The sequence below is a fragment of the Enterococcus sp. CWB-B31 genome (genome assembly GCF_020567645.1).
Classification (GTDB): Bacteria; Bacillota; Bacilli; order Lactobacillales; family Enterococcaceae; genus Enterococcus_L.
On the sequence record NZ_JAJDJW010000006.1, the window covers coordinates 1 to 57,671 of the forward strand.

Annotated in this window: 46 protein-coding genes and 1 pseudogene (1 of these 47 running past the window's edge); 38 read left to right on the plus strand and 9 right to left on the minus strand. The window is 37.8% G+C overall.

Features of this window, described 5'->3' with window-relative positions:
- Positions 1 to 285: 285 nt before the first annotated feature.
- The 4 genes from jag to rpmH form a co-directional block, all read right to left on the minus strand.
- The gene (gene jag, locus LI954_RS07400; RefSeq protein WP_229441370.1) at positions 286 to 1,056 is read right to left on the minus strand and encodes an RNA-binding cell elongation regulator Jag/EloR; all 771 of its coding nucleotides are present in this window, start codon (positions 1,054 to 1,056) and stop codon (positions 286 to 288) included.
- 16 nt (positions 1,057 to 1,072) lie between these two features.
- A complete protein-coding gene (locus LI954_RS07405; RefSeq protein ID WP_229441369.1) occupies positions 1,073 to 1,903 on the minus strand; it encodes a YidC/Oxa1 family membrane protein insertase in 831 nt (276 codons plus the stop codon).
- A gap of 15 nt (positions 1,904 to 1,918) precedes the next feature.
- Positions 1,919 to 2,254 (minus strand): ribonuclease P protein component, encoded by a 336-nt coding sequence (gene rnpA, locus LI954_RS07410; protein WP_202067317.1) that lies wholly within the window; start codon positions 2,252 to 2,254, stop codon positions 1,919 to 1,921.
- Positions 2,255 to 2,643: 389 nt separating this feature from the next.
- Positions 2,644 to 2,778 (minus strand): 50S ribosomal protein L34, encoded by a 135-nt coding sequence (gene rpmH / locus LI954_RS07415; RefSeq protein WP_002356012.1) that lies wholly within the window; start codon positions 2,776 to 2,778, stop codon positions 2,644 to 2,646.
- A 508-nt stretch (positions 2,779 to 3,286) separates the two neighbouring features.
- Here rpmH and dnaA point away from each other — a divergent pair.
- Together dnaA and dnaN are read left to right on the plus strand one after the other, a co-directional pair.
- Positions 3,287 to 4,627: a chromosomal replication initiator protein DnaA gene (gene dnaA, locus LI954_RS07420; RefSeq protein ID WP_202067244.1), complete on the plus strand. Its 1,341-nt coding sequence runs from the start codon at positions 3,287 to 3,289 to the stop codon at positions 4,625 to 4,627.
- Positions 4,628 to 5,038: 411 nt separating this feature from the next.
- A complete protein-coding gene (gene dnaN, locus LI954_RS07425) occupies positions 5,039 to 6,169 on the plus strand; it encodes a DNA polymerase III subunit beta (protein WP_202067243.1) in 1,131 nt (376 codons plus the stop codon).
- A gap of 33 nt (positions 6,170 to 6,202) precedes the next feature.
- Here dnaN and LI954_RS07430 read toward each other — a convergent pair whose 3' ends face one another.
- Positions 6,203 to 6,667 carry an MFS transporter gene (locus LI954_RS07430; RefSeq protein ID WP_229444078.1) on the minus strand — a complete coding sequence of 155 codons (465 nt, stop codon included), beginning with the start codon at positions 6,665 to 6,667 and terminating at the stop codon, positions 6,203 to 6,205.
- A 1,373-nt stretch (positions 6,668 to 8,040) separates the two neighbouring features.
- Between LI954_RS07430 and yaaA the strand changes: the two genes are divergently transcribed.
- The 13 genes from yaaA (at position 8,041) to LI954_RS07495 (ending at position 24,923) form a co-directional block, all read left to right on the plus strand.
- The gene (yaaA, locus tag LI954_RS07435; RefSeq protein WP_202067241.1) at positions 8,041 to 8,286 is read left to right on the plus strand and encodes a S4 domain-containing protein YaaA; all 246 of its coding nucleotides are present in this window, start codon (positions 8,041 to 8,043) and stop codon (positions 8,284 to 8,286) included.
- A complete protein-coding gene (gene recF, locus LI954_RS07440; protein ID WP_202067240.1) occupies positions 8,273 to 9,400 on the plus strand; it encodes a DNA replication/repair protein RecF in 1,128 nt (375 codons plus the stop codon). The genes yaaA and recF overlap by 14 nt, the downstream gene beginning before the upstream one ends.
- Positions 9,393 to 11,342, plus strand: coding sequence for a DNA topoisomerase (ATP-hydrolyzing) subunit B (gene gyrB, locus LI954_RS07445; protein ID WP_229444079.1), 1,950 nt, complete (start codon positions 9,393 to 9,395; stop codon positions 11,340 to 11,342). Before recF ends, gyrB begins: the two co-directional genes overlap by 8 nt.
- 75 nt (positions 11,343 to 11,417) lie before the next feature.
- Complete coding sequence (gyrA, locus tag LI954_RS07450; protein WP_229444080.1) at positions 11,418 to 13,931, plus strand: DNA gyrase subunit A; 2,514 nt, start codon at positions 11,418 to 11,420, stop codon at positions 13,929 to 13,931.
- A gap of 75 nt (positions 13,932 to 14,006) precedes the next feature.
- Positions 14,007 to 14,315, plus strand: coding sequence for a hypothetical protein (locus tag LI954_RS07455; RefSeq protein WP_229444081.1), 309 nt, complete (start codon positions 14,007 to 14,009; stop codon positions 14,313 to 14,315).
- A gap of 260 nt (positions 14,316 to 14,575) precedes the next feature.
- Entirely contained in the window at positions 14,576 to 14,878 is a 303-nt protein-coding gene (gene rpsF, locus LI954_RS07460; protein WP_229444082.1) for a 30S ribosomal protein S6, read from the plus strand.
- A 45-nt stretch (positions 14,879 to 14,923) separates the two neighbouring features.
- The gene (ssb, locus tag LI954_RS07465; RefSeq protein WP_202067236.1) at positions 14,924 to 15,475 is read left to right on the plus strand and encodes a single-stranded DNA-binding protein; all 552 of its coding nucleotides are present in this window, start codon (positions 14,924 to 14,926) and stop codon (positions 15,473 to 15,475) included.
- Between the two features lie 26 nt (positions 15,476 to 15,501).
- The gene (gene rpsR, locus LI954_RS07470) at positions 15,502 to 15,741 is read left to right on the plus strand and encodes a 30S ribosomal protein S18 (protein ID WP_202067235.1); all 240 of its coding nucleotides are present in this window, start codon (positions 15,502 to 15,504) and stop codon (positions 15,739 to 15,741) included.
- 1,521 nt (positions 15,742 to 17,262) lie between these two features.
- Positions 17,263 to 19,245 (plus strand): DHH family phosphoesterase, encoded by a 1,983-nt coding sequence (locus LI954_RS07475; protein WP_420705972.1) that lies wholly within the window; start codon positions 17,263 to 17,265, stop codon positions 19,243 to 19,245.
- A gap of 6 nt (positions 19,246 to 19,251) precedes the next feature.
- Positions 19,252 to 19,707, plus strand: coding sequence for a 50S ribosomal protein L9 (gene rplI / locus LI954_RS07480; protein WP_229444083.1), 456 nt, complete (start codon positions 19,252 to 19,254; stop codon positions 19,705 to 19,707).
- Between the two features lie 335 nt (positions 19,708 to 20,042).
- Entirely contained in the window at positions 20,043 to 21,410 is a 1,368-nt protein-coding gene (gene dnaB / locus LI954_RS07485; protein WP_229444084.1) for a replicative DNA helicase, read from the plus strand.
- A 746-nt stretch (positions 21,411 to 22,156) separates the two neighbouring features.
- Positions 22,157 to 23,449: an adenylosuccinate synthase gene (locus tag LI954_RS07490; RefSeq protein ID WP_202067230.1), complete on the plus strand. Its 1,293-nt coding sequence runs from the start codon at positions 22,157 to 22,159 to the stop codon at positions 23,447 to 23,449.
- A 604-nt stretch (positions 23,450 to 24,053) separates the two neighbouring features.
- Entirely contained in the window at positions 24,054 to 24,923 is an 870-nt protein-coding gene (locus tag LI954_RS07495) for a DegV family protein (RefSeq protein WP_229441362.1), read from the plus strand.
- On the opposite strand, the pseudogene LI954_RS07500 reads toward LI954_RS07495, so the two are convergent.
- Positions 24,923 to 25,168, minus strand: a pseudogene (locus LI954_RS07500) (transposase); the annotation flags it as partial. The gene LI954_RS07495 and the pseudogene LI954_RS07500 sit on opposite strands and share 1 nt — an antisense overlap.
- 674 nt (positions 25,169 to 25,842) lie before the next feature.
- Positions 25,843 to 27,474 (minus strand): ABC-F family ATP-binding cassette domain-containing protein, encoded by a 1,632-nt coding sequence (locus LI954_RS07505; RefSeq protein WP_229444085.1) that lies wholly within the window; start codon positions 27,472 to 27,474, stop codon positions 25,843 to 25,845.
- A 307-nt stretch (positions 27,475 to 27,781) separates the two neighbouring features.
- Between LI954_RS07505 and LI954_RS07510 the strand changes: the two genes are divergently transcribed.
- From LI954_RS07510 to LI954_RS07545, 8 genes are all read left to right on the plus strand, one after another.
- Positions 27,782 to 30,649 carry a sigma-54-dependent transcriptional regulator gene (locus LI954_RS07510; protein WP_229441360.1) on the plus strand — a complete coding sequence of 956 codons (2,868 nt, stop codon included), beginning with the start codon at positions 27,782 to 27,784 and terminating at the stop codon, positions 30,647 to 30,649.
- Between the two features lie 270 nt (positions 30,650 to 30,919).
- On the plus strand, positions 30,920 to 31,411 hold the full coding sequence (locus LI954_RS07515; protein ID WP_202067316.1) for a mannose/fructose/sorbose PTS transporter subunit IIB: 492 nt from the start codon (positions 30,920 to 30,922) through the stop codon (positions 31,409 to 31,411).
- A 249-nt stretch (positions 31,412 to 31,660) separates the two neighbouring features.
- A complete protein-coding gene (locus LI954_RS07520; RefSeq protein ID WP_229441359.1) occupies positions 31,661 to 32,650 on the plus strand; it encodes a mannose/fructose/sorbose PTS transporter subunit IIA in 990 nt (329 codons plus the stop codon).
- 40 nt (positions 32,651 to 32,690) lie between these two features.
- The gene (locus tag LI954_RS07525; RefSeq protein ID WP_202067225.1) at positions 32,691 to 33,494 is read left to right on the plus strand and encodes a PTS mannose/fructose/sorbose transporter subunit IIC; all 804 of its coding nucleotides are present in this window, start codon (positions 32,691 to 32,693) and stop codon (positions 33,492 to 33,494) included.
- A gap of 20 nt (positions 33,495 to 33,514) precedes the next feature.
- Positions 33,515 to 34,426 carry a PTS system mannose/fructose/sorbose family transporter subunit IID gene (locus LI954_RS07530; protein ID WP_202067224.1) on the plus strand — a complete coding sequence of 304 codons (912 nt, stop codon included), beginning with the start codon at positions 33,515 to 33,517 and terminating at the stop codon, positions 34,424 to 34,426.
- A 289-nt stretch (positions 34,427 to 34,715) separates the two neighbouring features.
- The gene (locus tag LI954_RS07535; protein WP_202067223.1) at positions 34,716 to 35,090 is read left to right on the plus strand and encodes a DUF956 family protein; all 375 of its coding nucleotides are present in this window, start codon (positions 34,716 to 34,718) and stop codon (positions 35,088 to 35,090) included.
- A gap of 180 nt (positions 35,091 to 35,270) precedes the next feature.
- Positions 35,271 to 35,768 carry a prolyl-tRNA synthetase associated domain-containing protein gene (locus LI954_RS07540; protein ID WP_229444086.1) on the plus strand — a complete coding sequence of 166 codons (498 nt, stop codon included), beginning with the start codon at positions 35,271 to 35,273 and terminating at the stop codon, positions 35,766 to 35,768.
- 246 nt (positions 35,769 to 36,014) lie between these two features.
- Entirely contained in the window at positions 36,015 to 36,545 is a 531-nt protein-coding gene (locus tag LI954_RS07545) for an HdeD family acid-resistance protein (RefSeq protein ID WP_229444087.1), read from the plus strand.
- A gap of 72 nt (positions 36,546 to 36,617) precedes the next feature.
- Here the strand turns inward: LI954_RS07545 and LI954_RS07550 are convergent, their stop codons facing one another.
- Entirely contained in the window at positions 36,618 to 36,821 is a 204-nt protein-coding gene (locus tag LI954_RS07550; RefSeq protein ID WP_202065582.1) for a hypothetical protein, read from the minus strand.
- A 234-nt stretch (positions 36,822 to 37,055) separates the two neighbouring features.
- Here LI954_RS07550 and LI954_RS07555 point away from each other — a divergent pair, with 234 nt between their 5' ends.
- The 12 genes from LI954_RS07555 to arcC all read left to right on the plus strand — a co-directional run bounded on the left by LI954_RS07555 (position 37,056) and on the right by arcC (position 52,290).
- Positions 37,056 to 37,217 carry a hypothetical protein gene (locus tag LI954_RS07555; protein ID WP_229444088.1) on the plus strand — a complete coding sequence of 54 codons (162 nt, stop codon included), beginning with the start codon at positions 37,056 to 37,058 and terminating at the stop codon, positions 37,215 to 37,217.
- 105 nt (positions 37,218 to 37,322) lie between these two features.
- Positions 37,323 to 37,577 (plus strand): hypothetical protein, encoded by a 255-nt coding sequence (locus tag LI954_RS07560; protein WP_229444089.1) that lies wholly within the window; start codon positions 37,323 to 37,325, stop codon positions 37,575 to 37,577.
- Between the two features lie 150 nt (positions 37,578 to 37,727).
- Entirely contained in the window at positions 37,728 to 38,312 is a 585-nt protein-coding gene (locus LI954_RS07565; protein WP_229444090.1) for a TMEM175 family protein, read from the plus strand.
- Positions 38,313 to 38,747: 435 nt separating this feature from the next.
- Positions 38,748 to 40,883: a hypothetical protein gene (locus tag LI954_RS07570; protein ID WP_229444091.1), complete on the plus strand. Its 2,136-nt coding sequence runs from the start codon at positions 38,748 to 38,750 to the stop codon at positions 40,881 to 40,883.
- A gap of 736 nt (positions 40,884 to 41,619) precedes the next feature.
- Positions 41,620 to 43,377: an ABC1 kinase family protein gene (locus LI954_RS07575; protein WP_229444092.1), complete on the plus strand. Its 1,758-nt coding sequence runs from the start codon at positions 41,620 to 41,622 to the stop codon at positions 43,375 to 43,377.
- Positions 43,378 to 44,313: 936 nt separating this feature from the next.
- Positions 44,314 to 45,543 carry an allantoate deiminase gene (gene allC, locus LI954_RS07580; RefSeq protein WP_202065573.1) on the plus strand — a complete coding sequence of 410 codons (1,230 nt, stop codon included), beginning with the start codon at positions 44,314 to 44,316 and terminating at the stop codon, positions 45,541 to 45,543.
- A gap of 16 nt (positions 45,544 to 45,559) precedes the next feature.
- Positions 45,560 to 46,345, plus strand: a complete 786-nt coding sequence (gene allE / locus LI954_RS07585; protein ID WP_202065572.1) for a (S)-ureidoglycine aminohydrolase — start codon at positions 45,560 to 45,562, stop codon at positions 46,343 to 46,345.
- 16 nt (positions 46,346 to 46,361) lie between these two features.
- Entirely contained in the window at positions 46,362 to 47,438 is a 1,077-nt protein-coding gene (gene allD / locus LI954_RS07590) for an ureidoglycolate dehydrogenase (RefSeq protein ID WP_202065571.1), read from the plus strand.
- A gap of 8 nt (positions 47,439 to 47,446) precedes the next feature.
- Positions 47,447 to 49,201, plus strand: coding sequence for an acyl-CoA synthetase FdrA (gene fdrA, locus LI954_RS07595; RefSeq protein WP_202065570.1), 1,755 nt, complete (start codon positions 47,447 to 47,449; stop codon positions 49,199 to 49,201).
- A gap of 12 nt (positions 49,202 to 49,213) precedes the next feature.
- On the plus strand, positions 49,214 to 50,479 hold the full coding sequence (locus tag LI954_RS07600; RefSeq protein ID WP_202065568.1) for a DUF1116 domain-containing protein: 1,266 nt from the start codon (positions 49,214 to 49,216) through the stop codon (positions 50,477 to 50,479).
- Positions 50,480 to 50,518: 39 nt separating this feature from the next.
- A complete protein-coding gene (locus tag LI954_RS07605) occupies positions 50,519 to 51,370 on the plus strand; it encodes a DUF2877 domain-containing protein (RefSeq protein ID WP_229444093.1) in 852 nt (283 codons plus the stop codon).
- Entirely contained in the window at positions 51,355 to 52,290 is a 936-nt protein-coding gene (gene arcC, locus LI954_RS07610) for a carbamate kinase (protein WP_202065560.1), read from the plus strand. The genes LI954_RS07605 and arcC overlap by 16 nt, the downstream gene beginning before the upstream one ends.
- Positions 52,291 to 52,309: 19 nt before the next feature.
- On the opposite strand, the gene LI954_RS07615 is transcribed toward arcC, so the two are convergent.
- Complete coding sequence (locus LI954_RS07615) at positions 52,310 to 53,944, minus strand: PucR family transcriptional regulator (protein WP_202065554.1); 1,635 nt, start codon at positions 53,942 to 53,944, stop codon at positions 52,310 to 52,312.
- A gap of 119 nt (positions 53,945 to 54,063) precedes the next feature.
- On the opposite strand from LI954_RS07615, the gene LI954_RS07620 reads away from it, so the two are divergent.
- The 3 genes from LI954_RS07620 to LI954_RS07630 all read left to right on the plus strand — a co-directional run.
- Positions 54,064 to 55,275, plus strand: a complete 1,212-nt coding sequence (locus LI954_RS07620; protein WP_202065553.1) for a pyridoxal-phosphate-dependent aminotransferase family protein — start codon at positions 54,064 to 54,066, stop codon at positions 55,273 to 55,275.
- A gap of 142 nt (positions 55,276 to 55,417) precedes the next feature.
- Entirely contained in the window at positions 55,418 to 56,662 is a 1,245-nt protein-coding gene (locus LI954_RS07625) for an MFS transporter (protein ID WP_229444094.1), read from the plus strand.
- A gap of 642 nt (positions 56,663 to 57,304) precedes the next feature.
- Positions 57,305 to 57,671, plus strand: the start of a protein-coding gene (locus LI954_RS07630; protein ID WP_202065551.1) for a dicarboxylate/amino acid:cation symporter. The gene runs 905 nt beyond the window's last position; only the first 367 of its 1,272 coding nucleotides appear in the window; its start codon is at positions 57,305 to 57,307; the stop codon falls past the right edge of the window.

Consider the following 57,671-nt stretch of genomic DNA (forward strand, 5'->3'; position numbering starts at 1 on the left):
GCGTACCCGAATTTTCTTACTCAACGGCCTTATTCAATACAAATAAAAAACACCGGAGAAGGAGTTCGATTCCTTCTTCCGATGTTCATTGGTGATACTATCAGTCCGATTTGACAAAGAGCCTGAAAATAGAAGCATATAAAAAATAGGGATCAATCTCTTCTAAAAAAGATTGATCCCTATTTTGCTTCTAGTTCATTTTTACCTGATCTTAATCCTAAATAATGACTCGCTTTAATTTTAACAAACTATTATTAGACAATATCCCTCATTTATTCCAACTATTTAGTAGTATTTTTTCGACGGTTCTACAACCAAATAGCGGTAAGGTTCATCACCTTCAGAATGTGTTTTAATATGCTCATCTTTACTTAAAGCAAAGTGAATCTGTTTTCGTTCAAAGGCTGGCATAGGCTCCAGAAAGACCGGTTGACCGGTACGTTTCACTTTTTCAGCTGTCCGATCTGCCAAACGTTTCAACACCGCCTGACGCTTCTCACGATAGTCACCTGCATTAACAACTACTGACAATTTATTCGCCGCTGCTCTATGGATAAAGACCTGTGCCAAATACTGCATAGCATTGAGAACTTTTCCATGTTTCCCAATCAGAATCCCCTGCTTATTGGAATCTAAATGGAAAATCACATGATCTGTTTCGCGTTCCACACGAACCATCGCCGGAGCATTTAACTCCTTGGAAATATTGGTCAGATATAAAGCCAACTCAGTAATAGCCGCTTCATCTTCCAAATTTTCCAATGATTCTGCCGGTACAGAAGAAACTTCTGTACTTTCCATTTCTTTTACTGCCTGTTCCATCCCTGATGCTTCATCAATTGCAACGATATCCTCCACGACATCTTCTACTGCTTCAGAGATGTCTTCACTAACTGTAGGTTCAACGGAAACTTGTGCTGCCTTTTTTCCAATTCCCAGAAAACCTTTCTTTCCTTCAGATAAAACAGTAATTTCTACAGCCTCTTTCGTTAGCTGCAGGGCACTCAGCCCTTTTAAAATTGCTTCTTCAACCGTATTGCCTTCATAAATCGGCATGTCAAAACCCCCTTAATTAGCGTTTTTTATTTCTTTTTTTCTTAGGATTTTTAGCTTTTTGAAGGGCTCTTTCAAGCTCTTTCTGCTGACGAACTTTTTCTTCGCGTTCTGCTCTGATTTTAAACGGATTGTTAATCATCAGTGTCTGCACTACTGAAAAGGCATTGGAGATTACCCAGTAAAGCGATAGTCCGCTGGCCAGATTCAGACCCATCATAAAGATCATTACCGGCATTACATAATTCATGATTTTCATTGATGTATTTGATTCCAGCTGACTCATGCTTGTCAAATAACTGCTGGCAAAAGTAAAGGCTGCCGCCAGGATCGGTAAAATCAGGTAAGGATCAGGGGAAGCCAGATTCAACCACAGAAAGCTTCCTTCTTTTAATTCAGGGACACGAGAAATTGACTGATATAAGGCCATCATGATCGGCATTTGAACCACTAAAGGCAAACAGCCGGCATATGGATTTACACCATTTTCCGAATATAGCCTCTGCTGTTCTTCACGGAATAGTCGTTGTGTTTCCGGATCTTTGGACGCATATTTTTCCTGCAGTGCTTTCATCTGAGGCTGTATTTCCTGTGTCTTCCGCATACTCTTTGTCTGGAAATGCATTAATGGAAGTAAAATAACACGAATAACTAATGTAAACAGGATAATCCCGACTCCTGAGTTTCCTGCAAGTGACAGGAACTTAATAGCTTCAGCAAAATAATAAACGATATAACGATCCCAGATCCCTGTACTGTCCTGACTGATTGGTTCCGTTCCGCAGGCTGATAATACAAATACTAACATGACTAAACCAGCCATTAACAATAGGCGCTTATACTTTTTCACAAATCTTTTCCTCTCTCATTTTAAAATTTTTGCAAGGTTTAACACGTGCTTCAAATTTGTCATAACTTCTTCTGAAGTCAGATCCTGAACCCCTTGTCTGGCTATAATAATAAAATCATACGATTCATCAATCTGATCTTTCAATGTGTAGATCGATGCACGTATTTTTCGTTTCACAGCGTTTCTGGTCACTGCGTTCCCAATTTTTTTCCCAACAGAAATCCCCACACGAAAATGTTTTTGTTCCCTTTTCAAGATGTACACAACAAATCTCCGATTCGCATAGGAGTCCTTACTTAAAAATACTCGCTGAAATTCTTTTTCTTTCTTCACTCTGTAGGATTTTTTCATTGTCATCCCTTGTTTCCATTCTTTTTACTTACCATACAATGATAGCATATTACTGGTATTATTTTCATCTTATTCCTGTTAAAAATTAGTCAAAGAATTCTAATATTTTAATTTTATTCAGCCTCATTTAATCATGTTTTTACAGCGTAACTATTATTTGGGTATTTCTGAGTACCTAATCAAACAAATTCTCAAAAGCAGCAAGATTATTTTGATACGCTTTTTATCCGTAATTCGTTAACAATAAAACAGAAGCGTTCAGATTGCTCCGACTCTGTCAGACACTTAATTCTGAAAAAAGAACCCTTTATTATCTTTACATCAACTGTGTTGTATAGATAATAAAGGGTTCTTTATTTATAAGTGATATAAAAGTTGATTTGCATTGTTTACGCTGAAATTACTTTTCTACCTTTACGACGTCTGCTTGCTAATACACGGCGGCCGTTTTTAGTACTCATACGTTTACGAAATCCGTGAACTTTCTGACGCTTACGTTTATTTGGTTGATATGTTCTTTTCATTAATTCCACCTCCTGAACTGCTATCTATTCATCAAATATATAGACATACTTTGACAGTATAACGAATGATTACCTGATTTGTCAATAAGAAATCCAATAAATAACTTTCTTTTCAAGCTAAAAGTTATCCACATCATTTTATTTTAAGTGGATAATTTGTGGATATCTTATTTTTGTCTTTCTTTTACCCACCGGTTTTCCAGCTACTTTTACACAAAAAAACAGCCTGTGCAAAAGATATGCACATCCATTGACAAGGTTGTGGATAAGTCTTAAAAACACTTTATTATCAATGGGAATTTTCCACTTTTATATGTGGATAACTAGAAAAAAGGAGAGTTACCCACATCTTATTTTGCATGTGTGGATAACTTTTTCCCGTTTTGTTGATTTATTTTCCACAATATTCATTTGCCTGTGGAAAAAGTTCAGGAAAAATGCTAAAATCTTATTTGCGAATCAATAATCGACAAGAGAGAATTATACTTAATTATAAGGAGGTTCCATAATGCCCGACGTGGAAAGTGTCTGGAGAAATTTAGAAGCAGCTTACCAATCTGTTTTATCCGCCCCCAGCTTTGATGCATGGATAAAAACCACTCATCCGCTGAAACTGGAGAACAGCCAGTTATGGCTGGAAGTCCCCTCTGCTGTTCACAGAGATTACTGGGAAAAAAATCTGGCAGCCAAAATTGTAGAGGTTGGTTTTCAATTAACCGGCAGCGAAATCATTCCGCATTTTGTCGTCAGCGGAGATCAGGCAATGATGGCTCCAGAATTAAAGGAGACATCGACGGAAACAAAAGAAATTGATGAGTATGGGAAAAAAGCTATGCTTAATCCCAAATACTCTTTCGATACATTTGTAATAGGAAAAGGAAACCAAATGGCCCATGCTGCGGCTTTAGTTGTTGCAGAAGATCCCGGCTCTATCTACAACCCTTTATTTTTCTATGGGGGAGTTGGACTTGGAAAAACCCATTTAATGCATGCCATTGGTCATCAAATGCTGCAAAATCAACCAAATGCTAAAGTAAAATATGTCAGCAGTGAAACATTCACTAATGAATTCATTAACTCCATTCAAACAAAAAAGTCAGAAGAATTCAGGAATGAATATCGAAATGTGGATCTTCTGCTAGTTGATGATATTCAGTTTTTAGCAGAAAAAGAAGCAACCCTGGAAGAATTCTTCCATACCTTTAATGATCTTTACAATGAAAATAAACAGATCGTTCTTACCAGTGACCGACCGCCAAATGATATTCCAAAGCTGCCGGAACGACTGGTTTCTCGCTTTGCATGGGGACTTTCTGTTGACATCACACCTCCTGATCTGGAAACCAGAATTGCGATTTTAAGGAAAAAGGCCGATGCAGAACGTCTTGAAATTCCTGATGATACACTCAGTTACATTGCTGGTCAAATTGATTCTAATATCCGGGAACTCGAAGGAGCATTGGTTCGTGTACAGGCATACGCAACCATCAACGGGCAAGACATCAATACCAGTCTGGCAGCGGATGCTTTAAAATCCCTAAAATCAATTGGCAGCCGAAATGATCTTTCCATCCTGCAGATTCAGGAAGAAGTAGCCAAATACTATCATATTCATTTAAAAGATTTAAAAGGGAAAAAGCGAGTAAAATCAATCGTCGTTCCCCGACAAATTTCTATGTATCTTTCAAGAGAAATGACGGACAGCTCTCTACCAAAGATCGGGGCTGAATTTGGCGGAAAAGATCATACTACTGTTATTCATGCACATGAAAAAATTCAGCAGCTGATCGAAAATGATCCGATTATTCAGAAAGAAATAAGTGAAATTAAAAATCTGCTGAATCCGTAATTGTGGATAAGTTTTCAAAAAGCACAAAAGTTATCCACAGGTTATCCACAGGCAAAACCATAGTCTTTTCTTACAAAATTTAACTTTTCCACAGAATTAACAGGACCTACTACTTTTATTATTCTTTTATATATAAATAAAACTAAGCAATCCACAGATTTTCAATCTGTTTTTGAGTCAGATAAATATCAAGACTGACGATCTCAAACATAGAAAAAAGAGAACAGGTAACACAGAAAGTATCTGAAGAATTACAATGAATATGGTATGATAAAAAAAGAGTTTGATATTTTAGAAAATAAATAGACAGTATCAAAAGTCTGAAAATGATTCTGGAACACCATATAAACAGCAGACAATAATTCTTTTGTAGAAAAAATTGTCATGCAAAACTAAAAGGAGCGTCGAATGATGAAACTAACAATTAAGCGCAGTATTTTTCTGCAGGAGCTGCAAACTGTTCAAAGAGCAATTTCGTCAAAAACAACCATCCCAATTTTAACAGGGGTCAAAATTGTTCTAACTGATGAAGGACTGTCTTTAACTGGGAGCAACGCAGATATTTCTATAGAAAGCTTTTTAAGTGTTGAAGATGAAAAAGCACAAATGACGATTGAAAAAACAGGCAGCATCGTTTTACAAGCTCGTTTCTTCGGTGAAATCATCAGAAAGCTCCCGGAAGAAACAGTTACTTTGGAAGTATTGGAAAATAATCAGGTAGCCATAACTTCAGGAAAAGCTGATTTTACAGTAAATGGTTTAGACGCAGACAATTATCCTCATTTACCGGTAATCGATGCAAAAAATCAAATCAAGCTTCCAGTACACTTGCTGACAAAAATTATTAATGAAACAAGCTTTGCGGTTTCTCTTCATGAAAGCCGTCCTATTTTAACAGGGGTTCACTTTGTCTTGGAAAATCAAAAGCTTTTAGCAGTAGCAACAGATTCACACCGTCTGAGTCAGCGGATTATTCCAATTGAACAGACAGCGGAAAATTTCAATATTGTTATTCCCGGGAAAAGTTTACTGGAACTTTCTCGCTCCTTCACAAATGAAGAAGAAATGGTTGAGATCAGTATTATGGAAAACCAAGTCCTTTTCAAAACTAAAACAATGTATTTCTACTCCAGGTTACTGGAAGGAAATTATCCTGACACCAACCGCCTGATTCCGACAAGTTTCAATACAGAAGTGGAGATCGAGGTTCCTGAGTTTTTATCAGCGATCGAACGTGCATCCCTGCTTTCACATGAAGGTCGTAACAACATTGTTCGGTTGGCTATAACCTCTGAATCTGTTTTCCTTTATGGCAATTCCCCTGAAGTAGGGAAAGTTGAAGAATCATTAAATTACGAGAAGGTATCTGGAGATCCATTGGAAATTTCCTTCAATCCAGACTACATGAAGGCTGCTTTAAGAGCTTTTGGTGATACAACAATCACTATGAAATTCATTTCGCCAATCCGTCCGTTTACTTTGGAGCCGACAGAAGCAGATATGAATTTTATCCAGCTGATTACACCAGTTCGTACAAATTAATTTGAATAATTGAAAGAAGCTACTCAATAAACATTATTGAATGGCTTCTTTTTTTGAATAAATCCATAGAAAAATCTGCTCGGTTAAGGTGATAATACTGAGAAACAAAAAAACAGCAGAAAAGGAGTTTTTTGAAAATTTTTCTATCAGTACCCCTCCTATAACAGGCCCTATAGTAGTTCCTGCTTTGACAATTTCCAACAAGCCAAAAAAGAATCCTTTGTTTTTTTCGTCAGCAAAAGAATCAATCAGATAATCAAAATTACTTCCCAGCAGGACTTCTGCGAGACTGTAGCTTATAACCATTAAGCTACAGAAGAACCAATCTGCACTTTGAGCAACAAATAGAAGACTGACCGCAAACAGACAATTGCTCAGTGCAATAAGTTTCAAGGCAGATTGTTTTTTCAGAAAGTAAAGAGCAGGAAACTGAAACAGCAGAATTAAAAGAGAATTTACTGAGAGCATTAAACTATAGCGATCTTTTCCTAAGCTCATCAAATTGTTTGAAGTAAAAAATAAGGAAACTTGTCGATTGAAATTGAGTATTCTGAGTTTTTCCTCTTTTCTTTCTTGATTCTCTGAGGTTCTGACAATTTTTTTGTAACAAAAAAATATATGCAGTAGTAAAAGAAAGATTTCCGAAAATAAGCTAAAGCAAAGGTCCAATAATGCTCCATCGGAAATACAGACATATCTCAAATTAAAAATAATTTTACGATTTTGTATAATCGAATTAGATGAATTTTTATACATAAATAATAATTATCAGATATCTGTCTATGATATTCTCTATAAGCAGTTGATTTATGCAGAAAACAGGCGCAACAAGACGGAATTAGTTAAAACTGGCGAAGAGATTGCATCTCATAAAAAAAGCAGTAGGCATTTTAAAGAATTGTATTTTCTTTCTCAGCTGATGAAGATCAAAAATGATCTTGCAGTGGAAGAGACAATTGAAGATATTTCTATCTACATAAGACCGGTTATTTTTAATATAGAAAACTGACTATTTACTGATTTCAGACGGTTAAATAATTTTCTGAGGATTTTTTCAATAGAAGAAGCTGTATTTTTGTATAATCGGGCAATGAAGGATTTTGAAAAATATGAACATTTCCGAAGAGACAATAATAGGGGACTGTAACATAAGTATGTCTGAGATCCCTAAAACTGAATAAACGGTGTTCCAGTCTTTGTATGATTTGAGGATCGAAACGAAGTGTAGTGTAGTGAGAACCGTAGACGCAGAAAAACGCATACAGCGTAATGTTTTGTCCCAAGAATCGTTAGACTCGTAGAGACAGCAGTACTGTTAATGCACTGAAAAACTATTTTAATTAAGATATGCTGGGGTGAAGAAACTAGGGCGTGTTTGAAAAGTTAGTGGCCAGTGATTTTTGTTGAAATCAAGGAAGAAAATACAGCTTATGTGGTTTATAAGCGAGTATTTATGACGAGGAGTTCGATAAAAATCATCAAACTATTCGCCGCTCGAGTTTTCAGACACACCCTAATAGACCAAAAGATTTATTGATTATATTTCAGTATTTGACTGGTTCCAGAATCTATAGGTCATTTTCGAAAAAAATTGAATATAATGAATCATTCTATCAAAATAAATGACAAAAGTTTGCGTATCAGAACACAGGTTTTCAATATTATTGAAAATCTGTGAAAATAGTTCAAAACTATTTTTTTTGAAAAAACAGTATAAAATGCTTTTTAAGAGATTTTTTTCTGAAAGAATAGATTCTATCATTTTTAATTAAAATTGCTTAGAGCGAAAATTAGACGGATAAATTTGTTTTATTACTAAAAAAAGAGTATAATATTAGAAGTAAAAGTGAATTTTAAACGAGGGATGAAATTTGAAAAAGACACTCACTTTAGAAACTGATTACATGACACTTGGTCAGTTTTTAAAAGAAATTAATGTGATCAGCAGCGGTGGTCAGGCAAAATGGTATCTGGCTGAAACCAGTGTTTTTGTAGACGGGGAGCTGGAGAATCGTCGGGGAAGAAAATTATATCCTGGTATGATGATCGAAATCCCTGATGAAGGCACTTTTTTTATGGAAAAAAAAGAAACAGGCACATCTGATGAGGCTGAATAATATCACACTGAAGCACTATCGAAATTATGATGATATCGCTTTGGAATTTCCTAAACCGTTGACGATTTTTTTAGGAGAAAATGCGCAAGGCAAAACAAATATGCTTGAAAGTATTTATGTTTTGGCAATGACGCGAAGTCATCGAACCAGTAATGAAAAAGAGTTGATTACATTTGGTCAAAATTCTGCAAAGATCGAAGGATCAGTGGAAAAAAAAACTGGAACAGTTCCTCTTGAGATTTTCATTTCAAATAAAGGTCGCAAAACGAAAGTAAATCACATTGAGCAAAAACGTCTGAGCTCCTATATCGGACAGCTTAATGTCATTTTATTTGCACCCGAAGATCTTTCCCTGGTCAAGGGTTCCCCTCAAATCAGACGGAAGTTCATTGATATGGAATTAGGCCAGGTCAATCCTATTTATTTGTATGATCTGGTTCAGTATCAGTCTGTGCTGAAGCAAAGGAATCAGTATTTAAAGCAACTAGCAGAAAAGAGTCAGACAGATACTGTTTACTTGGATATATTGACTGAACAGCTGGCGGAATTTGGCGGAAAGGTTTTATTTGCTCGTTTAGAATTCATTAGGAAACTTGAAAAATGGGCGAATAAACTCCATCAGCGAATCAGTCATGGACGAGAAGAATTAGCAATTGAGTATGCTTCGAGTGTTGTCTTAGGTGAAGGGCAGCATTCATTGCGGGAACTTCAGCAACTGATGCTTCAGCAGCTGATGGCTGGCAGGAAAAGAGAGCTGTATAAAGCAGCTGCATTTATCGGACCTCACAGGGATGACCTGATTTTTAAGGTCAATCAGCAGAATGTTCAAACATACGGCTCTCAAGGTCAGCAAAGGACAACTGCATTAAGTGTCAAATTAGCAGAAGTTGACTTAATGTATGCGGAAACCGGAGAATATCCAGTGTTGCTTCTGGATGATGTAATGAGTGAACTGGATGATGAACGTCAGCTTCATTTGCTGGAAACGATTGAGGGGAAAGTTCAAACCTTTATAACGACTACAACCTTAAACCATTTAACCAATAAAATTACTGTTGAGCCGGATATATTCTATGTTCAACAGGGAGAGATAGCGAGGGAATCAAATGACTGAAGAAGAAAAAAGCATGAATGAGCGTGCCAAGGAATATGATGCCAGCCAGATTCAGGTGCTTGAAGGGCTTGAGGCTGTAAGAAAACGTCCTGGGATGTATATTGGTTCTACCAGTTCGGAAGGACTGCACCATTTAGTATGGGAGATTGTAGATAATTCTATTGACGAGGCTTTGGCTGGTTTTGCCACAACGATCCAGGTAATTATTGAAGAGGATAATAGTATCACTGTTATCGATGACGGACGGGGGATACCTGTTGATATTCAGAAAAAGACAGGACGTCCGGCAGTGGAAACAGTTTTCACGATTCTTCATGCCGGCGGTAAGTTTGGCGGCGGCGGATATAAAGTTTCCGGTGGACTCCACGGTGTAGGTTCATCAGTTGTTAATGCTCTTTCGGAATCATTGGATGTAAAAGTCTATAAAGATGGAAAAGTCTATTTCCAGCAGTTTCAACGAGGCGCAGTTGTCGCTGATCTTAAAGTTATTGATGAGACAGATCGCCATGGTACTACTGTCCATTTTATTCCGGATGCAGAGATATTTACTGAAACAGTCGTATTCAATTTTGATAAGCTGGCGACTCGTGTTCGTGAGCTTGCCTTTTTAAATCGCGGTCTGAAGATTTCTATAGAGGATAAAAGAGAAGAAAAGCCAACATTAAAGGAATACTATTATGAAGGCGGTATTAAGAGCTACGTAGAGCATTTAAACGGCAACAAGGAAGTGCTGTTCCCGGAACCTATCTTTATTGAAGGAGAACAACAGGGAATTACTGTTGAAGTATCTATGCAGTATACAGACGGTTACCACTCAAATATTCTAAGTTTTGCCAATAACATTCACACATATGAGGGCGGAACTCATGAATCTGGTTTTAAAACAGCGTTGACCAGAGTAATTAATGATTATGCCCGTAAACAAAAAGTAATGAAGGATAATGATGAAAATCTGACTGGAGAAGATGTCCGTGAAGGATTGACAGCCGTTATTTCCATTAAACATCCGGAACCGCAGTTTGAAGGACAGACAAAAACAAAGCTGGGGAATTCAGAAGTTCGGACAGTTACAGACCGGCTTTTCTCTGAATATTTTAATAAATTTTTGATGGAAAATCCGACAGTAGGAAAACAAATTGTCGAAAAAGGAATTTTAGCATCAAGAGCACGTTTGGCAGCTAAAAGAGCCCGAGAAGTAACACGACGAAAAGGAGCCCTGGAAATCAGCAATCTGCCTGGAAAATTGGCGGACTGTTCCAGTAAGGATCCTAAAAAATGCGAATTGTTCATTGTCGAAGGAGACTCTGCCGGCGGTTCAGCGAAACAGGGACGAAGCCGTGAGTTTCAGGCTATTTTGCCAATTCGAGGAAAGATTCTGAATGTTGAAAAAGCCAGTATGGATAAAATTTTGGCCAATGAAGAAATCCGTTCATTATTTACTGCAATGGGTACTGGTTTTGGAGAGGATTTTGATGTAGGAAAAGCACGTTATCATAAACTGGTTATCATGACTGATGCCGATGTTGATGGAGCGCACATTCGAACATTGCTTCTTACATTGTTCTATCGCTTTATGCGTCCGGTTGTTGAAGCAGGATATGTTTATATCGCACAACCACCTTTATATGGAGTAAAACAAGGGAAGAAAATTACGTATGTTCAGCCTGGCAAACATGCAGAGGAAGAGCTGGCAAATGTGATTGCTTCGTTGCCTGCTTCTCCAAAACCAACAGTGCAGCGTTACAAAGGGTTGGGCGAGATGGATGATCATCAGCTGTGGGAAACAACAATGGATCCGGAAAACCGTTTAATGGCCCGGGTAAGTGTGGATGATGCAATCGAAGCAGACCAAATTTTCGAAATGCTGATGGGGGATAAAGTAGAACCTAGAAGAGCATTCATAGAAGAAAACGCACATTATGTAAAAAATCTCGATATCTAAATGAATAAATATTCATTTTTAATTATTCACTAAATAAAGAGAGATGGAACATAATAAAAGTAAGGAGAAAATTTCATGGATGAAGAGTTGAAAGAAAATATTCACGACGTCAATCTGGCCAGTGAAATGAAAGAATCCTTCATTGACTATGCGATGAGTGTTATTGTTGCTCGGGCATTACCTGATGTACGGGATGGATTGAAACCTGTGCACCGCCGTATTTTATACGGAATGAATGAGTTAGGGGTCACACCGGATAAGCCGCATAAGAAATCCGCACGTATTGTCGGAGATGTTATGGGTAAGTATCACCCCCATGGAGATAGTGCGATTTATGAATCAATGGTCCGTATGGCACAGCCTTTCAGTTATCGTTATATGCTTGTTGACGGTCATGGAAACTTTGGTTCTGTCGATGGAGATGGGGCAGCGGCAATGCGTTATACCGAAGCAAGAATGAGTAAACTGGCTTTGGAAATGCTGCGTGACATCAACAAAAATACTGTTAACTATCATGGAAACTACGATGATTCAGAGCAGGAACCGGATGTTTTGCCGGCACGCTTTCCTAACTTGCTAGTAAACGGAACAACTGGTATCGCAGTTGGGATGGCAACGAATATTCCACCGCATAATTTAAGAGAAGTTGTTTCAGCTATTGACTTACTGATGGAAAACCCTGAGGTGACCACTAATGAATTAATGGAAGTACTTCCCGGACCGGACTTTCCTACCGGCGGACTGGTAATGGGGAAATCAGGTATTCGTCGGGCTTATGAAACTGGGAAAGGGTCAATTACTGTTCGGGCAAGGGTTGAATTGGTTGATATGCCGAACGGAAAAGAACGTATTCTGGTAACCGAGCTGCCTTATATGGTTAACAAAGCACGTTTGATTGAGCGTATTTCTGAACTTCACAGAGATAAACGTATTGAGGGAATTACAGATTTGCGTGATGAATCTTCTCGTGAAGGAATGCGTATTGTTATTGATATACGCCGGGATGTTAGTGCGTCTGTTGTATTAAACAACTTATATAAGATGACAGCCTTGCAAAGTTCATTTGGCTTTAATATGCTGGCAATTGAAAAAGGCGTTCCCAAGATTCTCAGCCTCAAACGAATCCTTGAAAATTATATAGAGCATCAACAGGAAGTTATTCGTCGCCGGACAGAATTTGAAAAGAGCAAAGCAGAAGCACGCGCACACATTTTGGAAGGTCTGCGTATTGCTTTGGACCACATTGATGAAATTATCTCCATTATTCGCGGGTCCAGTTCAGATGATGAAGCAAAAACAGCATTGATTGAACGCTTTGAATTTTCTGATCGTCAGGCTCAGGCAATTCTTGACATGCGGCTTCGTAAACTGACTGGTTTGGAACGTGAAAAGATTGAGAATGAATACCAGGAATTGTTGAAATTAATTGCTGATTTAACAGATATTTTATCTAAACCTGAAAGAATTGATACTATTATCAAGGAAGAGCTGAATGAGCTCTGTGATAAATTTAGTGATAACCGCCGAACTGAGCTTTTGGTCGGAGAAGTATTGAGTCTTGAAGATGAAGATTTAATCGAAGAGGAAGAAATCGTAATTACATTGACAAATAACGGCTATATCAAGCGTGTGGCAAACAGTGAGTTTCGTGCGCAGCGTCGAGGCGGTCGAGGTGTTCAGGGAATGGGGGTTCATGATGATGATTTCGTGAAAACATTAGTTTCCTGTTCAACACATGATACATTGCTGATATTTACCAATACAGGAAAAGTATATCGTGCAAAAGGCTATGAAATTCCTGAATATGGAAGAACGGCTAAGGGAATCCCAGTCATCAATCTGCTTGGGATTGATTCAAGTGAAAATATACAGGCAATTATTTCAGTTACAGGACAGGCAGAAGAGGGTCATTACCTGTTCTTTACAACCCGAAAGGGAACAGTGAAAAGAACCAGTGTTACTGCTTTCTCAAATATTAGAAGTAATGGTTTGATTGCCATTGGTTTGAAAGAAGAGGATGAACTGGTAAATGTTTCTCTGACTGACGGCAAGCAAAATATGATTATTGGTACTCATAATGGGTATTCTGTTACGTTTAATGAAACGACGGTTCGTGATATGGGTCGAAGTGCTTCTGGGGTTCGTGGTATTCGATTGAGAGAGGAAGATTATGTTGTCGGCTCAGCTGTTTTGGGAGAAGATGATGAAGTCCTTGTTATCACAGAACAGGGGTATGGCAAGCGAACAAAAGCTTCTGAGTATCCTGTCAAAGGACGAGGCGGTAAAGGAATAAAAACAGCGAATATTACTCCAAAAAATGGTCCTTTGGCTGGTTTAACAACTGTAACCGGTGAAGAAGATATTCTGCTGATTACTGATAAAGGGGTCATTATTCGATTTAATGTTTCAACTGTTTCTCAAACAGGGAGAGCAACATTAGGTGTTCGACTGATGAGAATGGAAGATGAAGCAAAGGTAGTGACGATGGCAGTCATTGAACCCGAACCTGAAACAGTAGATACAGAAGCAGAAGTAGAAATAGTTGAAATTGAAGTAACTGAAAATGCTGAAAACCAAACAGAAGAATAAGTTGAAACTATAAAGAAATAGAGGTTGTGCCAAAGCTTCTCTATGCGATGAGTAATCGCAGGAGCAGAGTACTTCATGCGACGAGTAATCGCAGGAGCAAAGTACTTCATGCGACGAGTAATCGCAGGAGCAAAGTACTTCATGCGACGAGTAATCGCAGGAGCAGAGGTGTTCCTCCTCAAGAACCAAGTAGGTAGACGCATCATCTACTCTGACAAGTCAATCGTAGTGATTTATGACAATAAGAGAGAGGGACTTTTGCTCCTACGCTTTTTACGAAGGCTCGAATCATACAAAGACTGGAACACTGTTTATTCGGCTTTAGGGGGGACTGTGACATATTTATGTCACAGCCCTTTTTCTTTTTTATCTGGAAGAAGATAGAGGATGATAGAAGTAAATATATTGAGGGAATTAAATTCAAAGGAGAAAATTTTTAGAAATGACTGTATGATTTCAGCTCTGAAAATCAGATAGTCCAGTACAGAATTGCTCCAGAAGAAACATTGAAAATCCTAAGCTAATACTTGATTTTATAAGGGTTTCCATGTATAATGAAAAATTGTGAGTAGTCTAATTTTTTAGGCAGCTCTCCTTGCTCTTAGCAAACTAAGAGCCTAAAGTCCACAGGGAGGTGAAAATCAATGAGTCAAGTTACGAATTATGAAATCATGTACATTATTCGTCCGAACATTGATGAAGAAGCAAAAACTGCTTTAGTAGAACGTTTCGACACAATTTTGAAAGATAACGGAGCAGAAGTTATCGAATCAAAAGATTGGGAAAAACGCCGCTTAGCATATGAAATGGATGGATTCCTAGAAGGCATCTACCATATCGTTAAAGTATCTTCTCCATCAAATGCAGGCGCAATCAATGAATTTGATCGTCTTGCTAAGATCAATGATGGGATTATCCGTCACATGATCATCAAAGAAGAAGCTTAAGAATGTTTCACGTGAAACATTTAATGGACGAAAGGAGATGTCAAGATGATTAACAATGTTGTATTAGTTGGAAGACTTACCAAAGATCCCGATTTACGATATACTTCAAGTGGTTCTGCAGTGGCTAGTTTTACACTGGCTGTCAATCGTAATTTTACGAATGCGAGTGGAAATCGTGAAGCAGACTTCATAAATTGTGTGATTTGGCGTAAACCAGCTGAAACTTTAGCAAACTATGCTCGTAAAGGCACTTTGTTAGGTGTTACAGGTCGTATTCAAACAAGATCTTATGACAATCAGCAAGGTCAAAGAGTATATGTGACTGAAGTTGTGTGTGAGAATTTTCAATTATTGGAATCTCGTTCAACTTCTGAACAAAGACAAACTCAGGATAGTTCTTCTTATAATTCAGGGGGAGGATTTAATCAACCCACTCAATCACAGAACAGTAATTTCGGAGGCCAAAGCAACTTTAATCAACCATCTCAGTCTAGCAACGATAATAGTAGTGGTATGCCTGATTTTAATAGAGACTCAGATCCGTTTAGTGGTTCTGGTTCAACTATTGACATTTCAGATGATGATTTACCATTCTAACAATTTTTGATAGGGAGGGAAAAAGAATGGCACAACAAAGAAGAGGCGGACGTAAACGTCGTAAAGTAGATTATTTTGCAGCAAACCATATTGAACACATTGACTATAAAGATGTTGAATTACTTAAAAAATTCATTTCTGAACGCGGAAAAATCTTGCCACGTCGTGTGACAGGTACTGGTGCTAAAAATCAACGTAAATTAACAATTGCTATCAAACGCGCTCGTATTATGGGATTACTTCCATTCGTAAGCGAAGAGCAATAAAATATAACGTAACTATTAAAATGACTGGAAATGAAGTGAAATATCTTCTGTTTTCGGTCATTTTTTTGTTTTTTATTAGGATATATCTACACATAGATAAAATAGCTTAAGAATGCTTCTTAAAATTTTAAAATAAAATATTCAACATCTTTTAATGATATATGGAAGATTGTGACTGCTCTCTTTAAATCTGAATATTTTGGGGTTATAGGAGAAATTGAATATATAGAATAGTTTGTGTAAATAGAGCTGATATTAATAAGTATCATCATAAATAAGAGCAGCTTATATCTGGAGATTATTCTTCCATAAAATGCAGATGCAAGAATCATGTCATGGGCAAGTATTCAAGCAGTAAATAGGTCGGTCGCAAGCGATTTGTCAGTGAGAAGCGGCTGCCCAATTCCATTGCTGAATCGAGTCAAATCAACCGTAACTATCTTTGTAAACCAGCTGCTGATTTTTGAGTTGGCTTTGACACAATAAAAATTCTTGACCGTCTCGTCTGATCTTTTTGTTGTTCACTAACTCAAATATAACTTCTATCATTTCTTGATAGAAAAGCTTTCTCTTATTTAATAGCAATAGAGTAATATGACTACTTTTTTAATAGGTTGATAATATTAAAAATTATCCATAGCTTTAATCTAAGAAACGTGAAGCCTATCCAGTAGTATTACATATGAGATCACTGGATAGGCACTGAGCATTCGTAGGAGTAAGTTATGCAAAATACATTAGACATGCGCTGATATAAATTAATAGATACTAAAATTATGGAATACATGTTTCATTTCAGCTGTTTTTGAAGCTGCTTGTTCTTATCATTGAAGCATATGAGTTGAAAATTTTCTATCATTGAACATCATTTATAGATAATCTTCTAATACAAGTTATAATTCGGTCAATACCACTAGATTCACTTAAAATATGTTTTATCGTCTAATTCTATTTTTATAAATCAGGTAATCTGCAGATTTCCTATACTGACTGCTGTCAGATAAAATATGAACTGCAGCATGGTTTGTATTTTATGAATAAGTTTTGACTAATTTGAAATAGATAAGTAAGCATTAATAGGGAAATGAATGGGAGAGTACATGTTAACTTCTTGGTCTTATCTCTTAGATGATTACTAAAAAATAGAATGATAGATATGCTAATTACCCGTGCATGCTGCATGGAAACTACCTTCCATTATCACTCTAAAGTTTAACTTAATTAAAATAGTTGAAAGTTGTTTCTTTCAGAGAATATTTATTTAGAATTATTGATTCTATATCTTCAGAAGGAGCAGTGTTATCATTAAGTGAAATGGAATTAGTTAGAGATAGATACTTTCTGTTGGTTCTAAACTTTAATTCGATGAAATTTAAAATTAAGTTGAAGATAATTTTGGATTTCAGAATGTTTCACGTGAAACATTTTGAAAGTTTTGGTGGTATTCGCTGAATTTTCACAGATATGATAAAATAATATATGTGCTGCAAGCTTTTTGTTCATAGGGGGGCTAATAATGAAATGAAACAGATGAGGCTAAAAAAAGTCTTTTTATTCTTTGTATTTCTCTTTGTATTTGAAATGGGAGCTGTCTACTTTATATCAAATAAAGTCATTATTACTTCTATTTTAGCAGTAATAAATCTGTACTTAATCAATAGAATGTTGAAATTGATTAAACGCTTGGAACTGTCAAATATTGAGAAAATTAGAGAAGCAACAATTAAGGCTGAAGATTCAATAGACTTTGCTATTAATGAAGTGCCTGTGGGGATCATTACATATGATGAAAAAACGAAACAGCCAATCTGGTTAAATCCATATGCAGAAGAAGTTTTTTATTCGAATGAGCAGAAAAGGCTATTACTTACCTCAGAAGATGTATTAAGTTACATTTCTTTATTCGAAAAAGGGAAAGATATATTTGTAGTGGAAGATGAAGTATTTCGTTTTAAAATTAATATTGAGCAAAAGACGATTACTTTTGAGAATATTACACAGGAAAATACTTTGTATCAGGAAAAGAAAGCAATGCAAACAGCTATAGGCATTGTATCGATTGATAACTATGACGATGTGACAGACAATATGGATGTTAAGCAGATTTCTTATCTAAATAGTTTTTTGACAACAATGATTTCAGATTGGCTGGAAGAATATAAAGTTTTTTATAAACAGTTAAATGCAGAAAGATATGTCTTTGTAGGTCAACTGGACGTAATTGAAAAGATGATGGACAGTAAATTTCAAATCTTGGATAATGTCAGAAAAGGGACAGATGAAAGAGATATTGCAATTACACTAAGTATGGGGATTGCCTATGGCGGGACCAGTTTAAATGAGACAGGAACGGTCGCCCAGACGAATTTAGATATGGCTCTGGTAAGAGGAGGAGACCAGGTAGTTGTAAAAGAAGCCAATGGGAATAGCAAACCCATCTTCTTCGGTGGGAAATCAGCTTCAGTTGTAAAAAGAACGCGCGTTCGATCAAGGGCAATGAGTACTGCTATACAAGGGTTGATGAAAGAATCTGCGGATATTTATATTATGGGTCATCGATTACCGGATATGGATGCAATAGGCTCTGCTTTTGGTGTTGCCAGACTGGCTAAAATTTATGAAAAAGACGCATGGGTCATTTTAAATACCGATGAAAATATCCCTGATGTCTATCGGGTAATGGAAGAACTAAAAAAGGATTCAGAGCTATACAATCAAATATTATCTCCGGCAGAGGCAATGAAAAAAATGCAAAATAATAGTCTTCTGATTATGGTTGATTATCATAAACCGTCTATGTCAATTTCCAAGGAACTTTATGATCGGTTCAGCAAGGTTGTTATTATCGATCACCACAGAAGAGGGGATGAATTTCCAGATAAAACGTTACTGTCCTACATTGAATCATCAGCATCCTCTGCTTCTGAATTGGTTACAGAGCTGTTGGAATATCAAAGCAATACGTTTAATAAGAGACTGGATAAATTTGATGCAACGTTGCTGCTTGCAGGGATTGTTGTAGATACAAAAAGTTTTAGTGTTCGAACAACTGCCAGGACTTTTGATGTGGCCAGTTATTTAAGAACTTGTGGAGCAGATTCATCTCTAGTACAATATTTATTAAGTTCTGATTTGACCAGTTATCTGGAAATGAGTCAGCTGATTGCCAAGAATGAATATATTACTGAAGATACTGTTATTGCTGTAGGAGAAGAAGATAAAGAATATGACAGTGTTATAGCAGCTAAAACTGCAGATACATTGTTGTCTATGGCAGGAATCAATGCAGCATTTGTCATTACAAGGCGAATGGATAAAAAGATTGGAATCAGTGCCAGAAGTAATGGCTCAATCAATGTACAGTTGATCATGGAAAGTATGGGTGGTGGCGGTCATTTTACCAATGCTGCAACTCAGTTGTCTGACAGGACCATCACTGAAGCGAAGGAAAAACTGCTGGAAGTAATTAATAAGAATACAAAAGAAATGTATGATAAGGAGTGAATGTAAATGAAAGTAATCTTTTTACAAGATGTAAAAGGTAAAGGAAAAAAAGGGGATGTTAAGGAAGTCCCTACAGGTTATGCACAAAACTTTTTGATTAAGAATGGTTTGGCGCAGGAAGCAAATAAAAGCAGTATCAGTGCATTGGCTGGTCAGAAGAAGGCGCAGCAGAAGCATGATGCAGAAGTCTTGGCGGAAGCTGAAAAGATGAAAGAATTTTTGGAAAAAGAAGAAACAGTGATTGAAATCAAGGCAAAAGCGGGAGAGGACAACCGACTATTTGGTTCAATTCCTTCCAAGCAAATTACGGAAGCCTTAAACAAGCAGTATAAGGTGAAGTTGGATAAAAGAAAACTGGAATTGGCACAGCCGATTCGTTCACTGGGATATACAAAGGTTCCGGTAAAGCTTCATCATGAGGTAACCGCAGTCTTAAAGGTTCATGTAGTGGATGAAAAATAGTTTTTTTAATGTAAATCAGAAAAAAGAAATGAGCCAGGATCATTCCGGGCTTATTTTTTTGATTACAACAAATGAAGAAAGCGTTTTTTATTTAATGGAAAAAAATAGATAGCTTTTATAGCAAGAGGGGAGTTTCAGGGAACGTGCAGAAGTTCTATTTATACAGCGAAACAGTATAAAGGAAAAAGGGGTTGTCACAAGCTGCTGCTCTTTTAAAAATCCACATTTTTTCATAGGCTCATCCCGACAGTAAAGGAGGTTAACATATACATTTCCCCCGTTTCTTGTTAAAATAGAAAGACTTAGACAAATTAAGCTGTAGGAGAGAGAAATAGATGAACGAAGCATGGCAGGATCGAGTACCTCCTCAAAATATAGAAGCAGAACAAGCAGTTTTAGGCTCTGTCTTTTTAGATGCTGAGGTAGTTATTGATGCAATGGAATACATAGAACCAAAAGACTTTTATCGCCGTAATCATCAGTTGATCTTTCAGGCAATGATTACGCTGAATGAACGAAATGAAGCAGTCGATGTTGTCACAGTTAAGAATAAGCTTGAAGAAGACAATGTTCTTGAAGATGTTGGTGGGCTGAGTTATCTATCAGAGCTTGCGTTGTCAGTACCGACAGCAGCAAATATTGCTCATTATGCCAAAATAGTTGAGCAGAAGTCCTTATTGAGAAATCTAATTCATACAGCAACAGAAATTGTTACCAAAGGGTTTGAGCAGGGAGAAGATGTTGAAACCATTTTAGATGATGCGGAACGAAGTATTCTGGAAGTATCAGAAAAAAGAAATCGAAGCGGCTTTCTGTCCATTTCAGATATCTTAAATTCAACGATTGCCAACATCGATCAGCTTTACCAGCAGAATGAAGATATTACAGGCTTGCCCACAGGCTATCAGGCACTGGATAAAATGACAGCGGGGCTGCAACCGGAAGAGCTGATTATTTTAGCTGCTCGTCCTGCGGTTGGTAAAACAGCTTTTGCTTTGAATATCGCTCAGAATGTCGGAACAAAAACAGATAAGGCTGTAGCGATTTTTAGTCTGGAAATGGGTGCCGAATCTTTAGTAAACAGAATGCTGTGTGCTGAGGGCTCCATAGAGGCTGGTCACTTGCGTACAGGACAATTATCGGAAGAAGAGTGGCAGAACCTGATTATTGCCATGGGAAGCCTCTCAAGGGCAAATATATACGTTGATGATACTCCTGGGATTAAGATATCGGAAATTCGAGCTAAATGCCGGAAGCTGGCTCAGGAAAAAGGAAATCTGGGACTTATACTGATTGACTATCTTCAGTTGATTGAAGGTTCAGGAAAAGAGAACCGTCAGCAGGAAGTATCCGATATTTCCCGTCAGCTGAAAAAGCTGGCGAAAGAATTGAAAGTACCGGTTATCGCATTATCCCAGCTGTCGCGTGGAGTGGAACAAAGGCAGGATAAACGACCTGTTTTGAGTGATATTCGTGAATCTGGTTCGATTGAGCAGGATGCGGATATTGTGGCATTTCTTTATCGTGACGATTATTATGAACGGGGCGGAGAAGATGATGATGATCGGGAAGCACCGGAAGTAGATAATGTGATTGAAGTCATTATAGAAAAAAACCGGAGTGGTGCACGAGGAACAGTAGAACTGCTGTTTATTAAGGAATACAATAAATTCTCTTCATTATCACCACGGGAAGAGTTTTAATTCCTTATCATAATTATAAAAATAGAAAATGAGATCGGGACAAACACTCATCTTTTCATTTGGCTGTAATAAAGGAAGCTTTCGTTATTTAATTTTCCGGATTAGGATTTTAAACCGGTGATACATGGGAAATATTAATCATAGAATCGGCAACATGATAGCTGGTCATTTTAATCTGTTGTCATAAGACCTTTGCTACTTGCAGTGTCTGTTCAAAGCTGCTCTGAAAAATGGCAGAAGCAATCTGTATTCCCTGTGCTTCATAGAAGGTATCTGTTCAGTATCCTGATAGTCACCGATGATTTTATTTTGTATTTCAACATCTGATTGGTTTCCTTATATTCTGGGTCATGATAGATCGAAATGTCTAATGGAGGAGTACACATTTTAATCTGTTGTTTTTGCAGCTCATTATACAGCTCTGCCTAATACTTTTTTTCTCATTTAAAAATGATTTCTTCACTAACTGTAATTAGAGTATAGACACTCTCTTGGGAATAGAGCCAGCAGTCTTTTTAAAAAATTTTATCAGTCATTACACTTAATAAAACTGTAGGATTTAATGAATGGATAGGTGAATAGGAAATTTCGTATTCTTCATAGATTCGTATCAGCATAAAAAATAATGTTCGTGTTTTAACTATAAAATCTTTTTTTTAATTAATAACATTCGATTTTTCGTTGAAATGCTTGGCTATTGTTGATACAATGGACACGGACTAAATAATATAGAATGAGGTGCTTTAATGTCATCTGTAGTAGTTGTTGGAACACAATGGGGCGACGAAGGAAAAGGAAAAATTACTGACTTTTTAAGTGAGAATGCAGAAGTAATTGCACGTTATCAAGGCGGAGACAATGCTGGTCATACCATTAAATTTGATGGAACAACGTATAAGCTGCACCTTATCCCATCAGGCATTTTCTATAAAGATAAGATCAGTGTGATTGGAAACGGCGTTGTGGTCAATCCAAAATCACTTGTAAAAGAATTGAACTATTTAAAAGAAAATAATGTTGTAACAGATAACCTGAGAATTTCTGATCGGGCACATGTGATATTGCCGTATCATATTAAATTGGATCAGCTTCAGGAGGATGCAAAAGGCGAAAATAAAATCGGTACGACAATTAAAGGGATTGGTCCTGCTTATATGGACAAGGCAGCACGTGTAGGAATTCGTATTGCGGATTTGTTGGATAGAGAAATTTTCGAAGAACGCTTGAAAGTTAATCTGGAAGAAAAAAATCGTTCATTTGTAAAAATGTTTGACAGTGAACCAATTGCATTTGAAGATATTTTTGAAGAATACTATGCGTATGGACAGGAAATTAAAAAATATGTGACGGATACATCAGTTATTCTAAATGATGCACTGGATGAAGGAAGACGTGTCCTGTTTGAAGGAGCCCAAGGGGTTATGCTGGATATTGATCAGGGAACGTATCCTTTTGTTACTTCTTCAAATCCAGTTGCCGGTGGTGTAACAATCGGAAGCGGTGTAGGACCTTCAAAAATCAATAAAGTTGTAGGCGTCTGTAAAGCGTATACTTCCCGTGTAGGTGATGGACCATTTCCAACTGAATTATTCGATGAAACAGGCGACAGAATCAGAGAAGTTGGTAAAGAGTATGGAACGACAACTGGCAGACCAAGACGTGTGGGCTGGTTTGATACCGTTGTAATGAGACATTCCAGAAGAGTTTCAGGTATTACAAATCTTTCACTGAACTCAATTGACGTTTTGAGCGGACTTAAAACAGTGAAGATCTGTACGGCTTATGAACTGGATGGAAAGTTAATTTATCACTATCCTGCAAGCTTGAAAGAGCTAAGTCGCTGTAAGCCTGTATATGAAGAACTGCCGGGTTGGGATGAAGATATCACAGCCTGCAAAACATTATCTGAGTTGCCGGTAAATGCACGCAACTATGTACATCGTATATCTGAGCTTGTCGGTGTGCGTATCTCTACTTTTTCAGTGGGACCGGATCGCAATCAAACTAATGTGCTGGAAAGTGTTTGGGCACAGATTTAAAAATATGAGAAAATTATAATCAGTTGAATAGAACTGGAAAGAGGAGCTGAGACAGGTAAGCCTGTTCTGGTTCTCTTTTTCGTTGGCACTCTAACAACGGGCAAAATAAGGAGGACTGTGACATAAGTATGTCCGATACCCCTAAAGCCGAATAAACGGTGTTCCAGTCTTTGTATGATCCGAGCATTTGTAAGAAGTGTAGGAGCACATTCTTACTTGCCCTTCAGACATGTGACGAGCATTCGTAGAAGCGTAGGAACAAAGCACCTCCCTGCTTCGAGGATCGAAACGAAGTCCTTCAATTCTTAGCGGCTCTGCCGTTTAGAAATTGATGAGATCGAAATAAAGTGTAGTGTAGTAGAATCGTAGACACAGAAAAACGGATACTGCGTAATGTTTTGTTTTCTCGTGCAAGCACTCGTCACAGTTTAGAACTTACTTGTCGCATGGAGAAGCTTTGGCACAACCTCATAATGAATTTTAATAGTGACACGAATAACAGATGAAGACTATCAGCTTTCTTTTTATTTCTTACAATATACTAATAAAGAGGGCTGAAAAGTATTTTTATGATAGAATGTAATGAGTTGGGAGGGAAAGTAAAATGACGTTTAAAATAGTAACAGATTCATGTTGTGATTTACCTTATAAATTATTGGAAGAAAACAATGTTGATTTTATCAGTATGACGATAACCATTAATGACAATGAATTAATAGATGATCTTGGAGAAACGTTTGATTATGATGTCTTTTTACAAAGTGTCAGAGAAGGGGCTCTGCCTACGACATCTCAGGTAAATTCCGGAAGATATTTAGAATTTTTTAGAACTTTTGTAGAAAAAAAAGAACCAGTCCTCTATTTGGCTTTCTCGTCCGGTTTAAGCGGATCTTATCAAAGTGCAGTTCAAGCGGTGGAAATGCTGAAGGAAGAGTATAACGAGGTTGATATCTATATTGTAGATACAAAAGCAGCCAGCTTGGGTCAAGGTTTGCTGGTTTATAAAGCAATTGAATTGAAAAAAGCCGGGCATTCATTGGAAGAAGTTTTGCTTTGGCTGGAAGACAATAAAATGAATGTCCAGTCTTGGGTCACAGTTGATGACTTGAAGCATCTTGAACGAGGCGGACGAATTTCCAAAACAACAGCAGCTATCGGAGGCTTAATGAACATTAAGCCAATTATTACTGTCGATGCAGATGGAAAGCTTCAAAATGTTGGGAAGGTTCGCGGCCGCAGCAAGTCCATCAAAAAAATTGTCGAAGAAACAGTTCAGCAGATTAAAAATCCTGTTGATCAAACGCTGTTTATTGCTTATGCTGGAGATAAAGAGAGTGCAGAAAAAGCCAAAGAACTTTTGAATGATGAAATTCAGACAAAGGAGATTCTGCTTTATCCGTTGGGACCAACCATTGCCAGTCATACAGGTTATGGCTGTATTGCAATGTTCTCTCTAGGAGCAGAAAGAAAATAAATCATCTCTATTTTTTTACCAGAAAAAACACGTTGAGTATAGGCATAAAGAATAACTTTCAACATTATTTTAGGATGATAGGCAGGACGACCAAGCGGTTGCTCCAGTTGATTGAAGAGCGCTTGAGGAATAGCTTTAACTAAAGTATTCACCGCAAAAGCAACATTTGTTTCTGGAATATATTGTTCTACATCTAATGGTAAAGTGGTTTGATTGATGGTATGATTTTTAAACGTAAGGTACACTCCTTTTGAGTTGAGTTTCGTCACTTTAATCTTACAAGGCGGTGTGCTTTTTATGTACCCTTAAATCAAAAAAATAGGACAACAATCAGTTTTTTTGACTATTTTATACGAAAACTAAAACTCAAAAAATGCAAAAAAAGACTACCTGCTGCTTAATGTGTGGTTAGTCAAATTTGATCTAGAACACTTTAGCAGTTGTTTGTTAAGGTGTTCTTTCTATTTTGTAAATAATTTCCTCCAAGTTCTTGGTAACGGGACTGATTAGAAAACATCCGATAGATTATTCGGAGTAATAAATGAACGGTCGCAATAACCGCCTTTTTGTGTCCAGTATTCCTTCTTATCCGAAATAAAAATGCCTGTATTCGATTAGTTTTCCTTTGAAAAAATATACAGAAGGAGTTATTCTACTTATAGAAACAATTTATTTTTATACGCAGGTTCTGTGACCTGATGATTGGTACAAAATAAGTAGAACGATCTAGTTTGTCCCTCAAGGTCAACTTGGAAAAGAACCTCAATAAGTGATCGACCTGCACGCTTTTCTGTCCTCTTTAGTATGACAGGAAATAGCGTGCAGGTCGATCGTTTTTTATTTTCATTCTGTTTGGTGAGGGCGATAACCCTCATGAGTGTATCCCACTCTCTTGAAAATTAGTAACTTATTCATTTTTTTAATAGATGCCGGTGAATAATTCATCCAACTGTTTCTGGACATCTTTATTTTCCAGAAATTCATCATAGGTAGTATCTGCGCGATCAACAACCCCTTTATCAGAGACTGCGATAATTCGATTTGCCAGTGTTTGAATAAATTGATGGTCATGTGAAGCGAACAGGATGGCACCCATAAAAGCAATCAATCCATCATTCAATGCAGTAATAGATTCCAAGTCCAGGTGGTTTGTAGGATCATCTAAAACCAGCACATTTGATTTTGAAAGCATTAGTTTTGAAAGCATAACACGGACTTTTTCGCCTCCGGAAAGAACGTTTACAGGTTTCAGTACTTCTTCACCGGAAAACAGCATTCTTCCCAAGAAGCTGCGTAAAAATGTATTATCATCTTCTTCTTTACTTGCAAACTGGCGAAGCCAGTCCAGAATTGTGATATCAGTATCAAAATCTTTACTGTTGTCTTTTGGCAGATATGCCTGAGACGTTGTTACTCCCCAGCGAACAGTTCCGGAATCTGGAGTGATTTCACCCATAATCACTTTGAACAAGGTGGTCGTAACAATATCATTGTCAGCAATAAAAGCAACTTTATCGTCTTTGTTTAAGGTAAAGGAAATCTTGTCAAGTATCTTTTTCCCATCAATGGTTACCGAGACATTGTCCAGTTGCAGCAAATCATTTCCGATCTCTCTTTCAGGCTTGAAGCCAACGAAAGGATAACGGCGGGAAGATGGCCGAATGTCATCCAATGTGATTTTATCCAGCATTTTTTTCCGGGAAGTTGCCTGTTTTGATTTGGAAGCATTCGCACTGAATCGAGCGATAAAGTCTTGAAGCTCTTTAATTTGCTCCTCTTTTTTTGCATTTGAATCTGATTGAAGTTTCGCAGCCAGCTGACTGGATTCTAACCAGAAATCGTAGTTTCCTACATATAATTTGATCTTTCCAAAATCCAGATCAGCCATGTGTGTACACACTTTATTTAAAAAGTGACGGTCATGGGAAACAACAATTACGGTATTTTCAAAATTAATCAGGAATTCTTCCAACCAATTAATGGAACGGGTATCCAGTCCGTTGGTAGGCTCGTCCAGAAGCAAAACATCTGGTTTGCCGAATAGAGATTGGGCAAGCAACACTTTAATTTTTTGTCCGGCTGTCAGCTCACTCATCTTTTGATTATGGAGAGTTTCCGGAATATTCAGTCCCTGCAGAAGCACAGCAGCTTCAGGTTCAGCTTCCCAACCATCCAGTTCAGCAAACTCCCCTTCCAGCTCAGCAGCCCGAATGCCGTCTTCATCTGAAAAATCTTCTTTCATATAAATAGCATCTTTTTCCTTCATTACTTCATACAATCTTTTGTGTCCCATAATAACTGTTTCTAAAACAGTGTATTCTTCATAATCAAAATGGTTCTGCTTCAATGTGGCCAAACGCTCATCAGGTCCTAATGAAATAGTTCCTGTTGTTGGCTGAATATCTCCGGATAAAATTTTTAAAAATGTTGATTTTCCCGCACCATTGGCTCCAATCAGTCCATAACAGTTTCCGGGTGTGAATTTAATATTTACATCATCAAAAAGTTTACGGTCGGGAAATACCAAACTTACGTCATTTACAGTAATCAATCTTTTTCCTCACTTTTCTATTATTACTTGAACCTCTCTGAATTATAGCGGGGAACCCTTTAATTTTCAAGCAGTTTCAAGCAAACGAATGGATAAACAATTGAAAATTGAAAAATGTTCGGAATTTAATGGAAAGCCTGTATTAAAGAGATTCATTTATCCGTTTTATTTAATGTGCAGTGTATCTTAATAATCTTCTTTCAAATTTCTGATAATGGTGCAGTATATAAAGGTTTTTGTGTACTTTTTGAGGAATACACTGTATGATACATTTAAAATGCAGTGTATCTATTTGAGGAGAAGACCTATGAAAAGGATTGAAAAGATCTATCTTTATGTGAAAGAGAAATCTGCTGAAAGTGCTTCTTCAGATTTGCCGATGGAGTTGGGAGTTACGACATCGGAAATCTCTGAGGCATTGGCTATTCAGCGGACGAATGCCAGTAAAGATCTGAATCAGCTTGTACGAAAAGGCTTGCTGGAAAAGCTTGATGGGCGTCCCGTAAAATATGTTGACAAGAGTGCTGTTTATCAGCCGCTAAGAAAACATGTGAAAAGCTATCGGGAAGAGAACGTGTCGAATAATACCGTTTGGTCGGAGGAACATTCAGAGCAGTCCACTTTTGCGATGGACAATATTTTTCAGCAGATGATTGGTGTTGCCGGTAGTATGAAAACACCTGTAGAACAGGCGAAAGCAGCTATTTTATATCCTCCTAAAGGGTTGAACTGCCTGATTATCGGACCTACAGGATCGGGGAAGACCCATTTTGCCCATACCATGTTTCAGTTTGCTAAGGGAAATGATGTTGTAGATGGGAAAAAAGAGCTGATTGTTTTCAATTGTGCGGATTATGCTCATAATCCGGAATTGTTGATGTCTCATCTGTTTGGATATGTTGAAGGAGCATTTACTGGTGCGAAGAATACCAAGGAAGGGATCATCCATGAAGCCGATGGAGGAATTCTGTTTCTTGATGAGGTACATCGGCTGCCTCCGGAAGGTCAGGAAATGATTTTTTATTTCATGGATCATGGCACATATTCTCGATTAGGCGAAACAACAAAAAATAATCAGGCAGATGTACGTATTATTTGTGCAACGACAGAGAATCCGGCATCCTCTCTATTAAATACCTTTGTGCGGAGAATACCGATTATCATTCAACTGCCTAATTTTAATGACCGTCCGGCGAAGGAAAAAGTGGATTTAGTCAAAATCATGGTTGCAATTGAAGCCAATCGAATTCAACGAAAAATTTCCCTTTCGGAAGATGTAGTTAAAGCGCTGATAGGAAGCGTAACTTATGGGAATGTTGGACAATTAAAGTCGAATGTTCAACTGGTAGCGGCCAGAGGATTCCTCAGTCACATGGATAAGCCGGAACTGATTATTACAATGGATGAGCTGACCGACAGTATTAAAGACGGCTTGATGCAGCTTGCAAATAATCGTGCTGTTTTAGCAGAGTTGTCTCAATGCTTAGAACCCCAGATGATTGTTTTACCTAACGAATCATTAGTTACTGTTCAGTCAGATTCTTATGAGCTTCCTTATAATTTATATGAAATTATTGGTGACAAAGCTGCTTTGCTCAAAGCGGATGGATTGGATCAGGAAGTGATTAATAATTTTATTACAACAGATATCAATGTTCATTTAAAATCTTTCTATAAAAACCATGGGTTTACTTTTGATACAGAAAAAAAGCTGGCAGAAATTATGGATCAGCAGATTATTGATATTACCAGAAAAATTTTCAATTTGTCTAAAGCTAAGCTGGGTCATGATTTTCAATCAAATTTTATTTATGCAATGAGCCTGCATATCAGTTCTTTTCTAAAGCGAATTCAGCTTGGCGATAAAAGGCAGCATGAATTGAATGAAAATCTGAGAGCTATGGTTTTAGATTATCCTAAGGAATTTGAAGCAGCACACGAAATCAAGAAAATTATTGAGGGTGCGTATCAACTGTCCATTCCAGAATCAGAAGTTTATTATATTGCTGTTTTATTGATTTCATTGCGTGAAAATAAAAATGCCGGCAGGATTGGTATTGTTGTGGCGGCGCATGGAAAGAGCACAGCTACCAGTATGGTTGAAGTCGTGGAAAAATTATTGAATGTTGATAATTTGAAGGCTGTAGATATGCCCTTGGAGATGAAGCCGCAAGAAGCGCTGATTGAAATCGTCCAGGCAGTAGAAGCAGTCAATGAAGGTAGTGGTGTAATCCTGCTGGTAGATATGGGTTCTCTGGGGACATTTTCAGATGAGATTATCCGACAGACAGGGATTGATGTCCGAACAGTTGATATGGTAACAACTCCGGTTGTGTTGGAGGCAGCGAGAAAAACAACTTTGCTGGATACACATTTAAATGATTTATATGATACTTTGAAGCGTTTTCGCGGATATGCAGGGATGAATGTTTTGAAAAGCAGGGAAGAATTGAGGCTGCCATCGATTAAGAAAAAGGTGATCTTGGCTATCTGTGCATCAGGGGAAGGAACTGCACAACGTATGAAAGAACTGATCGAAGGCTATCTGACACCACAGACTGAGCAGCATCTATTCGTCGTTCCTTGTTCGATACTGGATGTGAAGAAACAGCTGAATGAGCTTTATCAGCAGTATCATATCATAGCAGCGACAGGCATTACAGATCCAAGAATCAATGTTCCGTTTATACCAATGGAAACTTTTTTTTCCGGTGAAGCAGCTGAAGTGATCGAACATCTGATTTATGATGATGAGTTGGAAGTCCATGGTATGACTCTTGATGAAGAGACAGCTAGAAGAGTTTGTATAGAGTATATGGAGCAGAGCTACACCTTTATTAATGCACAGAAGGTTTTGCCGCTGTTGTGGCAGTTTGTCGATACGATTCAGACAAAATTAAATCTGGATGAGTCCTACACCTTTTACATCAATATGATCATGCACATGGCAGGTGTACTGGAAAGGGCGTTGAGGCAGGAGCCCCTTAATGTTGAAGACGAATTGTTGGAAGAGCTGAAAAGTGACCTAATCTATTCAGAGATTTTGAAGGCAACGCTATTTTTGAATGAATCGTTTAAACTGAAAATTGTTGAATCGGAAATCTACTATATTGTTCATATCGTTCATAATGCACAAAAAGATATAATAACAAATACAGATGATGTATTCGATTGAATACACAAAAAAGATACACTGTTTAAACAATACAGTGTATCTTTTTTTATAATTAAATTAGTGATTTTATTGAGGTTTATAACAATACACTAAGTTGGCATGGTAATTGCTAATAATAAAATAGATCAAGATTCCAAGAGTCAAAAGGCTTTATTTTGGTATTATCTTTCAGAACATAGTATTTTAAGTATAGAATGAAAGTCAACCTGCTAAATAATGCCTTCTTCCCCAAGAAAATAGATGATTGGAAGAAAAGGAGTGCAAAGTTGGATGGATATTCGGCTGGCTAGAATTGATGATCGACTGATCCATGGTCAAGTTGCTACAGTATGGACCAAGAGTATGAATATTAATCGTATTTTGGTGGTTAGTGATGTAGTAGCACAGGATATATTAAGAAAAAAATTATTGATCCAGGCGGCTCCTCCAGGTGTCAAGGTAAACGTCATTACGGTAGAGAAAATGATCCAGATTTTTCCGGATGAACGTTTCGATGATAGTTTTAGAGTAATGTTGTTGTTTACAAATCCTGAAGATGTTGTACGCGTTGTTAAAAGAGGTGTTCAGCTGGATTCTGTCAATATAGGCGGTATGAGCTTCTCTCAAGGGAAAAAAATGATTACGAATGCAGTTGCAGTTGATATAGAGGATATTGAAGCATTTAGATATCTGGCTTCACTTGGTATCATACTTGAGATTCGTAAAGTTGTTGCTGACAGTAAGGTATACTTAATGGATTTGTTGAAGAAAGAGCAGCTATAGATGCACTCATGTTGCTGCAAAACAGCAGATGAAAAAAGTGATGTTTGTTTTGGTCTTTCTGAAAATTGAAAGGATGTGGTTCTTTAGAGAAAAATTGATGAGATCTGTTTATTATTGCATGGTTTCCAAAGGTTTTGATTTTCCATTAGCTAAACTGAATTTTTTATTTTTTATGTATCGGGAATGAGGCATTTTGGAACGCATCAGATAATAAAAAGAAAGTAAATAAGCATAGGAGGTATACAAATTATGGTAGGAATTATTCTTGCAAGTCACGGAAAATTTGCTGAAGGAATTCTACAATCTGGTTCAATGATTTTTGGTGAACAGGAAAATGTACAAGCTGTGACATTAATGCCCAGTGAAGGACCAGACGATTTAAAAGCAAAATTAACTGAGGCAATCACTACATTTGATAATGATGAAGAAGTATTGTTTTTAGTTGATTTGTGGGGCGGTACGCCGTTTAATCAGGCAAGTAGCCTTTTTGAAGAACACAAAGACAAGTGGGCGATTGTCAGCGGATTGAACTTGCCAATGTTGATTGAAGCATATTCTTCTCGTTTCTCAATGAATTCCGCACAGGAGATTGCAGCACATATTTTAGGTATTGCTAGAGAAGGCGTAAAAATCAAACCAGAAGAACTAGATGTGGTAGAAACGCCAAAAGTAGCTGTTAAGGGTGGTCAACCGAAAGGGGCTTTACCGGAAGGAACAGTAGTTGGAGATGGAAAAATCGAGTATGTACTCGCTCGTGTGGACTCTCGTCTACTTCATGGTCAGGTGGCTACAGCTTGGGCGAAGTCAGTACAGCCAAATCGGATTATCGTTGTTTCAGACGCAGTATCAAAAGATGATCTTCGTAAAAAATTGATCGAACAAGCTGCTCCTCCAGGAGTTAAGGCCAATGTTATTCCGATTAAAAAAATGATCGAAATCGCAAAAGATCCACGTTTTGGCAATACTAAGGCTTTGTTGCTATTTGAAAATCCGGAAGATGTTTTGACAGCAGTTGAAGGCGGCGTGGATATCAAAGAAGTAAATGTCGGCTCAATGGCACACTCTGTAGGTAAAGTAGTAGTAAGCAAAGTATTATCTATGGGACCTGAAGATGTTAAAGCATTTGAGACATTGGAAAGTAAAGGCATTAAGTTTGATGTACGTAAAGTACCAAATGACTCTAAAGCAAATATGGATGAAATCCTGAAAAAAGCGAAGACAGAATTGGCAAATACGTAATCAAAAAGAACAAAATTCATAAATTAATAGGAGGTCTATCATGTCTATTATTTCAATAATTTTAGTAGTATTAGTTGCCTTTCTAGCTGGTATGGAAGGGATCTTGGATGAATTCCAATTCCACCAACCACTGGTAGCTTGTACATTGATCGGTTTAGTAACCGGTAATTTAGAAGCATGTATTATCCTTGGTGGTACCTTGCAAATGATCGCTCTTGGATGGGCAAACATTGGAGCAGCCGTGGCACCAGATGCAGCTTTGGCATCAGTCGCATCAGCAATTATTTTAGTTTTAGGTGGACAAGGTGACAGAGGTGTGGCATCAGCGATTGCAATCGCTGTACCGTTGGCAGTAGCAGGTTTGTTTTTGACAATGGTTGTTCGTACATTAGCTGTACCGATTGTACATTTAATGGATAAAGCTGCATCTGAAGGAAATATCCGAGGGGTGGAAATTTGGCATATTGTCGCTGTGGTCATGCAAGGTCTTCGTATTGCAATTCCAGCAGGTGCATTGCTATTTATTCCGGCTCAAACAGTTCAATCTGTTCTGGAATCTATGCCAGCATGGTTGACTGACGGTATGGCTATCGGTGGTGGTATGGTCGTAGCTGTTGGTTATGCACTGGTAATCAATATGATGGCAACAAAAGAAGTATGGCCGTTCTTTGTGATTGGTTTTGTTGTAGCGGCGATTTCTCAATTGACACTGATCGCACTTGGTGCGTTAGGTGTAGCACTGGCACTGATTTACTTGAACCTTTCTAAAATGGGCGGTTCTTCAAACGGCGGTAATAGCGGAGGTCACGGTGACCCGCTGGACGATATCCTAAATGACTATTAATCTTGAAGGAGGAGAAAAAAATGGCAGAAAAAATTGAATTAACGAAAAGAGATCGTTTAGCTGTTGCGTGGCGTTCTACCTTCATTCAAGGTTCATGGAACTATGAACGTATGCAAAATGGCGGCTGGGCATTCTCAATGATTCCTGCAATCAAGAAATTATACAAATCAAAAGAGGACCGCATAGCGGCCTTACAGCGTCACTTGGAATTCTTCAATACGCATCCATATATTGCTTCACCGATTCTTGGGGTAACACTGGCACTGGAAGAAGAACGTGCCAATGGTGCACCTGTTGATGATGTAGCAATTCAAGGGGTAAAAGTTGGTATGATGGGTCCTTTGGCCGGTGTTGGTGATCCGGTATTCTGGTTTACAGTACGACCTATGCTAGGTGCATTAGGTGCATCACTGGCTATGGGCGGAAATATTCTTGGACCAATCATTTTCTTTGTTGCATGGAATATTATTCGTTGGTCATTTATGTGGTATACACAGGAATTTGGTTATAAAGCTGGTTCTAAAATCACAGAAGACCTATCAGGTGGTTTATTGCAGGATGTAACAAAAGGAGCTTCTATTCTAGGGATGTTCGTATTAGCAGCGTTGGTTCAGCGTTGGGTATCCATCAGATTCCTGCCGGTTGTTTCTACAGTTAAACTGGATGAAGGTGCTTATATTGAATGGGATAAGCTTCCATCTGGTGGAGAAGGGATAAGACAGGCGTTTGAGCAAGTCAATTCCGGTTTGGCTCTTTCTTCAGACAAAGTGACAACATTGCAAAATAACTTGGATCAGCTGATCCCTGGGCTTGCTGCGTTATTGCTTACACTATTGTGTATGTGGCTGCTTAAGAAAAAAGTTTCACCAATTGTTATTATTCTTGGTCTGTTTGTGGTCGGTGTACTTGGTCATGTAGTAGGACTTTTATAAATCATTTAGCTGAGAAACCGTATCAAATGGGTAAGCTTTTAACAAGCGTCATTATTGTAAAGCGGTTGTGCCAAAGCTCCTCTATGTGATGAGTAATCGCAGGAGTATGCAAAGACTGGAATACCGTTTATTTAGGTTTTTAGGGGCTGGACAATTGTTTTGTCCCAGCCTCTTATTGTTTTATAAAATGCAGTTTATTGATCTCGTGGGTAGTTCATTTTGAATAGCCTGCTTACACAGCTAATTGTCTAATTGATGAATCCAAAATAGTGGGGAAGGAATGGATAGGATGGTTCAATCATTGAATACAAAAGTAGATTTAGTAGTGGATGGCACTGCTTATACAGGACTTACAGATTATGGGCAGATCATGGTTGGGAATAAGGGATTTGAATTTTACAACTCACGTGATTCTCGTAAGTATGTTCAGATACCGTGGGAAGAAGTGAACTATGTAATTGCTTCCGTAATCTTTAAAGGAAAATGGATTCCTCGATATGCAATTGAGACAAAGAAAAACGGGACATTTACTTTTGCCTCCAAAGATCCTAAAAAGGTATTGCGAGAGATACAAAAATACATTCCATCTGACCAGATGGTTCAGTCACTAAGCTTTTTTGATGTTATGAAGCGTGCGATTCAGTCAATTGGCAAAAAAGGATAGTAAAGCTATAAACAAAATTGAATTGGTTTGCTCAGTGATTTAACTAATTTACTGTAAATGTAAATTTTCTGGATTTCAGCAGGCTTGAATATGTTTTTATAAATATTCAAGCCTGTTTTTTTATTTTTGTATGATATATAATTTAGTCAATTCAACAATAGCTGTCAAAGGAGGATTACTGTGAATAAAGAGGCGATTCTTGATTATTTAAGTGATCGTAAAATTTGGTATGAAATTACAGAACACAAAGCTGTATACAACATGGCTGAAGTTAGTGATGTTAACCTTCCACATCCAGAAGCAGATGCTAAAAACCTTTTTGTACGTGACGATAAAAAAAGAAATTATTATCTGATCACAGTAAAGGGGGATAAAAGAGTTGACCTAAAAAAGTTTAGGAAGGATAATAGCACTCGCCCATTATCTTTTGCATCAGAACGTGATTTAATGGAGGTCATGGGGACAGTTCCGGGGATGGTAACGCCTTTTGGTATGTTAAATGATAGAGAACGTAAAGTACAATTTTTTATTGATGAAGTCTTTCTGGGAAAACCAGGTCTTATTGGTGTTCATCCAAATGACAATACAGCAACAGTATGGGTGCAGACAGAGGACTTGATCACTATAATCAAAGAACATGGAAATCAAGTGAATACTATACAGATAAGTAATAAGTAATCATAGTCGTGAGTTTGGATTTTCACGGTTGTCTATAGATAGATTTAAAACAGAACAATTGTTTGGCTGCAGACAGAGACTGAAATCAAAAAATTTCCGTCTTTTTTTCTGCTTTAAACCATACTATTGTGCAGGATGTAATTTTTTTTGGGGGAAAGAATGATGTTATTTACAGGTATTTATTTTTGACTGTTTTTTTTGAAGAGTGTACCATTAAACATATAATAGGAAAGCAGGCGAAAGAAAATGGATAAGGAACATCGTTCAGGTTTAGATTGGGGATCGCTGCTTTTGGGAATTCTGTTTGTGATGACCGCTTTACTATCCTTTCAGGATCCGGCAGGGAATCTGCTTGCTATTGTTATAGTTTTTGCAATATTTGCGATCTTCAAAGGGATTTTTGAAATATTTGTACGAAATCGGTTAAAGGAGCTGGTTGGCTACAAGTCTTATGTTCCAGTTATATTGGGTATTATTGATATTATTGTTGGAATTTACCTGCTGTTTAATCTTGGAGTGGGTGTTTCAGTTTTACCATATGTCTTTGCAATCTGGTTTATTCTGGATTCGTTTATAAATTTATTTACCTTGGATTTGGCAAGAGCCTTCAGTGCCGGTTATTACTGGTTTAGCTTGATTGTAGATATTCTGGGAATTGCTTTGGGCTTTGTATTGTTGTTCAACCCGCTGTCCTTAGCGCTAACATTAAGCTTTTTAGTCGGCTTCTATTTTATAATATTTGGGATTACTTATATTGTTTATGGATTTCGTCAATGAACATACAAAGAAGGATGGCTCGCCGCCATCCTTTTTTGTATGTTAAGTCCATGTGTGCCGTCTTAGCTGATATTAGTAGTATCTGCGGACATTTTTGGAAGGACGTGAAATCAGGCGAACCAACCATACAGCAATTGCTACTGGAATCGCAATCTTAATTGCAAACCATAGCAGACTGCTTACAATTCCTAAAATTATACTGATAATAATACCAGCTGCAAAGAAAAACCCAATCAACATCAATACGTTAGCTACTAAAGATCTATTATTATTCATTTTATTCTCTCCGTTCCTGTTTGTTTTCTATAGTAAAAGTATAGCAAGAGAAAAAATGGGAGGCATCCACCTGAAGACCGATTTATTGTCCGACTCTAGGGGGATATTTTTTGTTTGTCTCAAGTTAAATGCTGAAAAGAATACAGTTCCTTATAGGGTATCTTAGTTTTAAGTGGACTGTTACTATTCGTTCCTTTGATATAATAGTATTTATTACACTTAGAGGAGTTAAAGATGGATAAATTTGAAAAGATGCTTGTGGATTTAGATTATCTGACAGAGAAAGGTTCAAAAATAGAACCGGAGTATTATCAGGACATAATTGAAAGTTATCAGGTAAGCGCAAGCGGTGAACAAGGAGTGTATTATGCAATGGTTTCTAAAAAAGGAGATTAGTTCACTGGAAGAGGCTTTTCTGCTGCTGTTTATCCATAGTTTATACGAGAGTGAAGAGTGGTCGATGGATAATTCCATGTGGAAGGAAGGATTTAATTCTCAAGAATGGAAGGAACTTCTGAAAAAAACTGGTTTCCCGAATATCTAAATATTAAAAATGGAGCAGTTGCTTATAAGTATATTTCTGAAGAAGTATTTTATAACTGGTTTCCCGTTGCCGAAAAAATTGCATCTTTAGCCATTCGATCAAATATAGTAAAAATAATTTGTTATGGAGATATTGATTCTTATTTTGATTATAAATATATAGTGGAAACTGCAGCTGATTATGTCTTGTTTCATTATTGGACAACAGGATAAAATCAGCGGAGGGTACCAGAGCTGTCTTCCTACTATCTATCAGGACTATTTTTACAGTTGAAGTGGTAATCACTTATAGTTGATAAAAGACTTATCCATTGCCTTTATAAAAAAAGTCAGTAAAATAAAACTGAATGGAGATGATGCGTGATGTCAAAAACGAGATTGGAAGCTTTTACCGATGCAGTTATTGCGATAATCATGACTATCTTAGTACTGGAATTATTGCCGCCGCAGTCAGATACCTGGTCGGCCTTATGGGGAATTTTTCATAAGATTCTTGTTTACATTATCAGCTTTATCATGCTGGCCATTTACTGGAACAATCATCACCATATGTTTCAGATGGTACATAAAATCAGCGGACGAGTACTTTGGGCAAATAATTTTTTTATCTTTACTCTGACACTGATGCCTTTTGCGACTGCATGGGTGGGAAACTATTTGGATAGTCTGGTTCCACAGTTGGTTTATGGAATAGTTGTATTATTGGCGGATGCATCCTATTTTCTTTTAATGAGAGAATTATTTCGGGCCGATGAACAGAATACACAGTTAAAAATTGCATTGAAGCGCTATTATAAATTGTATTTTTCTTTAGGTTTAAACATTCTTGCGCTTATTCTTGGCTGGGTGATTCATCCTTATCTGGTTTTGATCGTCAATTGTGTAATTCTTATCATGTGGTTTGTTCCGGAAAAAAGAATTGAAAGGCACTACAGAGAACCCAAATAAGGACAGGTGTGTGCTGAATATTTGAGTAATTTGCTTCAAAAAATCTGATATCAAAGAAAAATTCATAGCAAAAGCTTACTGATTTCATTTTATTTATCTAGTTTGTTCAAAAGATTTTTAATTCATTTTGCGGCAATATATAAAAGGTTGATGGTTATACTTAAACGGTACTTGTTTCGCCTATTGAGTTGCCGGTGCAAATATTATAAAATAGATAGGCATACCCTATATACAAAAAAACAGCTGAAGACAAAGTCTTAAAATTCTCAAATTTTTTAAAAGTCTGTTTATTTTATGAAAACAGCTTTAGCTCTTTTTAGTGTAGAATAGACGATGGGTAATAAGGTGAAAATTCAGATGGGTAGAACAATATGAATATCCAAGACAGACACGGGTATATTAGTTGGATAGAAATAAAGGGGCCATTAACCAATTATGGAGAATTTAAGTAAGTATGCACAGGGGAACAAGAAAATCTTTTTGAGAAAAGAGATAGAGCAGGAACGACTGGGAGAAGAGATCTACGCAGAAGATATCTTGTGCCAGTATTCTGTTTATTTGGTGAGAAAGTTTGAAGAACAGGATGATTATCTGGAATTATCTCAGATGGAAAATCTGCTGAAGGATTTACCGGAAAGATTTAATAAAGATTTTCAGGATATAGTTACGAAGAACATGTATGTACGAACAGTTCCTAAAGCGGTTTATGTTACTTTACTGCTTGCTTTGCCTCAGCCGCTGACTAAATTCCAAATTGTTGAATTAAAAAACTGGATGGGTGCGCTGACAGTACCTTCATTGGCCTTGGAGCATACATCTAATTTTATGGAACCCCCTGTTGCTGCGACGACTGAAATGGTAAGAGAATGGCAGGAAACAAACAGTGAGGTCTTGCTTCTGACTGAAATGATGAATCAGTATAATGAAAGTCTGACAGATATTTATTCAGAATTGCAGGTATTAAAGTCCGGCAAAACGCCTCCTGTAATGAAGGTAATAAAAAGTGAAGCGGCTGCTAAAAAGACGCTTGAAAAAGAAAATGAAAATAGTCAGCGTATTGATGAGACAATAGCTAAATTAGATAAAATGACTGAAGAATTTCAAGCATTTAAACAACAGGTGGTTGAACAGCTTGAGAGTACCTCAGTGAACAGAAAACCGCCAAAATTTAAAATCTATTTTGACGGCAAAGAAAAAAGAAACGGTTTGGATCAGCGTGTGGAGCAAGCACTTGAACAAGTGCAAAAGCTGACAGCTAAAACAGATTTCTCTCAGCAGGAGATAGAGAAGCTGACAATGAAGCTGGAGAAGGAGTCTCGGCGAAACAGAGAATTGCTGAAAAATCAGCCGTTGCCACCTAAAGGATTTGAGGAACAGAGCAATCTCGAAGAAAAAATGGCTATTACCAGTAAAGAGGTATCAATGATTTCACATCAGCTTAAGGAAATCAATGATAAACTGAGCACTGTTGAAACGAAGGTTTCAGAAGCCGAACAGACACCGGAAGAGCTGGCTCAACAAGTAAAAGAGCATGGTCAAATACAGGAGACTATTTCTGAAACGATGAAATTGAATCAGGTAATTAGTCAGTTGACTGAAAAATTACAGTCTGTAGAAAGTGAATTGACTGATGTAAAACAAAAGGGTCAGAAAAAAGTACCTGTGATGAAGCTGAAAAAGAGTGAGACAGTGAAAAAGCTTTCGGAACAGCATAATAAAGATCAGGAACAGCTGAAGATGAATGCGATGGAAATCAAAAAGCTTAGTCAGACAGTTGGTAAAGTAGATGTTCAATTGATTCAGGCAAATCAGAAAATTGCCGAATTGGAGCAGAAGGTCAGAGTGACCGGTGGGATGTCGGGTAACCGGATCAATAGTGTGCATCCATCTGACGGCTATCACAGAGAAAATGAACCTGTACAGGCACTGACCAATCAACCACAGCAGCAGAATGACCATGGTGCAACCAGAAGCTTTCCAACCAAGGAATCGTTTTTACAGGCATCCAGACCTATGCCAACAGCTTATCAGCAAAGAACAAATCCAGTTCCAGCAGAATCTCAAACTCCACAAGGAGCCCCTACAGTGACTCTTGCAATAGAAGAAATGCTGGATCGAGTTTCTGATCATCCAAAAAGAACAGAGCCAATAAATCAGCCAGTAACCGAGCAATCAAGAATGTCAACAACTTCTCTGCGACGGCTGAAAAAGCTTGAAGGAGAGATTTATTCAAGTTTTAAAAGAGTTAAAGGCGGAATAGGTTCCCGGGGAATGGTTTCGAAAGAAGATTTTTACAGCAATATCCGACAGATTGAGGTGCTTCCTTATCTTTGGTCAACAATTGAAACTGGAGATGAACCGCAGGATATGTTGTTGAATAATGAACTTAGCTGTCAACAGCTTGTCAACAGTGTTCCGACTTTTCTTGATGAAGTAGAAGAGCTTGCCTCTAAACGAAAGGTTATGGGCAAGTGGATATACTGTCCAAAAGAAGTGGAACAGAAAATGGAAGGCTTTAAGCTGCTCAATGAGTACTTTGAGCTGTACTTATCAAATAGAACAACAGGATAGACAAGGAACTAGTACGAGGAAGTCTGTCAAAAAACAACCTGAAACTATCAGGAAATTCCTGTTTAGTGTAAAGTAAGTTTAATGACTCTTTGTCAAACATTTATGAACTCATACTATTCGTTTATCCTGAATAATGAAACCTATTGATAAGCTTTCGTATAAAATCGGACTGACAGTATCAATTATGAATATTGGAGGAAGGGAAAAATCTTTCTCCAATTTTTTTCCGACATAAATTGTAGTGCTAGTTTAATTGAGGATGAAGCATGATCGGCAGATAGGGGCTTCATCTTTTTAAACCTCAAAAAACGTATAAAAGATAGAGCATCTGAAAGACTGACTTATCAGCACTTCAGATGTTTTTCATTTTTTTATAAATAAATGGCTCTTATAGATTCAGTATTAAAGAGCTCCTTATAATCAATATGAGTGCTTCAGGTGTAATTAACTTAAATGTAAATAGCCTGCAGTATTTTTGTCTGGTACTTGTGAATAGTGATGGATATTTAGATAAGAACCATTGTTAGTGTAGATTATGTTAACTTCTATTTTTAACGATCACTTAATCAGTTAGATAACCCCCTTACTTCATTTTTTTCCGGCGGCTGTTTCTTTTATTGAGTAGGCAGTTCGATAAAAACAGCTCTAACAATGCTTCAGTCGTATTTTTTTAAGTGAGGAATTGTTTGCCCCATAAAAGGTTTACAGGTACTATGAAAGAGAGGGAGGGGAAAAAATGGCAATGAATACTGAAGCGCAGAAAAAGAACCGGAAATATAAAAAAAGTACAAGATTCAGACAAATAACAGGGGTATTTATCGAGTATAATGTCATCCAGAATTTAGTGAAGCAGACACATCCGGAAAAAATCAGAACAGCTTTTGAAGAGCTGGGTTCAACCTTTATTAAAATAGGTCAGATGTTATCTGTCAGAACTGATATTTTTCCTCCGTCATTTATCGATGAGCTGAAAAAATTACAGGATAACGTGAAAAAAGATGATTATCCAATAATAAAAGAAATCATTGAGACTGAAGCACAGCAGCCTATTAAAGAGTTGTTTTCCTCATTTGAAGAAGTGCCTTTTGCATCTGCATCAATGGGTCAGACACATAAAGCTGTTTTACCTGAAGGCCAGACAGTTGCTGTTAAGATTCAGCATGCAGGGATACGGGAAGAAATTGGCATGGATTTATCCCTGTTGGAAAAAGCTTTGCCTCTTATTAAATATATTCCTGAGTCGAAAATAATTGATCTTAAAAATATTTTTCAGGAGATTAAGCAGTCGCTTGAAAAAGAGCTGGACGGGATTCAGGAAGCAGCTAATGGAAAATACTTTTATGAACTCAACAATAACTGGTCCATTATACAAGTACCAAAAATTTATCAGGAATATTGTACTCCGAGAGTCTTAGTGATGGAATATATTGAAGGGGCCAGTATTAGAAGTTTTTTTGGCAATCAGCAGCAATCAGATCCCGCCAGTCAGAAATTGCGGGAGGAGTTTGGGAATATTCTTGTCCGTAACTACATCAAACAGGTTTTTGAAGATGGTTTTTTTCATGCAGACCCGCATCCGGGAAATATATTTGTTCAAGCTGCAGATGAAAAAGTTAATGAAGAGTTTGGAGCTGAAAAAAATAAAGCCAACTATTTTGAGAAGAAATTCAAGTATAAAACGATTGATTTTCTTTATCAAAGAGAAGATATGCAGCTGCCATATCGTTTGATCTATCTGGATTTTGGTATGATGGGACAATTGAAGGATAAGATGCTCAACAAACTGATTGATATTATGGTTAGTCTGTACAGGAATAATACCAGAGTGACTGGTCAGGCAATTTTACAAGTATGCAAGAAGGTTGGACCTTTAGATGAGGAGCATTTTTATGAGCAATTGACGCCATTGCTTGAACGAAACTATGGTGTGGGTATTGGAGAATTGAATTTGCAAAGCCTGTTTTTCCAAATCGTTGCCATCTGTCATGAGAATAATTTACAGATTCCTCAGGAAGTAACAATGCTGATTAAGTCAGTCATTACTTTTGAAGGGATGATTAGAGAGCTAGCACCCGAAATATCATTGGTGGAGATTTCTGCACCTTTTGCTAGAAAATATTTTACTGAAAAAATTGACTGGTCAACGGAATTTAAACGAACGATATTGGATGCATTGTATTCTGCAAAAGCAGTTCCTCAGATCCCCAGCAGAACGCTGGATGTTCTGGATGATCTGTCAAAAGGGAAGGCAAAAGTCAACATTGAACTGAAAAAGCAGGATGAGCTGTTGAACAAAGTGGAGGTAATGGTGAATCGTTTGGTCATTGGCTTGATCTTATCATCGCTGATTATCGGTTCATCCATGCTTGTTGAATTTAACGGAACCATGACTAGACGATTTGTTTCTATTTTGGGTATTTTTGGTTATGGAGTTGCTTTATTTTCTATCCTATTCCTGATATACGATATTTGGCGAAAATACAGAAAAAAATGACTGATTTTGCTTAACGGAAAAATCAGCCTGATTATAATATGAAGATATTTCATTATAAGCACCAAAAAGGGAGAAGCCAAGCTTAATATGAATTAAGTTTGGCTTCAAGGGGAGATAGTTAGAAAGAAGTTTTACTACGCTCATCTTTCAACTGAACTAAGTATAGCAGATATTTTAAGGTACTTGAATTTCAATAAAAAAAGATAAATTTTTTGTTTTTGAAATTTTTTCACAAAAACCATCTAGAGAGGCGATCTTATCAAAGCTGCAATCAATTTTCATTTTTATAATTATATATAAAAAATATGTTTTGTTTATGTTTGTTAGTAAATAAAACATATTTTTTGATTTTTATTGGGAAATAAATTTATTTTCGGCAACATTTTCATTTGATAAAATAACACAGTCTCTTAAAAAAGAAAATTTGAAGTTTGTAATTGTTCAATAAACCAGTGACTGACAGCTAAATGGTCTAAAGCTGCTTAGGGTGTAGCTTCCAGTGTAGTAGACAAGAAATATTTCATAGTTCTGTCCCCATATTATAGCTGTAGGTACAGCTCAAAACTGTTTCTACGTCGCTTTTTCTTCGATTATAGATTTTCCGGTTTCTGCTGTTGAAAATATCTCTTCCGGTCTTGCTTTGTAGCATTCATATGAAGATCTAACTATGCTTTTCACTATACATTCCACTTGGTATTCTTTAAATTCATGAACAGAAACATATTTCACTTCCTGTTTGCGATAAGCGATAAAATTGAACCGACTTCCTTTTAAGTCAATTGAATTTAGAGAGTTTGGAACTTTATTTCTGTCTCGCTCTCAGCTTTAATCATATGCGTTTTGACCAAAAATATAATGCATTTTGTGGATACTAAACAATGATTCGTTTTCGTATAACGCTTACAATCGAAATATAAATCAAAGGAGGCAAAAATAATGGATTTAAAAAAAGAAGTAGCTGCAACAATTGATGCGTTGTCCCAAATTGGTAATGATCCGACAGGGGGTATGACACGACTACTTTATACTGACTCCTGGAAGCAAGCTCAGGAGTTTATACAGGAGAAACTGCAAACAGCAGGATTGTCTACGCACTTTGATGCTGTTGGAAATCTTTTTGGACGTCTGGAAGGAACAATGTATCCCGAAGAAACAGTTATGTCAGGATCGCATATTGACACTGTAGTAAATGGTGGAACCCTGGATGGACAATATGGGGTAGCTGCTGCTTATTTAGCAATTAAGTATTTGCAGGAAACATATGGTAACCCGTTACGCTCACTAGAAGTAATTTCGATGGCAGAGGAAGAAGGCAGCCGTTTCCCAACAGTTTTTTGGGGAAGTAAAAACTTCGTTTGTGAAGCAAAACGAGAAGATGTTGAAACAATTGCTGACTTTGATGGAATAAGCTTTGTTTCAGAAATGAGACGGCAAGGCTTCGACTTTTGTGATTCAAATAAGACACTTAGGCAAGATATCAAAGCCTTTGTTGAAATTCATATTGAGCAAGGAAATGTCTTAGAAAAAGAAAACTTGCAAATTGGAGTTGTAAACAATATTGCTGGGCAAAAACGCTATACCTTTGTATTGAAAGGAGAAGCGAATCATGCAGGCACTACGCCGATGGGCTACCGCCGAGATGCAGTATATGGATTTGCTAAGATGTGCTCAGCTGTAATAGATCGAGGTCTTGAACTGGGAGATCCGCTGGTCGTTACTTTTGGGAAAGTGGAGCCTAAACCTAACACTGTCAATGTTGTGCCAGGAGAAGTTTTATTTACAATGGATTGCCGTCATACTGATGGCGCCCTTTTGGATTCCTTTGCTGCAGAAGCGGAGCACTTAATTAAAAAAATTGCACAGGAACATCATTTAGATGTTGAAATGGATTTATGGATGGATGAACGTCCGGTACCAATGAATGAAACAATCGTTGCGGCAATTGAATCGGCAGTTAAACAATCGGGTAAGCGATACAAAGTAATGCACAGTGGAGCCGGTCATGATTCCCAGATTATTGCACCACATTACCCAACGGCAATGATTTTTGTCCCAAGCATCAATGGTATCAGTCATAATCCAGCAGAAGAAACAACCATTGAAGATTTGACAGCAGGTGTAGAAGTACTGGCAGCTGCCTTGTATGAATTAGCTTATCAAGAATAGAAAGTAGGGAAGAATAGTGGGTTATAGGAATAATAATACTGGTTATTTAGATGGCTTATTGCAATCCAGAGCAATTGTTAAGAAAAACAACTATGCAATTTTACCCCATGACGGGTTAGTCAATAATGTAATTCCAGGCTTTGATAATTGTGAATGTTCAATTTTAGGCTCAAAGAAGCTGGGCGCTTCCTTTGTAGATTATCTCGTTTCTTTTAAAAAGGGAGGGGAAAATATTCAAGGTTTTGGAGGGGAAGGGATTGAAACCTTCTTGTATGTGATTAATGGGAAATTAGAAGTTGGTGATGGAAAAGAAACTCATGAATTAGGAACTGGCGGATATCTCTACTTGCCAGCTGGAGAAAAAATGTTTATGAGGAATCTTCAAGAAGAAGCAACCGAAGTCTTTCTTTATAAAAAACGCTACCAGCCGCTTGAAGGATATCAGGCCTATAAAATTGTCGGACATCTCTCTGACTTGACACCTGTCCATTATGAGGATATGGAAGATGTTTTATTATGGGATTTTTTACCAAAAGATTTAGGTTTTGATATGAATATGCACATACTTTCCTTTGAACCTGGTGCCAGTCATGGCTATATCGAAACGCATTATCAGGAACATGGTGCTTATTTACTATCTGGTAAAGGGATGTACAACTTAGATAATGAATGGTTCCCAGTGGAAAAAGGCGACTATATTTTTATGAGTGCCTACGTTCAACAAGCTGCGTATGGTGTTGGCAGAGATGAACCTTTGGCTTATATCTATTCAAAAGATTGTAATCGAGATCCAGAGATTTAAGAAGGAGCAGAGCAGAATGGAAGAAACAGTAATTGTTAAGCCAGAGGAGCTGCATCATCTGATTCAAAAAAAACTAACAGCAGCAGGCTTGTCTGAAAAACATGCGGACATCGTTGCGGAGCACTTGGTTTTTGCAGATGCTAGTGGTATTCATTCCCATGGTGCAGTAAGAGTTGATTATTATGCAGAACGAATTGCAAAGGGCGGGATGAACCGTACACCAGAAATTACGTTTGAAGAAACAGGACCAAGCAGCGGGATTGTTCATGGGCAAAATGGTGTTGGGCAGGTTGTGGTGCTGGAGGCGACTAATTATGCTATTGAAATGGCAAAAAAATCGGGAATTGCGGCTGTCGGTGTGCGACAAACTAGCCATAGTGGAGCTCTTTCTTATTACGTGAGGAAGGCAGCACAAGAAAATTTATTGGCGTTATCTATGTGTCAATCAGATCCGATGGTTGTTCCTTTTGGCGGTAAAGAGAATTATTTTGGAACAAATCCCATTGCTTTTGCCGCTCCTCGTAAAAATGGGGCCCCCCTTGTCTTTGATATGGCGACAACAGTACAAGCGTGGGGGAAAATTTTAGATGCTCGTTCAAAAAATAAAAACATTCCAGATAATTGGGCGGTTGATGCTTCAGGGAAACCGACGACAAACCCTCATCATGTTCATGGCTTGTTACCAATCTCAGGACCTAAAGGCTTTGGTCTTATGATGATGGCGGATATTTTGTCGGGAATGCTTTTGGGATTGCCATTTGGGAAACATGTTTCCTCAATGTACAATGATTTAACCAAAGGGCGGGATTTAGGACAGTTTATTCTTTTAATTGATCCGCAGCGCTTTACTGATTTGGAGCAATTTAAAGAATCAATTGAAACAATGGTTACTGAATTACATGAGATTCCTCCTGCTGAAGGGTTTCAACAAGTGTATTATCCGGGAGAAATCAATCAACTAAATTATGAAAAATATATGAAAAAAGGCATCCCGATTGAAAAAAATATCTATGCTTATTTATTAAGTGATACTGTTCATTTTGATCAATATTCTGGGGCGGATGCATTTGCTCAATCTGGAACAGGAAAGTGAGGAAACCAATGTTATACACGATTATCCAAAAAAATAATTATCAGGATTCTATTGTCCTAATGCTATTGACCAACCGTTTACTTACAGTGGACGGTGTAAGCAATGCCTCTGTTATGATGGGTACTCCTGCCAACAAGGATATTTTTAAAACAGGTGGTATTTATACGGATGAAATGGCAGCTGCTACTTCAAATGATATGGTTCTTGTATTAGATATTGAAGATAAAGACCTCATTGATATTGTTTTAAAAGAAGTAGCTGATTTTATAGCTGATCAAGGGAAAAGCAGTGGGGAAGAAGGACCTCAAACAGTCAAAACATGGGAGAAGGCGTTGGAAGCAGGCGAAGCAGCAGCAACAGCAGTTTTATCTATTCCCGGAACCTTGGCTGCTCCGGAAATCGAAACAGCTTTAGAAGCAGGGAAACATGTTTTTTGTTTTAGCGACAATGTATCAATAGAAGACGAGGTACGTTTGAAGAAAATGGCTCATGATAAAGGGCTTTTATTAATGGGACCTGACTGCGGCACAGGTATTATCAATGGCATCCCAGTTGCTTTCACAAATGCAGTGCGTAAAGGAAGTATTGGTATTGTGGGTGCTTCGGGTACAGGTATCCAAGAGGTAACAACAATTATCCATAAATTAGGAGCGGGCGTAACACAAGCACTTGGTACTGGTGGACGTGATTTAAGTGAAGCAGTAGGAGGAATCACAGTCAAAGATAGCATTATTGCATTGGAAAATGATCCAGAAACAAAGGTGATTGTTGTCATTTCAAAGCCACCTGCTCCGCAAGTTCGTGATGAAGTTCTTGATCTTTTACGAAAAGGAACAAAACCGGCAGTTACAATCTTTCTTGGAGAAAAACCAACAGATCATGAAGTTGGCTTGTACCGTGCTTATACATTAGAAGAAGCAGCACAAATTGCTGTTCAACTTTTACATGAAGAAGCAGTGACACCGATTGATGAAATGATTGATCAGTCAAAAACTATTTTTAGTCCGAAGCAGCAAAAGATCAAAGCTTATTACTCAGGCGGAACGTTAGCTTATGAAGCGGCAATGCTTGTAAAAGCAGGCTTGCAGCTATCAGAAGATGCACCACATGAGGATGGGTATATTTTGAAAGCACAAGGGCATGAAATTATTGATCTTGGTGATGATATTTATACACAAGGAAAGCCCCATCCGATGATTGATCCAAGCAAACGAAAAGAGATGCTGCAACAGGCAGCAGCAGATCCTGCAACAGCAGTCATTTTATTGGATATCGTATTAGGCTATGGTTCACATGCAGATATGGCGAGTGAGCTGGCACCAACAATTAAGGAATTGAAAGCGAATGCAGCTTTGGCTGACCGATCATTGGCAATTATTGGAACAATTGTTGGTACAGACCTTGACCCGCAAGATATCAATAAGCAGGCTGCAATTTTAACTGAGGCAGGTGTAACGCTTTGCCAGAGCAATGCACAAGCAGTTAAAAAAGCTCTTGTATTATTAGGGCATCCTCTGCCAAACATCACTCGTAAATTATTACCAAAATCACAACCAACCGAAGCTTTGCCGCAACCTTCCGAGGCGGTTGTGCAATTGCTGAAAAATCAGGCATTTATCAATGTAGGCTTGCGCAGTTTTGCAGAAGCAATCCGTGAACATCACGGCAGTGTAATTCAATATGACTGGCAGCCTGTTGCGGGCGGCAATGTGACATTGCAAAAAGCACTGCGCTTCTTAGCCCAAGCTTCATTGAAAGAGTAGGAGGAAATTATCGTGTATCAAACAATTGAAGAAGCAAATCAAGCTGTTATTGCAAAAATTGTTGCTGGGTCGCCATTTCTAATGGATGTTGTTCCAGCAGAAAGTGTGATTCCAGAGCTATCAGAAGGCAAAGTTCTTTTACACGCTGGTCCACCTATTAGGTATGATCAAATGGTTGATCCAATACAAGGAGCTTGTGTGGGAGCCGGTCTTTTTGAAGGCTGGGGCGAAACAGAGGCAGAGGTTCGTCAATTATTAGAGACAGGTGAAGTTAAGCTTATTCCTTGTCATCATGTTCAAGCAGTTGGACCGATGGGAGGAATTACCTCGGCACATATGCCGGTTTTAGTCGTGGAAAATAAGACAGATGGGAATCGTGCTTTTTGTACTATGAATGAAGGAATTGGTGCTGTTTTACGTTTTGGCGCCTATTCACAAGAGGTTATTGACCGTCTTCACTGGATGAAAGATACATTAGCACCTGTTTTAAGTGCTGCACTGCACATGAAACCAGAGGGATTTAATATGAATGTCATTGTTGCAAAAGCAATTGCTATGGGCGATGAATTCCATCAACGGAATATTGCAGCTTCTTTAGCTTTCTTAAAGGAAATGGCTCCAATTATTGCAGGGCTGGATGCGTTTGAAAATCAAAAACAAGAGGTTATTCAGTTCTTGGCAGATACAGATCAGTTTTTCCTGAATATTATGATGGCTTCTGCAAAGGCTGTGCTGGATGGCGCTCGGACAATTGAAGAAGGAACAGTTGTTACAGCTATGTGTCGTAATGGTCATGAATTTGGCATTCGTATCTCTGGAATGGGGGATGAATGGTTTACCGGACCAGTTAACACACCAAAAGGGTTATATTTTGTAGGGTTTAGTGAAGAAGATGCTTCTCCGGATATGGGAGATAGTGCAATTACTGAAACATTCGGTGTTGGAGGAATGGCAATGATTGCGGCTCCAGCAGTTACACGGTTTGTAGGCTCTGGTGGCTTTCAGGATGCATTAAAAACAAGTAATGAGATGTTGGAAATTTGTATTGATACGAATCCTAATTTCTCAGTACCAACTTGGGATTTTCAGGGAATATGTCTGGGTATTGATGCTCGCAAAGTTGTTGAAACGGGTATTCTGCCTGTCATTAATACAGGGATTGCGAATAAGCAGGCAGGACTTGGACAAATTGGTGCGGGTACAGTAACACCACCAATAGATTGTTTTGAGAAAGCAGTCTTAGCTTATGCAAAAAAGTTAGGCTTTAAGGAAGAGTAAGAATAAAATTTTCTTGCAAACGAGAAGGGGATGAAAGGAATGCTGGCAGCTGAATGGGTGGATCAGGTACTTTTTGACTCACAGTTGATGAAAGGATACTGGTATATTCATAGCATTTTTCAAAAAAGCTTCAATATCCAGGATCAGCAGAAAAAATATTTAGTGACGATTACTGCACAGGAAACAAAAATTCCTAAAGGTATCAAAGTAGCAGAGAAAGACTTTTTGATCTTGAAAAATGAAATCTGGCCAGAAATGCCGCTTTTGATACAGCAGCGGCTGATTATTTTTCCGCAGCATCAGCTATCCTTCCAATCTGCTCAAAGCTACTCCACGAAATGGGCAGCCCAGTCAGCGACCTTTGATCCAAAGCTATTTTTTTTGTTGATTTCAAAGGTGAATAAAGAAACTGGTTATCAAGAAAAGGTCAATGCAGCATTATCCAGTCAGCATCAATTTTGTCAGGCGATAGATCAAGTGTGTCAGGATTCATTTTCACAGCAGCAAATAGGGCTGAACTTTCTATTAGGAAGAGGGCTTGGTTTGACGCCTTCAGGAGATGACATGCTAGTCGGACATTTCTTGGCTCGCTTGCTTATGAAGGCTGAAGATCAGCGCTTAGTTAGGTATTTACAGCATAAGCTTGAAACAGTCCCTGATTTAACGACGGATGTCAGCCTTCATTATTTAAAAAATGCTTTGCAAGGATCATTTAGTCAATTACCATTAGCAGTTAGTCAATGTCAGGAAGAAGCAAAAAGCTATCGAGCTATTCAGGAAATTCTTAAGACTGGACACACTTCAGGTGCTGATTTTCTTGCTGGCTTTGCAAGAAGTATTTATAGATTTCAACAAAATAGAAATGAGGGATCGTTATGGCAAAGCGGGTAGTGATTGCTTTAGGCGGCAATGCAATTTTAAAACCAAATCAACCAGCCACGGTTGAAACGCAAATTGCAAATATTGAATTAAGTGCGGATCAAATTTCAAAAATTGAACAATTGAATCATCAAATTGTAGTAACTCATGGCAATGGCCCGCAAGTTGGCAACATTTTACGTCAAAATGAAGAAGCCAAGGAAGTTGTTCCGCCTTTTCCTTTAGATGTGTGTAATGCAGAGTCACAGGGCTTTATTGGTTATTTAATGGAACAGAGTATTAAAAATAAAATTGAACAAAAAGAACTGACAAGTAATGTGGTAACGTTATTAACACAAGTAGAAGTGTCATCAGAAGATCCGGCTTTTACAAAACCAACGAAACCAATCGGTCTCTTTTACAATGAGATAGAAGCAAAGGCAATGGAGGAAGAAAAAAATTGGGTGATGGCAGAAGATGCAGGTCGCGGCTATCGTCGCGTAGTTCCTTCTCCCAAGCCTGTAGCAATTCATGGTGTAGAAGCAATGGTTCATCTATTAAATCAAAATACGATTGTGATTGCTGGCGGCGGCGGTGGTATTCCGGTCGTTAAAAAAGAAAAAGGTCTGCGCGGAGTTGAAGCGGTGATTGATAAAGACAGAACCGGAAAGAAATTAGCAGAGCAGGTAGATGCAGACATTTTTATGATGCTTACAGATGTTAGCAATGTATATATCAATTATGGTACGCCGGAGCAAGAGAAGCTAAGTAGTATTTCTGTAGATCAAGCGCAGGCTTACTTTGATGCAGGACATTTCGCAGAAGGAAGTATGGGGCCAAAGATGGAAGCTGCAATTGACTTTGCTAAACAAGGGAAAACAGCAATCATTTGTTCACTAGAAGAAGCAGATCAGGCATTACTTGGAAAAGCTGGGACTAGAATTGCTGGTTAAAACCAGCAATTCGGCTGTTTTAGTCTCCTTCTTCAGATAATTCCAGGGCTAGGCGCAAATCAAGACTAACTGCTGGGTCATGGACATTTTTGCCCAATAGTTTTTGACATTGTTCAATGCGGTACTTTATCGTATTGCGGTGAACAAAAAGCGCCTTAGCAGTGCGAGTTATCTCGCATTGGAAATCAAGGTAATAGCGAAGTGTTTTGCGTAATTCAATTAAGGCATCTTCTTGAGGGAAGGCTAATTCTTTTAGGATTGTTCGGCAAAAATAATGAATATCCTCAGGGCTCATCTTTTCAAAAAGACTCCGCATCCCTTTTTGGTGATAGAATGTGACAGACGAAGACGAGTTTTGCGATTTACGTTCTTCATAAGCAGTTTTTGCTTCGATAAACGAACTAGCTAAATCATTAATACTTTCATAGACTGTTCCGACCCCAAAGGTAATTTTAAAGGGCAGGCAAGCAGCCAAAGCATCAGCGGTTTCCGTTAAATCAGCCTCCAACTGTTCACATTTATGTTGGACTAAGATAGCAAAATGATTGCTGCCTTTTAGATTGAACAGGCAGGTGTCTTTGATTCGATGAGGAAGCTGTTCGGTAAACCATTGATAAGCCAATTCACTTTCTTCTTTTTGGTATTTGACTTTTGTTGCTTGTGTTATTTCTGTGGGCTGACAGGCAACATAGATCACCCGATAATGCCGGGCTTTAACTAAACCAAAGGTCTTCCCGAGGTCTAACCAATCTTTTTGTTGTTGTTTTGTTGACTGCTGGTATTCAATCATACGAGTTAGAAATTCAGTTTTCAAATCTTCTAAAGATTCTTGGACTTTTTGATTTTTATACAGCATGAAAGAAAGTACTAATGCAGCTTGTTCTATGGCAAACTCAGAAACAGGAAAAGGAATAGCTTCAGGATTCAAGACAACCAAATAATAAGGAAAGTAGCTGGATGTTTCAATCGCAAAATAAGAAATTTGAGATGTTTTTTGATTCAAGTCAGTAATAGGAATAGTACCACTTTTCTCGCCGGTGAAGACTCCTATTTTCTTGGTGAGTTCATGGATATAATACTCTGCAGGCTTAGACATTTTTGTAAAATGTTTGGAATGAGCGATCACCTTTTTAAAAGGATTTAAAAGAATAATTGGTGTATTTACAATTTGACCGAAGTCAGCAATAAAGCGGGCGATACTAACGTCATTAATTAAGGATGAAGAAAAACGTTTTTGAATGTCTAAGGCATAGCTCAACTGTTCGGTCTTGGTATTCCAGAGAACATTTAACAGCTGATGCATTAGTCTTCCCAAGGGGATAGTTGCAGGAATTTCAACAATAGGAAAGCCTAAAGTCTGTGCATAGGCAATCACTTCTATATCAACAGTATCTAAAAAGCGCCCTATTTTGATGCCGAGACCAGATGCATTTTTTGCAACGAGAGAGTCGATTAAAGGGAATAGCTCTTTTTGATTATCTTTATAAACCATTGCAGTGGTCAATATGAATGTCTTCTCTGGAATATAATGAGCAATATCCGGCGTTTCAGTGATTTCAATACTTTCAACTGGTTTTTGGGTACTAGTTTTATCTGTTAATAAGCGTAGTCCTGAAAAACGAGGAATGGCTAATAAGTCAGTTAATTTTTTCATAAGGAGACTCCTTTTGATTGGTTTTTGATCAAAATGCACAAAAAACGTGCAGAAGTTAGCTCTATTGTACAATAATGATGGAAGCGTTGACAAGCGAATATAGAAATGGGGAGAAAAAAATGTATAAAGAATTAGCAATACCACAACGAACGATTATGACACCTGGACCTGTGGAAGCTCATCCTGTAGTTTTAAAAGCGATGACTAGTCGAATTTTAGGTCAGTTTGATCCTATGTTTTTAACAATTATGGATGAAGTAAAGGAAATGATTAAACAGCCTTTTGGTACGAAAAATAAAGAGGCTTTTGCGGTAGATGGAACCTCAAGATCTGGACTGGAGGCAGCACTAATTGCTTTAATTGAGCCGGGAGATAAGGTATTGATTCCTGTCTATGGACGATTTGCTTATCTCTTAGGGGAAATTTGCGAGCGTGCGCAGGCAGAAGTCCGCTATATGGAGAAAGAATGGACGACCCCATTTGTGCCAAATACTGTCATAAAAGAGATTGATGATTTTCAGCCGAAAATTGTGGCGATGGTTCATGGTGAAACAGCAAATGGTCAGATGCAGCCGCTGCAAGAAATAGGGGCTTATTGTCGCCAAAAGGATGTCTTCTTTGTTGTCGATATGGTTGCGACCTATGGCGGGGTTCCTTTATTTGTGGATGAATGGTGTGTTGATCTGGCAATTGCAGGTACTCAGAAATGTCTCAGTGTCCCTTCAGGCTTATCCTTAGTTACATATAATGATCGGGTAGCGGAAGTTGTGAATGCTCGTTATCAGAAAGAACTGGGATTGAGTAAAACTGATCGCAACAAACGACACATTAGCAGTAATTATTTGGATTTAAGTCAGCTGCAAAGATATTGGAGTGAAGAAAGAATCAATCATCATACTGAGGCGACTAGTATGATTTATGGTTTACACGAAGGGTTGAGAGTGCTGCTTGAGGAAGGGCTTGAAAATGCCTATGCACGCCATGAAAAAAATGATCGAGCGTTAATTGCAGGACTGAAGGCAATGGGTCTATCTTTTTATGGTGAAGTCGAAACAAAAATGCCAACGGTGACGCCTATTTTGATACCAAATGGAGTCGATGGTGAAGCTGTCAGAGAAGAAATGCTGACTTCTTTTGGTGTAGAGATTGCGAGTTCCTTTGGGGATTTAAAAGGGAAGGTTTGGCGAATCGGGAATATGGGTTATAGCAGTCGTAAAGAAAATATCCTTCATGTTCTTGCAGTTCTGGAAGGTGTCTTATTGTATTACGGTGCTGAAATTCAAGCAGGAAAAGCAGTAACCGCTGCACTTAACTATTATCAAGCGAATTAGCACTTATGCACAATAGAAATTAGTACTTTGTGAAAAATGTCAAATGAAAAATGTTAAAAGAAGACGTAAACTAAAAGCATGTTAAAGCGTTTTCTTGAAGAGGTGCACAAACTTTACAAGAGCTAATGATGGAGGAGAAAATATGGAGATCAACAAAGAACAAACAGGTTTTGCCTACTGGAAACAGATTATCGTCTTATTGTGTTCAGGTTGGGTAACAATCTGGATTTATCGGTCCGCATTATCACCAATTTATCCGCAAATAAATGAGTCACTTGGTGGTAATATCTCGGACACGGCATTAGGATCTATTGCAAGTTTTTATTTTTTAGGGTATGTAATTATGCAGATACCTGCAGGGTTTTTAGTTGATAAGATAGGAAAGAAAAAAGTCTTAATTCCCGGTTTTGTGGTGTTTGCTTTAGCAGCATTTTTGATTTCGCAAGCATCATCAATTACGATGATTTATACAGGGAGTTTTTTAGCTGGGATTGGCTGCGGCTCTTTTTACGGGTCAGCTTACTCACTGACTTCACAAAATATACCTAAAGAGAAGAAAAGCTTTTCAACAGCAATCGTAAACAGCGGTTCAGCTGTTGGATCTGGGTTTGGAATGATTCTATCGAGTTTTTTAGTTATTCAGATGAAAATGCCATGGCAAACAATGATGTATTTGTCTGCTTTTCTGATTGTATGTATGACAATTGCTTTTTCCTTAATTATTCGCAGTAACAAAGATGATGTCGCCTTTTTGGAACGGGAAGCGATAGCTGAAGTCAGTGAAACACCTAAGGAAAAAGTTTCTCTAACAACTTTGTTTTCTTTACGGATGCTGTTCACCTATGTGTTATATTTTGCGACATGCTATGCTTACTATATGACTGTGACTTGGCTGCCGAATTTCCTCGGAACAGAACGAGGATTTGAAGGGGTTGCAATTGGTTTTTCTTCTTCTCTAGTAGCTTTTGCATCTATTCCGGGTGCATTGTTCTTCAGTCGTTTGGCAGATAAATATATGCATAAAAAAGTGACATTTATTGTTATTTTAGAAATACTTGCTGCTTTAATGCTCTTAGTTACGGTTCAAGCAACGAACGCAACTTTCTTGATGATTGCCTTGATTTTATATGGATTTTTAGGAAAGCTGGCAGTTGAACCGATTATCATTTCATGGTTAGGTGAAAATGCACCTAAAGTAGGTGTTGGTACGACTCTAGGTGTCTTTAACTTTTTCGGTATGATGTCTTCGGTTATTGCACCAACACTGACAGGTTCTATTTCTGACGCTACAGGTTCTAAAGTTATGGGCTTTTATATAGCAATCATCCTATTAATCGGCGGAACACTCTTATTCTTATCATTCAATGCGAGGAAAGCAGCAGAATAAAAAGGCAACTCAAAAAAGTCTATGAAAAGCTTTTGATTTAATCATCTATATACTTGGCAGTAAGTGACTATCATTAAGTATTTTGATGACAAAGGGTGTAATAAGCAAGTGTGTTAAAAGACTTGCTTGCAGCAGTGGTGATACTATTGTAAAGTGTTCGCTTCGCTGCCTCAGACAACAATATTGATCTAATGTCAATATCTTGTCCACCCATTCATTGGATGAATAATTACACATTCAAAGATTGTTGTTCGCATACGATCCCACTAGTGTGTTGGCTAAATTAAAACTAAGAGATGCTTTTAATCCAAGAAACGTGCAGCTGGCACGGGAGCAACTCGGCAAAAAACGCTGATTTCATCCCTAACTGGAGTCAAACTAGCCGTAAAAATTATAGAAACAGCTAGTAATTCCCCAGCTGCTTTTGAAACTGCTCGTTCTTGTTATTGAAGCATACAAATTAAAATTTTCTATCAGTGAATATTATTTATAGATGATCTTTTATTGTAATTTATAATTTGGTCAGAGCATTAGGTAGAGGCAGAAAAGATAAAAGCAGCTATAAAGCTCTGGGTATTCAAGCTTTATAAGTGTTTTGTAGAATAGGATTTGAATGACTAATAAAAAAGTGGGGAGCTTCACATGAAAAAAAGAAACAGAAAAATCAGTTTAATCAATCAAATAATGATTGCTACTGTTTTAGGGGTACTATGCGGGTTTCTTTTTCAAGGAGCAGTAAGTGATTTGAAAATTGTAGGTGAACTTTTTCTGCGATTAATTCAAATGTCTGTGGTTGTATTGATTATGGGCGCAGTCATTGAAGCAGTTGGTGGATTAGAAGCAAAAGAATTAGGAAAAATTGGGCTTAAGGTATTTCTATGGTTTATGGGCTCAACAATTCTAGCTGCTATTATAGGTATTCTTTTTGGACTTCTCTTCAAACCAGGTGTCGGTCTAACGACTGCAGCTTTACAAGAAGAAGTTGTGGGGATGGCAGATGCAAGCTTGC

Excerpts from the sequence above, each read along its gene's own strand:
- LI954_RS07475 (WP_420705972.1), top strand. The coding sequence starts at position 17,263 with ATGAAACAGATGAGGCTAAAAAAAGTCTTTTTATTCTTTGTATTTCTC.
- dnaB (WP_229444084.1), top strand. The coding sequence starts at position 20,043 with ATGAACGAAGCATGGCAGGATCGAGTACCTCCTCAAAATATAGAAGCA.
- rnpA (WP_202067317.1), bottom strand. The coding sequence starts at position 2,254 with ATGAAAAAATCCTACAGAGTGAAGAAAGAAAAAGAATTTCAGCGAGTA.
- LI954_RS07570 (WP_229444091.1), top strand. The coding sequence starts at position 38,748 with ATGGAGAATTTAAGTAAGTATGCACAGGGGAACAAGAAAATCTTTTTG.
- rpsF (WP_229444082.1), top strand. The coding sequence starts at position 14,576 with ATGAGTCAAGTTACGAATTATGAAATCATGTACATTATTCGTCCGAAC.
- LI954_RS07575 (WP_229444092.1), top strand. The coding sequence starts at position 41,620 with ATGGCAATGAATACTGAAGCGCAGAAAAAGAACCGGAAATATAAAAAA.
- allC (WP_202065573.1), top strand. The coding sequence starts at position 44,314 with ATGGATTTAAAAAAAGAAGTAGCTGCAACAATTGATGCGTTGTCCCAA.
- rpmH (WP_002356012.1), bottom strand. The coding sequence starts at position 2,778 with ATGAAAAGAACATATCAACCAAATAAACGTAAGCGTCAGAAAGTTCAC.
- ssb (WP_202067236.1), top strand. The coding sequence starts at position 14,924 with ATGATTAACAATGTTGTATTAGTTGGAAGACTTACCAAAGATCCCGAT.
- LI954_RS07555 (WP_229444088.1), top strand. The coding sequence starts at position 37,056 with ATGGATAAATTTGAAAAGATGCTTGTGGATTTAGATTATCTGACAGAG.
- LI954_RS07495 (WP_229441362.1), top strand. The coding sequence starts at position 24,054 with ATGACGTTTAAAATAGTAACAGATTCATGTTGTGATTTACCTTATAAA.
- LI954_RS07550 (WP_202065582.1), bottom strand. The coding sequence starts at position 36,821 with ATGAATAATAATAGATCTTTAGTAGCTAACGTATTGATGTTGATTGGG.
- LI954_RS07560 (WP_229444089.1), top strand. The coding sequence starts at position 37,323 with ATGGAAGGAACTTCTGAAAAAAACTGGTTTCCCGAATATCTAAATATT.
- gyrA (WP_229444080.1), top strand. The coding sequence starts at position 11,418 with ATGGATGAAGAGTTGAAAGAAAATATTCACGACGTCAATCTGGCCAGT.
- LI954_RS07565 (WP_229444090.1), top strand. The coding sequence starts at position 37,728 with ATGTCAAAAACGAGATTGGAAGCTTTTACCGATGCAGTTATTGCGATA.
- fdrA (WP_202065570.1), top strand. The coding sequence starts at position 47,447 with ATGTTATACACGATTATCCAAAAAAATAATTATCAGGATTCTATTGTC.
- arcC (WP_202065560.1), top strand. The coding sequence starts at position 51,355 with ATGGCAAAGCGGGTAGTGATTGCTTTAGGCGGCAATGCAATTTTAAAA.
- LI954_RS07535 (WP_202067223.1), top strand. The coding sequence starts at position 34,716 with ATGGTTCAATCATTGAATACAAAAGTAGATTTAGTAGTGGATGGCACT.
- LI954_RS07510 (WP_229441360.1), top strand. The coding sequence starts at position 27,782 with ATGAAAAGGATTGAAAAGATCTATCTTTATGTGAAAGAGAAATCTGCT.
- dnaA (WP_202067244.1), top strand. The coding sequence starts at position 3,287 with ATGCCCGACGTGGAAAGTGTCTGGAGAAATTTAGAAGCAGCTTACCAA.
- LI954_RS07615 (WP_202065554.1), bottom strand. The coding sequence starts at position 53,944 with ATGAAAAAATTAACTGACTTATTAGCCATTCCTCGTTTTTCAGGACTA.
- LI954_RS07520 (WP_229441359.1), top strand. The coding sequence starts at position 31,661 with ATGGTAGGAATTATTCTTGCAAGTCACGGAAAATTTGCTGAAGGAATT.
- rplI (WP_229444083.1), top strand. The coding sequence starts at position 19,252 with ATGAAAGTAATCTTTTTACAAGATGTAAAAGGTAAAGGAAAAAAAGGG.
- LI954_RS07545 (WP_229444087.1), top strand. The coding sequence starts at position 36,015 with ATGGATAAGGAACATCGTTCAGGTTTAGATTGGGGATCGCTGCTTTTG.
- LI954_RS07620 (WP_202065553.1), top strand. The coding sequence starts at position 54,064 with ATGTATAAAGAATTAGCAATACCACAACGAACGATTATGACACCTGGA.
- LI954_RS07490 (WP_202067230.1), top strand. The coding sequence starts at position 22,157 with ATGTCATCTGTAGTAGTTGTTGGAACACAATGGGGCGACGAAGGAAAA.
- LI954_RS07530 (WP_202067224.1), top strand. The coding sequence starts at position 33,515 with ATGGCAGAAAAAATTGAATTAACGAAAAGAGATCGTTTAGCTGTTGCG.
- gyrB (WP_229444079.1), top strand. The coding sequence starts at position 9,393 with ATGACTGAAGAAGAAAAAAGCATGAATGAGCGTGCCAAGGAATATGAT.
- rpsR (WP_202067235.1), top strand. The coding sequence starts at position 15,502 with ATGGCACAACAAAGAAGAGGCGGACGTAAACGTCGTAAAGTAGATTAT.
- LI954_RS07430 (WP_229444078.1), bottom strand. The coding sequence starts at position 6,667 with ATGAGCTTAGGAAAAGATCGCTATAGTTTAATGCTCTCAGTAAATTCT.
- dnaN (WP_202067243.1), top strand. The coding sequence starts at position 5,039 with ATGAAACTAACAATTAAGCGCAGTATTTTTCTGCAGGAGCTGCAAACT.
- LI954_RS07525 (WP_202067225.1), top strand. The coding sequence starts at position 32,691 with ATGTCTATTATTTCAATAATTTTAGTAGTATTAGTTGCCTTTCTAGCT.
- jag (WP_229441370.1), bottom strand. The coding sequence starts at position 1,056 with ATGCCGATTTATGAAGGCAATACGGTTGAAGAAGCAATTTTAAAAGGG.
- recF (WP_202067240.1), top strand. The coding sequence starts at position 8,273 with ATGAGGCTGAATAATATCACACTGAAGCACTATCGAAATTATGATGAT.
- allD (WP_202065571.1), top strand. The coding sequence starts at position 46,362 with ATGGAAGAAACAGTAATTGTTAAGCCAGAGGAGCTGCATCATCTGATT.
- LI954_RS07515 (WP_202067316.1), top strand. The coding sequence starts at position 30,920 with ATGGATATTCGGCTGGCTAGAATTGATGATCGACTGATCCATGGTCAA.
- LI954_RS07605 (WP_229444093.1), top strand. The coding sequence starts at position 50,519 with ATGCTGGCAGCTGAATGGGTGGATCAGGTACTTTTTGACTCACAGTTG.
- LI954_RS07455 (WP_229444081.1), top strand. The coding sequence starts at position 14,007 with ATGCGACGAGTAATCGCAGGAGCAAAGTACTTCATGCGACGAGTAATC.
- LI954_RS07625 (WP_229444094.1), top strand. The coding sequence starts at position 55,418 with ATGGAGATCAACAAAGAACAAACAGGTTTTGCCTACTGGAAACAGATT.